Genomic DNA, 57,298 nt, shown 5'->3' on the forward strand with positions numbered 1-57,298 from the left:
CTCGGCCAAACACTTTTGCAGCCCACGGCAAACGCCTTCCGCAAACGTTTCCCCCGCTCCGATACCAACAAATTCCTGCGGTACTGCCACACTACCCTCTGTCGCTTCCTTATGTGGGGGCAGAGTCGTAACGAAGAGACCGGCCATTCGGGACACATACGCTTCAATTCCGGCAAGTCCCGCTTCCCGGCGTGCTTCGTCATGCGTCAGCCCTGTACAGATTATTTCCGGTAAAAGCTTAGCCGGTCCTTCCGACAGCGGGTCGGCTGGCTGAACGCGGCACTGTGCTAACGGAAGCTGCCTTAAATCACCTTCCTCCCAAATATGAAAAATCCCTGATTCCGCTGATGTCAATGAGCCGAAGTAAGATAGCAATGCACCAGGCTTACTTTTTCCTGAACTTCGTCTGAGCAGAAGTTCGGGATCCTCAACCCATTCGGCATGCGCATTTCTTGCCACCAAGGGATGAGGCAGAAACGAATGCCAATTGCCTTCCAACGTCTCCAGATCCAGCAGGAAAAATTGATTATTCCGTTCCGGTTCGGTCACTCCCGTCACCGTTTTAAACAATTCAAACACGATTAGATTGGCCAACATCGCTTCTGCTGTGGAAGAGAAGGTGGAGAACTGTGGATCTTTATACAGCGCGGATTGGTGTATGCGCCGCCACGCTGACTCCCAACATCCGTTAGAGTCCGGATGCACCACAGGACCTGCCAGACCTGCCTGCTCCACAAACATGGCGGGGAGGAATCCCTTCTTCTCTTCCCTGCAAACCGTATGAACAGCCCGCAATTCCTCTATATCGCCCTCCTGAGACACATACAAAATCCAATCAAACGGCTGCATAATCTCCTGCCAAGCACTTACCCTCTCATTCTGCAGCGTGATCTCCTCTACCGCCACCTCGGGGTCCGTTTTACGGGCATGTGCCTCCAGTTCCACTAACCGCTGCCGGTTAGTCGGCACTGAGTCCGTGACCAGCACGTGGAACTTGGGCAATCCGGCTTCAAGCAACGCAGAAACCAACGAGACAAAAAAAGGGCCGGCACCGATCGCCAACACTTTGGCCTGACGAAAGGCTTGAAAACGATACGCACCCGAATCGCCAAAACTGTCCAAAAATTCAATTTGAGAAGCATACTTTTTAAGAATCTGTTCCGTTAATTGATGTGGACGGTCTTGGCTTACATCCCGAACAAACCCGTTTCGATACAGCACTTCTGCAATTTCATACACCCGGTCCCGGTACGGGCCAGGCAATCCGTCTGTCAAATCCCCCAACGTGTACTCCCCGTTGAACATCGGTATCAGTTTTTCAATCCACTGATCGATCGTACTGCCTTCCATACGGAACGAACATAAGTTGTTCCGAACATACACACCGCCGTTTGGATCAGGGAGAAAAAACGTGTCCCTTTTCACTTTCAGACGCATAGAAGGGGTCAAATTTGTCATTCCGTTCCTCCTAACCTTGAGCTGTTCTCAAATCTGCATCATCACTTTCACCATTATCCTATGTAGCGCAATTTGTCTATTATGTCTAATCTATAGAGAAGAGCCCCTACAACAACTTATGTAGAGGCGGTATCTTCTCCTTAGGCCACCACGGTTCCCGTTCGAAAACCGAATTGATTAACCACTGCAACGACCGCCACAATTACCGGCACAATTACCCCCACACCTAAAACAGTTAGCGCAACGAAAACAATTGGAGCAGCGAAAACAGTTAGCGCAACGAAAACAATTAAAGCAACGAAAACAGTTAAAGCAAATAAAGCCGAAGCATAGTCGGGCCTGATCGGCATAGTACTGGTTTTGGTCCCAAGGAACTGGCTCACTTGCCTGAAAATCTCCAGTATTCAAATTTTGAAGTTCCTTTTGAAAATCATCCATTTTCATAACCTCCTGTAAATTAAATGAACATGCCAGCCAACCTGAGTGAGGAACAGAACAAACATCACCAGAAAAACAACTGGCATAACAGGTAAAGCCAACAATACTTCGTACTTTCACCAACAAAATATGAACGATGATTGGGTGTTGTTACTGATTGAAGTGCCTATTTTCTATTGTTTTTTTGAGAAAATTAAGAAAATAAACTGTATAAACAAAAAGTCTTAAATTACAATAGGTGGTGCATAAAATAATTTAAGATTTCAAAACAAATATTGATAAAAAAATACGAAGAACACTTAATGGACATATTGGACAATATCGCAGCTGATGTGATCACTTCCGCTCGTTTACGTAAAAAAGAAGGGCATCCAATGCCGAAACAGGAGGATCACCGTGATGAAAAGTCGATTGAATCAAGAAATGCTCGATGAGCTTGTCGCTCATACGGCAAAGAAACCAAACATTTTTGGAGTTGTAATGTGTGTAGAAAAAGGCGATGACTCCATGGAACTGGTGAGTGCCGCTGGAAATATGCACACGGATGATCTCTATTTCATTGCCAGTGTCACCAAAATGTACGTGACTACCGTTTTGTTCAAATTACGTGCGCAAAGGTATCTCCAATTGGAAGACCCTATTTCCAAGTATTTGCCCAAAGACATGACCGAAAGGATTCATGTATTAAATGGAATTGACTATACCCATCAAATCACCATCAAGCATCTGGTGTCCAATACATCAGGAATCCCTGACTACTTTTCCTCCGATGTTTTTAAGAACTTGGTGAATGGTGAAGATCAGTCCTGGAATGTGGAGAAGACGCTGCAAGTGATTAAAAACAAAAAACCGAGATTCTCACCCGGGCAGAAAAGGAAAGCTCAATACTCAGATACGAATTTTCAGTTGCTAGGCAAGATCATTGAAGTCGTGACCGGGGAAAGTCTGTCCTCCGTATACCAACGCTTGATTTTTGACGAGCTCTGTTTGGAAAAAACGCATGTATTTGATCATAAAGAACCACGGAATGAGCAACCAATCTCCATGTATTACAAATCAAAACGGCTTGATCTGCCGCTGTACATTTCTTCGATTCCCGCGGAAGGAGGCGTGGTGTCCACCGCCAAAGAAACGATGCGGTTTTTACGGGCTTATTTTGATGGACATCTTTTTCCCCGGGAAGAACTTCAGGAATTACAGCAATGGAATCTTCTGTTTGCGCCTTCCCTGTCTTTTTACGGACTTGGTCTGGCGATACAACCTTTATTTCTTCCAGATTTTATTCGTAAAAGCGGGCTAATGGGCCACTGGGGGCAAACGGGGGCATTTGCTTTCTATCATCCGCCAACCGATCTTTATTTTACTGGTACTGTTAATCAATTAACTGGACACTTTCACGCCATAAGACTGATGTCCAAAATCATTCGAAAAGAACGTGTTCGAGAAAACGAATGATCATTCTGTCCTAACCCAGTGGATCTTATCCCGCCAACATATAAAAAATACTAGGGATATCCACTCCATTCAATATTTTGATGCTTATTATGTAGATTTGTCACTAGCGTTGCGTTATAAAAATTTTTACTCTCTTCTCAACACCTGACCATCAGACTTTATATGTATTGTTGGTGACAATTGATCTAAACGATCAACGACCCGCTGCCGCTCATGATGTGCTTCGTCTAAATACCGAATCAGCCCAAAATCTATTTTAGCGGGCCAGATTTTTACATCAGTTATGTGTTCGGATGTTAACTGAATGTCTAAGGCTATTGTGTAGTTTGCCTTTTCAGTGGTGCTAGTTGTAAACACGAAATTTCCTAATGAGAACGCAGTAATCTGATCATCATCTCTCCATTTAATTTCCTGTAACACATGAGGGTGAGAACCTACCACAATATTGGCACCTGCTGATACCAACTTTTCTTCCAATTCTAATTGGACATCATTCGGTATATCCTCACGTTCTATTCCCCAGTGTACGTACACAATGACCATATCTACTTTAGATCTCCACTGCTCTACCACACTAAGCAAAGGTTCATCCATATAAGCACTGGCCATTCCAGGCTTATTTTCTCCTGCTACCCAATCAGTGGTAGGAATGACTCTCGATACCCCAATCACTGCAAATGAGACCCCATTAATTTCGTCCACATAAGGTTGAAATGCCTGTTGCAGATTATGTCCTACACCAATGTAAGAGTACCCTAACTGATCAAGTTCATGCATCGTTTCATCCAGTGGGGCGTCCATGCCATGATTATTGGCCAGTGTAAAGAGTATCTTATCCTTCAAAGGTTCAAATAGTTCAAATCTGGATGGTTCAGTTTGAAAGGCGTATGTTTTGTCCTCTAACTTACCACTTGTTCCAACTGCTGTTTCCAAATTGGCAACAACCAGATCAGCTTGTTCTAAGAAAGGCATAAACTCAGATAATGGGTAATCATTTCCCTTTTCATCCATCACTTTCGCTACATTCCCAGTCATCATTGTATCTCCTACAAACATTAGGCGTAGCATTGACTTATTCTCATCAATCTGCTTATCTGTGTCCTGCTTTTCTGAGTCCTGTTTAACTTCATCTTCATACTGACGAACTGCATGATTATCAGCAGCCGCTGGCCGGTCTGGCTCAGGTAAATCCATTTGATCCAACGGTTCATCTGGCTGAGATATCATCTCTTCACCCTGACAAGAAACAAGGACGAACATCAAAAGCAAGAGACAAAGTAACCTTAGTTTTTTTGAAAAATTTAATTTGATAAATATATTGGGCTTCAGAATGATCAAATTATCTCTCCCCTATCCCCTCTGTATCGACGATCATCCCAGTACGATAAAATGTGTTTTTCTCTTTCTTGATGAGCACGCAAAACCATCTTTAGATAAGGGCAATAAAGGGGTCCCCCAAAAAGTTATGTCAACATTTGGGTAGCCCCCTAAGTATATTCTATTATTTTGCCCTCACCTTGTTCTCAAATTTTCCTTTGTGGGAACCGTCACAAAAAGGCTTATTACCAGACAGACCACATCGGCATAAGAAAGTTGCTTTTTTGGTTTCAATACGTTGCCCTTCTCCATCATACAGTTCGATTTCACCCTTAATGGCAATGGGCCCGTTATCGTTAATGGTCACTTTCACTTCAGACAACATGATTCACCTCCCTGCATTTAAAAAATTCTGATTATATTTCCTTCTTCATTTAGAAGAACATATATACATTTCCTTGTCAATACTGGGACTTTTTTGCTTTGAATGTTTTTTTCTTTTACTTTTAAAAAGGCTGTAACATAATATTTAAAAAAATCCTTAAGTCCATATCGGTCTATGAATTTTGTCGAGATGTTAAAACAATACTTTTCTTCTTTTGTTTCCGATTTTAATATAGTACTTTCCATTATCTTCGTTATAAAATAGCCTTATTTTCAGCCATTTTTAAAGGTGTCCACACTTCATGAAATCTGTAGTAGGGCATTTCTATCCTCCTTCTTCACAACCCTTTAGGCCTGTTTTTATTTCTGGTACATTTTACGTGCAACAACATGGCATATGCTTATAAAATGAGAAGGAGGTCCTGAAACCCTTTGCCAGGAACACATCACTTCTAAGGAAATAAAAAAACTGATACCATATACGGGAGGTTCAACACTTGAAATCATATCTCATTAACTGTCTGGCCGTGGGCATCGGAGGAGCTCTTGGCACCCTTTTCCGTTACTTGATTAACATCTCTATCCTTGGGTCTCCTTTTCCTTTGGCAACCGTCATTGAAAATATTGTGGGCAGCTTTGTGCTGGGGGGCTTAACAGGTTGGCTTGTCTTTAAAAAAATAAAAGAGTGGTTGAAAACAGGCCTGGGTGTGGGGCTATGCGGAGGATTCACCACCATGTCAACTTTGGCAGCTGATACCGTTATGGTTTACCAAAATATGGACATGGGCTGGGCATTTTTCTATATTACATTATCTCTGTTTGGCGGGATCATCTTTGCCGGGTTAGGTTACCTGCTGGGGGTAAAACTGGGTGAGCAAACCGCCCAAAGGAAAGCAGGTGAACAAACATGAACCTTCTTCTGTTAACTTTAGGCGGCGCATTTGGGGCTGTTTCCCGTTATATGGTTGGCATCGTGATCATGAGAGCATTCCCTAATCCGCCTATACCTGTTGCGATGGTTAGCGTCAATTTTTTAGGATCGCTTGGTTTAGGCTGTTTTTTGGGCCTCTACTTTGGTTCCATTCCTTTTGACGCCTATGCCTATCCGCTATTTCTGCTCCTGGGCGTTGGCTTTTTTGGTGCTTTCACCACGTTTTCCACTTTCAGTGTGGAGGCGGTTCAGCTGATCCGGGATAAACAACCGGCTAAAGCACTGCTTTACATCTCGGCTTCCATCTTAGGGAGCATTGCTCTTTTTTTGCTGGGGTTCAGTTTGTCCCTAACCGATTAAAATCTTGTCCATTGGCCGGAATCGTTCAATTTATTTAACTACTTCCTTTAAGACCTTTACCATATTCACTTTTTCATTCGTCTCATGTCCCCATCCAATTGTTTCCTTAACAATATTTCCGTTGTAGTCCACCTCCATCACTGCCTGAAAAGGGAATGATTGACCAAAGCGGAAGCGGAGATCGGTCCATTTTAAGCGCAGGATGTCTCCCTCACGGCGCTTTTCAAAGTAAACATATTTGGCGAAATACAAAAAGGCATCCAGCACATCACTTTTCTGTCTCCATCTCTGCCAGGCTTGCTGCCAACTCTTGGGTAATTTTATTTCCTCTCGGTACTCACCGTTCCTCAAGCGGCCCAGAATATATCGGTCCTCCGTTTCAACTATCACCTGCCAGTTGTTGAAGCGGAATGTGGGAGTCACACTAATGCTTACAGGTTTGTACTTCCGGTACAAGCTTGAAATACGTCCTAGTTGAAAACGGTGCAGGTAAATCCGTATCAAAACATACAGCAAGGTTAAGCCGTTAAGCCCGGCAAATAATGGCCCAGGCGATATGTTCCCTGTCCACCACAGGATAATCCCGGCCAGTTGAGTGAGAAAGATATACGGGTCCAAGATCATGAGCACATCTTTGGCCAGCCACTCCTCTGTAAACGGACGTAGTGCCTGTGTACCGTAGGTGTTTAATACATCCAGACCTACATGAACAAGCACAGCAATAAAACACCACATCCATAGCAAGGACCAAGACAGTCCATCAACAAAGGGGATGATCAACAGGGTGATCAAGGTTGGCCAAATAAACCAAAAGGGAATGGAGTGTGAAATCCCCCGGTGATATTTGAAATAAGCGGCATCTCCTTTTAAGCGGCAAACACAATCAAAATCAGGTGCTTGAGAAGCAATCACCGTGCCAATGGTAACAGCCAGCCCAACAGAAGGGGTGGATGCCACCTCAGGATGAAGATGGGCCAAACCACCAAGTCCGGCCCCAATCAGAAAATGACTCGCCGTATCCATGGTATCCTTCCTTTTAGTGAAATCTTAAAGTCAAAAAGCCGGGATTAAGCATCCCAGCTAAAACGCACGCCATATTTTCCGCTTTTCACTTTAAATACTTCAACCATCTGGGGAGCATGGCACCCCATAAGCCACCAATCATGTTCAATACGAATTTTTAAGCAATTGGCTTGAAATTTGCTGTCATATAGTTTGCCCCAATAAATCCAGTTCATTTTTCCCTCACACCTGCATTAACTTGGTCTATTTATCATCATATCCAAATGAACCGGATTTAATCGTCATTATCCCGCTTGTTCTTCTCTTTGTTCCAGCTGCACTTCTTCCGCTTCCTCTTGGTCTCGCAGACGGTGGGCCAGGCGGCTGGACGCACTGGCGGCAATACTGCACACCAGGTCATCCAAAAAAGTATTGACATGTGAACCGATCTTAGAATCCAGCTTTTTGATAATACCCACTTTCTCTTTATCCAAATAGCCAAAGGTGGTCACGGCAATACTGCCATAACCAAAAACAGAACCCAAGGCTAATGTTTCATCACAGCCGAACAAGCCCTCATCATTCTCTACAATACTTTGCAACGGCTCGGACAACAGTTTTTTCTCAGCAAGCATGTCCAGCTCAATCCCCACCAAGAGCGCATGCTGAACTTCCCTCTTCTCTAAAACGGCTTCAACCGACTCCACACATGCAGCCATATCCAAATCCGGTTTGTACGGGGATTGCATTTGATATACAATCTCAGCAATATCCTTGATGGAGACACCTCTCTTACGTAGCAGATCTAATGCTGCTTGTTTTACTTCTTTACTATGCACTCTGTTGTACATCGCAAAACCTCCCTGTTTCCCATTACCCCTGCTAGATGGAAGTTAAACCATTTCACTTTTGCTAATCGAGTGATTAGTGCTATCATTTTAACATATTCAGCTGTGCAAGGGGAGTGACAAACGCTAAAATATGATACAATAACAATATGTATGCCAAGAAGGAGGGTACACATCATGAAATTGGGCATAGCCATTTATCCACCCAAAGATATTCAGGATATTGCCAATTCATTCCGCAAACGTTACGACCCCCGTTATTCTCTCATTGCACCTCACATTACAATTAAAGAAGCTTTTGAAGTTGCTGAAGATCAATTGCCTGAGATTGTTCAGTATTTACGCCAAGTGGCTCAAGATACTGAGCCGATCCCACTTCACATTTACAAAGTGAGCCACTTTCACCCGACCAACAATGTGCTTTATCTAGCCATTAAAGAGGAACCGCGGCTGACAGCGTTACACCATAAATTGCATGAACCGCCACTCTTGAAGCATGAACATAAATATCCTTTTGTTCCACATATCACCATTGGGCAAGAGATGTCTGACGACGAGTTGCACGATGTCTATGGCCGTTTACGAATGAAGTCATTTGAGTTCTCTTTTACGGCTACCCGCTTCCATCTTCTCTATCAATTGGAGAATGAAACTTGGACAACTTATGAAACCTTTCTGCTTGGCCAGCAAGGGTAGGTGGTCGTCAAAATGAAAAAAGAGTTGTAAGACGGTGACTTACAACTCTTTTTTTGCTTGTTCATCTTGTGCCTGCTTCATCTGTTTTAAGTGCTCCAGCGCCTCCCTTGGGACCGGCTGAGAACCCAAGTCTGAGTGGAAAACTTGCCCATTCCGTTCGCCGTGATAATCAGATCCACCGGTCGCAATTAAGTGAAGCTCTTTAGCCATACGGCTATACTTGTCAACCTCACTGTCCGTATGATCAGGATGAAACACTTCAATGCCTTTCAGACCAATTGCGGCCAGCTCTTCGATTAAGGGATCATCATCATATAAACCTGGATGAGCCAGAACCGGAATGCCCCCATAGCGCAAAATCAGACGGACTGCATCTTCAGGGGAAATCCGCGGAGGATTGACATAGGCTTTGCCTTCCCGCCCTAAATACTGTTCAAAAGCTTCTTCCATAGAATGAACAATGCCTTTGTCCATTAATACTTCGGCCATGTGGGGACGGCCAACATTGCCCTCAGGTTGTGTCTGTTTGGCCTTTACCTCTTCCATGGTGATGTCTATGCCCAATTCATTGAGGCGGGCCACCATTAGCTCATTGCGCTTCGCCCGCACATTCCGTAATTTTTTCAGCTCTTGCTGAAGACCTTGCTGCTGATATTCAATGTAGTAACCCAAGACGTGTACATCCTGACCATGGCGCAACGTACTGATTTCAATACCAGGAATCACCTCTACCCCAAGCTGACGTCCAGCCTCAAGCCCTTCTTCTAAGCCACTTACCGTATCATGATCGGTTATGGCAATAGCTTGCAATCCCTTTTTCTTGGCCAGACGCACATTTTCTGTCGGGGTGTTGGTTCCGTCAGATGCTGTGGTATGGGTATGCAAATCAATGACTGCCATTGAACTCCTCCATTTCATTCATCACACGAATCATTAAGTCAGGACGGTCGGTGATGATCCCCTCCACGCCCTTCTGAAGCAGATCGCGCATGACCTCCTCTTCATTGATCGTCCAGTAATAGATGGGCATGTTTAACTTTTGGGCGCCGTCAATCAAGCGTTGGTCGGTCAAACTGAAAAAGTTATACTCTGGTGGCAGAGAGATCACATCGGCTTGCGGCCGATACAAGCGATTGAGAAATGTTTTATGATAAAAAGCAAAGCGCATCGCCTCTTGTTGTCCCGCAACAATCGGCACCTGACCCTGGGCATAGGTTTGAAAATGATCAAGAATTTCATCGTCAAAGGAGGCGACAAGCACTTGATCCTCCATCTTGTACGCCTCAATAAGTTCCCACAGCTTGCGGGCCAGCAGCGCTTTGGGCGTTTCTCCGTCTCCGGTCACGTCCGGCAAGTAACCGGGGGATTCCTCATCAGGTTCAGCATACTTTAACTCAATCAGCATGCGTGCTTCAGGAAAAGTTTCAAACACCTCACTGACGGTGGGGATGGTGATGCCTTGGTTACGATAGATGAAATTGCCACGGATATCACGAAACATATAAGCTGCATCCAAAGCCCTAATCTCCTCCAAGGTGAGTGCATCCACCCGGCCTTCCCCGTCAGTGGTCCGGTCAACTGTTTCATCATGAATCACCACAAGATGGCCGTCACGGGTCATATGCACATCAAATTCAATCACATCAGCCCCCAGCTCCAACGCTAGTTCAAAGGCCAGCAGTGTGTTTTCCGGGGCAATGTCTGCACCCCCCCTGTGGGCGATGACAAGCGGATCCTGATCCCCTTCAAAAAAAGGATAAGCGGGTCGCTCAGGCACAACAATTAAAAACAGAGCCAAGTAAGCCAAAGCCAGAAATAAGAGAACGCTTAAGATAATTTTGAAGATTGGCTTTTTCTTCTTGCGCCGACGAATATACGGCGTTGGTGCATGATGAACACGTGTTTCCATCCGGCTTCTCTCCCATATTAATCTGTTTTCATCATACCTGTTCTATGTAAGAAAAAAAAGAGAAAATCTGTTACTATCTTATACAAAAGATGGTAAAGCCCATCATATTTTGTTCATGTTTCTGGGCGAAAAAAGACCCCCTGTTTTAATCAGAGGGCAGTCACTTGCACTTTTCTAATTATATCCAATTTAGGCATATTGGTCAAAATATAAACCTTTCCCGGTGTGATATTTAATCTTTTCCGGCCATTGGACATAACGTTTAACGGGAGAGTTCACTTCTTTTTTGATCACAGGTTGTACTTTCGGGACCTTGGACTGTACAGGGGGAATCATATTCATGGCCACCCGGTACGATTCAGGGAAATAAAGAGGATAATAACCCATCTGTATCACCTCGGCCAGTGACTTCTTGTTATTATCTATATTCCCCCTGCCCCCTGTTATGAATCATCTTTGTGGATTGAGTTCAGCCAGACAGCCGGATGTCTTAGCTCCAATCATTTATCCACGGCACTTAGATGCTGCCCAGGATATTAAATCCGGAATCAACGTGAATGATCTCACCAGTGACACCGCTGGATAAATCACTGAGCAAATACAGTGCCGTCTTGCCTACTTCTTCCTGTGTCACTGTACGGCGCAGTGGTGCTTTTTCTTCAATGGTCTTTAGAATACTGTTGAAGTCTTTCACGCCTTTGGCTGCCAGGGTACGGATCGGCCCCGCTGAAATGCTGTTGACACGAATGTTGTGCGGGCCCAGGTCATTAGCCAAATATTTGACAATAGAATCCAAAGCAGCTTTGGCCACACCCATCACATTATAATTGGGGACAACGCGTTCTCCGCCCAAATAGGTCAGTGTGACAATGCTGCCACCCTCGGTCATCAGCTCTTTGGCTGCCCGGGAGACAGCAACCAGTGAGTAGGCACTGATGTCTTGGGCTAAATGGTATCCTTCTCTTGAAGTATGAACAAACTCCCCTTGCAATTCTTCCGTTTTGGCAAAGGCAATGCAGTGGGCCAGGCCATGGATGACACCCACTTTTTCCTTAATGGTGGCGAATGCTTCAATAATCTCCTCATCCTTGGTTACATCACAGGGTAAGAGCAGCGAATCATCACGGTCAAGGGTAGCAACCAATTCCTCTACATTTTTCTTTAAGCGTTCACCTTGGTATGTAAAAATTAAACGTGCGCCGGCATCATGCAATGCTTTGGCAATTCCCCAGGCAATACTTCTTTTATTTGCAACTCCCATAATGACATATGTGCGTCCAGCCAACATTTGATTCATAAGGGACCTCCTCAACTTGATATTTACTATTAGTATCTGGTCTTAAACCTATTCTCCATTATATCATGTTTTCCAAGCGAGTGACTAGCTAAATCCGGCTTTTTGTTATATGATGCTATAGGGAATAAAAGTTCTAGTTTAGTATCACGATAAGGATGAACCACGATGACTAAAGAAAAAAGCGTATGGCAACGTCTTGACTATGGGTTATTATTTCTTGTCTTTTTGCTGTCTTTATGCAGTTTTATCGCCATCTACAGCGCCACCAATGTCAGTGAAGAATATGGCACGTATCACTTTTTAATCCGCCAAATGATCTGGTATGCGTTTGGTTTTGCTGTATTATTGGTTATGTTGCTGTTTGACTACCGGCAGTTGAGACACTTATCCATCCCCTTCTACGTCACCGGTATTATCCTGTTGCTCTTGGTCATGCAGTTCGGTGAGGAAGCGAAAGGGGCTCAGCGCTGGATTACCATTTTTAATTTTAATCTCCAGCCTTCTGAGTTTATGAAAATCTTTTTGATCATTGCTATCGCCCATTTTCTGGTGCGGGAGCAAGCCAAGACACTCAAAGCCTCATTTAAGCAAGATCTATGGCTGACCGTCAAAGTGGGCCTGATTACCATTGTGCCCTTCTTTCTCATTTTGAAACAGCCTGATTTGGGCACCTCCCTGGTCCTGGTGGCCATTATGGGAACGATGGTGCTGGCAGCCGGGATTTCCTGGCGTGTTATCTTTCTGATGGCAACCGCCTTTGTGGCCATAATCACTGGCCTTGTTTTTCTGTACTTTGTCAACTTTGATCTGTTCAGCAAATTTATTGCTTCTCACCAGCTTAGCCGGATTTACGGCTGGCTGGATCCCTATTCAAGCCCCGGTCAGTTCGGGTATCAGCTGATCCAGGCCCTGATGGCCATTGGCTCAGGCCAGCTGATGGGTACAGGTTTTAACCAGGGGGTGCAAGCCAGAGGTTATATTCCTGAAGTACACACCGACTTTATCTTTGCCGTGATCGGTGAAGAGTTTGGTTTTATCGGGGCCAGTGTACTTATCGCCATCTACTTTATTTTAATTTACCGCTTGGTGCAGATCGCCCTGACTTGTAATGACCTGTTTGGCTCTTATCTAGTGGCCGGTATAATTGGCATGCTTGTCTTTCAGGTCTTCCAAAATATAGGTATGACCATCGGCCTGATGCCCATCACCGGTCTGGCCTTACCGTTTATCAGTTATGGCGGGAGTGCGCTCTTAACCAATATGATCGCCATAGGTATTGTGCTCAATGTACACATGCGTACCAAAACGTATATGTTTGACTAGTATCATGGTTGCCGTTTAAATTCAGGCTTAAACCTCCGCTATGCCTTGGAAAGCTATATGACTTGGAGAGAGCGCGATGTACGATATTATCGGAGATGTACATGGGTGTTATCATGAACTGCTCAACCTGCTGGAGCAGCTGGGTTACCGGGAGCAAAACGGATTGTATCAGCACCCCCGTGGCCGACGCATGGTCTTTGTGGGCGATATTACTGACCGTGGGCCTCACTCCATCCCCACGTTACAGTTCGTTGTCCGGCATGTAAACGCTGGCCGGGCCCTGTATGTGCCCGGCAACCACTGCGACAAGCTGTACCGCTTTTTCCTGGGGCGCAATGTGCAAATAACCCATGGCTTGGAAACGACGGTGGAGGAATATCAACGTCTTACAACGGAAAAAAAACAGTGGGTAAAAACACGTTTTATCCATTTAGTTGAAAATGCCCCCCTGTATTTAGTGCTGGATGAAGGACGCCTGATTGTCAGCCATGCCGGCATCCGCCAAAATATGATTGGCCAACAAAACAACAAAGCGGTCAAAACCTTTTGCCTGTATGGGGACATTACTGGGGAAAAGGATAAAGACGGTTTTCCTGTCCGCCGGGATTGGGCCAAGCATTACACTGGAGAGGCCTGGATTGTCTACGGCCATACTCCTGTGAAACAGCCCCGTTTCGTCAACCGTACTGTCAACATTGATACCGGCTGTGTGTTTGGCGGCCATTTAACCGGACTCTCCTATCCTGAACTGACGTTTGAGATGGTGCCCTCCTCTCTCCCCTTTGTAGCGGAAAAGTTCCGTCTTGATTAACCACTAGTCTATAAACGACTCCCGCACCCGCTTCCAAAAAGGAAAGGGGCGAAAGCGGGCAAAGCGGATCCGTTCCTTAGCCACCTTGAGCCGGATATACTCCACATGCTTCTCGATCAAAGACAGATGGTCAATGGTCACCTGATAAGCGACATCATTTTGCGGCTTCAACAAACACGTATGATGGGCCGGTAAAATCAGGGGAGATCCGATGGTGCGGTAGACCCGGTTATTGATAGAGGCCATTTCCGTAATTTGAATGGAAGCCAGAGAAGGATGGACAATGGCCCCACCTAAACTTTTATTGTAAGCGGTACTTCCCGAAGGGGTAGAGATACATAGTCCATCCCCGCGGAATGTTTCGAAGTGATCCTCGTTCACTTCCAGGTTCATCACCAGTGACCCTTCGGTTGTCTTTACTGTGCATTCGTTAAGCGCAAGGTGTCTGGAACGTTGGCCCTGCCCATGAACCACTGTCACTTCCAGCAAAGGATAAGCAACAATATCCATGACTCCCTGCTCATCCACGGAACCTTTGGTGATGGAAGTGACCAAAAGGTCCAGCTCTTCCGGGCGCCAGTCGGCATAAAAACCGAGGCGCCCGGTATGGACGCCCACAAAAGCCACTCTGGCTACATGATGTACATAACGGTGAAAGGCCTCCAGCATGGTACCGTCTCCTCCCACGCTGATAATGAGCATGGGATTCCCCCCATCTTCCACCCACTTAGCCTCGGTTAAGCGGCGAACCAATTCCTCTTTCAGTTGGTTGGACAATGTATCTCCACGGGATATAATCGTAAACCTCATCATCTCACCTGTTTCTGGTGTTCTTTTTAGCAAAAGCTTTTTGAGCTTCCTGAATCTCATCTTTGATTTTAGACATTTCCTCATCTAAGAGAAACGAAGCTTCAGCTGCCCGTTGCAGGCGTTTTTGAATATGCGTGGGGATTTCTCCTCCATACTTATAATTAAGAGAATGTTCAATAGTGGCCCAGAAATTCATGCTTAAGGTGCGAATTTGGATTTCCACCAAAATATGTCGCGGGCCGGAAACGGTATGAATCGGATATTCAATCACAATGTGATAACTGCGGTAACCACTCTCTTTTTGCTCACGGACATAATCTTTTTCTCCCAGCACTTTTAAATCGTTGCGTTGTTTAATCAGTTTAACGACAGTATAAATGTCATCCACAAACTGGCAAATAATGCGAATTCCCGCGATATCTTTCATCCGTTTTAAAATTTGGTCTTCAGGGATGTTTTTTCTGGCCGCTTTTTGCAAAATACTAGGCACTGGCTTCACTCGTCCCATGACAAATTCAATAGGTGAATGAATACCCATGCTGACATATTCTTCACGGATGCCCTTAAACTTAATCTTCAACTCTTCCACCGCTTGATGAAAGGGGATCAATTCTTTTTCCCAGTTGATTTGCATCTGGTACCCCCCTAACCCACATTCTTTTTCGGCAAGATACAATCTTCACACCAAATAAGCATCTTGCTCATTCAGCCCAGGCTGGCATCAGCTTGGCCATGATCAACTGAGCAATGTGCTGATGGTTTGAGAAAAATGTTCTTCAACCAGATCAGCCATATCCTCCCCATAGTTGGCATTGCCTCGCATATTACGGATCAGCTCCACGCACTCGTCATGAAATTTTTTTAAGGGAATGCTGCGGTATGGGGAACCATCCTCCGTCACAGATAAGACCAAAAACACATCCTGTTCACCAACCAGCACACCGTCAATCGTTCGCCACAAAGAAAGCGGAAAACGTATGTATTGCCACTGACCATCTATCTCTATGACATAGATCAGCTGTTTATGATCAGAATCCATCAAGACCCGTTCCACAGGTTGGACTTCTTGTTGTTCATTCAATTGGTTATAAACTTCATCTTTAAAAAAACACAGGGCCATAAACTTATTTTTCGATTCAATGCGTTCAATGATATATCGCTGCTCTTGACTCATACTCATTCCTCCTTCATCATTTATTCTAACAGATATCGGCTTAAAATGTCCTTTACTTGCTCGGAGCTTAAGGACAGCTTGTCTACTCCAGTGATCAGAAAACAGGAAGGGAAGAATGTTTATGAAACAACCCTTGGAAGAATCCTTGTACCACCGTCTAGGCGGGGAAAAAACACTGCAACAACTGGTTGAAGTCTTCTATGACAAAGTGGCCCGTCACCCCGATCTGGCTCCTATTTTTCCCGATGATTTTACCTTGACCAAAGAAAAACAGTTTAAGTTCTTAAGCCAGTTTTTTGGCGGACCTGATTTGTATAACCAAGCCTACGGGCATCCCATGCTAAGAGCCCGCCATCTGCGCTTCCCTATTACTCCCACACGTGCAAGAGCATGGCTGGCCTGCATGCAGGAAACGCTGGACGAGCTTGGTCTTGAGGATCATATCAAACAGGAGATGATGATGCGTTTGACTTACACGGCCCAGCATATGATTAATACCCCAGAACAAGAAAATTAAGCTGCCATGTTTCCTCAGATAGGCTACGATGGAGCTATCAACATTGACAAGGCTAAAAGAGTAATAAAACAAGCCAATGAGGGGGGAAAAGCATGACTGAAGAACGGTTTGATCGTCTGGAAAAAATGGTAAGTGACTTGATCGGTATTGTTGGCACCACCAATACGAAAGTGATTGAATTAATCCAATCAGTGGATCATCTCAAACAGGAAATGACAGAGTTCAAACAGGATACACAAAACAGGATGGGAAATATTGAACAATCATTATTTCCTCTGATGCAAATGGAACGGCGCCAGGACAGCACTGTTGTCCGTCTGGACAGGGTGGAAGCCGATGTGGCGCTGATCAAAGAAAAGCTGCACCTATAAAAAACGAAGCAGGGGCTGTCCGTACTACCAAGGGACAGCCCCTTATGGTATAGCTTATCTTAGAAGCAGATCCTCCAGCTCCGTTAACGTCCCTTCAAACACGTTTAAGGCTTGGCGGACCGGCTCCGGTGAGGTCATATCCACACCGGCTTTTTTCAACAGTTCAATGGGGTAATCGGAGCCCCCGCTCTTCAGAAACGACAAGTACCGTTCAACAGCCGGTGCCCCTTCATTCAAAATCTGCTGGCTTAACGCAGTGGCCGCAGCAAATCCTGTGGCATATTTGTACACGTAGAAGTTGTAATAGAAATGGGGGATGCGGGCCCACTCCATGGCAATATCTTCATCAACCACCACATCTTCGCCGAAATAGGTCTGGTTCAAAGCGTAATACAGTTCGGAAAGACGGTCAGCTGTCAGTGCTTCTCCTTCTTCCACTTTCTCATGGATCAGTTTCTCAAATTCAGCAAACATGGTCTGCCGGAAAACAGTACCCCTGAAGCTTTCCAAATAATGATTCAAGATATACATGCGCTGCTTGGGATCATCCATGTTCTGCAACAAATAGTGGGTCAACAGGGCTTCATTCAGCGTTGAGGCCACTTCAGCCACAAAGATAGTATAATCCGAATAGATATACGGCTGTTCTTTCCGTGAAAAATAACTGTGCACCGAATGGCCCATCTCATGGGTTAAAGTAAATACGTTATCCAGATTGTCCTGGAAATTGAGCAGAATGTAAGGCGGAGTGCCATAAGTGCCGCTGGAATACGCCCCGCTTCGTTTACCCACATTTTCAAAAACATCGATCCAACCGCAGTTAAATCCTTCGTCAACAACGGCCAGATACTCTTCTCCTAACGGTTGCAGGGAGTCACGTACCAGTTGCTTGGCCTGTTCATATGTATACTTCATCTCCACATCTTGTACAAGCGGAACATAGATATCATACATGTGCAGCTCATCAAGCCCGAGCGCCTTCTTGCGCAATTTCATATAACGTTGGAAAACAGGAAGTGCTTCATGAATGGCAGCAATCAGGTTCTCATAGACCTGAACCGGTACATTGTCCTTATCAAGAGAAGCCTCAAGGGACGACGGATACTTACGCACCCGTGCATAAAAAATATCTTTTTTCACATTGGCATTAAGCGTGGCAGCCAAGGTATTTTTTTGTTTCTTAAACGTGTCATACATGGCCTTGAAGGCGTCTTGCCGCACCCGGCGGTCCTTACTCTCCAGGAACTGGATATACCGCCCGTGGGTTAATTCCTTCTCCTCCCCATCTTCATCCGTAATTGTGGGGAACTTCATGTCGGCGTTATTAATCATGGTAAAAATATCGCTGGGGGCGTTGGCCAGCTCCCCGGCCTGGGCCAAGATCGCTTCTTCTGGGGAGGAAAGCGTATGCTCTTGCTGACGTAAAAGCTCATCCAGATAGTGTGCATATACTTGCAATGCCTCATTCTCTTGCACATAGGACCGAACGGCAGTTTCATCGGCACTTAAAATTTCCGGTGAAAAATAGGACAAAGCGCTGGAAACCTCCACATACAGGCTGGAGGCCCGGTTATCAAAGGCCACATATTTGGAATTGGTGGTATCTTCATCCTTTTTGAGGTGGGCATAGACATAGACCTTGCCCAGTTTTTGGCCTATCTCGTCTCTTTTCCGCAATGCTTCCAACAGTGTATCGGCCGACTCCATCAAGCGCCCCTCATACCCTTTGATTTGAGGCAGAAGGTTTTTTACCTCTTTAAAAGCCTGCTCCCATTCCTCATCTGATTTAAAAATTTGGGTTAAATCCCACGTATACTTCGGGTCCAGTTCGGAACGGTTGGGTAACTGGCCGCTTTTCTTTTGTTCTTCAGCCATGGCAACATCCTCCTTTTTCAACTGGGATATGGTTCCCATTTTATTTCTTTATTGTTCCCTAAAATCCTGCAAAGGGTTAAACATTTGGCAAAACGACATACTAAGAATGGAAAATGACTGAACAGGGAGGCATGCGCATGGGTTGGTACCAAAAATTGAGGCAATATTTCCCCCCTGAGGAAATGAAAAAGAAAGAACAAATGGAAGCTTTGCTGAAGCAAAATCCCCATTACAAAAAAGAAGAGACAGACAGCTATATTATGTTATATGGCGAATACTCCGATTTTATTTTTGTAGATTACATTCTGGTGGATAAAGAGAAGCGTGGGCAAGGCATTGGGCAGCGCCTGTTAGAAGAACTGAAGGCGAAAGGAAAGACGATTATCTTAGAAGTGGAACCGGTGGATGAAGATGATCCCGATACGGTCAAACGGGAACGGTTTTACCTTTCCAATGGGTTTAAACGAACGGAACATATCCGCTATTACAGGGACGTAGGTGAAACTTCCCCTGAGCTGAACCGCATGGAGCTGTACTATTGGTCTCCACAAGGGGAAGTAGACGAGGAAGTCATCCGCGAGCAAATGGTTAAGGCTTATGAAGATATTCATCACTACCAGTATGAGGAGTACTTTGACCGTTGGGAGCCTGATCCGGAAAAGCTGATCCAGTACACACCTGATGCTCCGGAACAGCAGGTACACTACCTTGAGCAGGGAGATGATCATGATCCCGATCAACCACAGGTGTAGGGGAAACACAGTACCCTTCATGGCAAGTAAAATGGAAATGACATCCTGTCACTCTTATGCTATACTAAAAATGAATGACCATTCACTCGAAGCAAATTCTTATCCAAACGGGGACGAATTTTGATTAATAAAGTAAGGAATCTTGATGATGTAAGTAAAATGGATAGAGGAGATTAACCATGCTGAAGATATCTCAACACGGTGATGTGGTTCAAGGCCAATTGTTTCACAAACGCTTCCCGCTTACTGTTTCCTTTTTCCTGATTGACGGATTATTGGTGGATACAGGCGCACCCATCTTAAAACAGACTTTAAAAGATTATTTTAAAGCCGAGTCCATCGCACAGGTCGTCTTAACCCACCACCATGAAGACCACTCGGGATGTGCAGGCTGGCTGAAGCGTGCCAAACAGGTGCCGGTTTACATGCATCCGCAAACGAAACGCATTCTGGAAGCACCTCCTTCCATCCCCATGTATCGTAAGCTGGCCTGGGGACAAATGGAAGCCGTACAGGGGGTTGAGGTTGGCAATGAACTGGAGACAGACCGGTTTAAGTTTAAGGTGATTGATACTCCGGGCCACTGCCAGGATCATATTAGTCTCCTGGAGCCTAATCACGGCATTTTATTCAGCGGTGATCTGTTTGTCTCCAAAGTGATCAAGTACAGTTTGCGCGATGAGTCGGTCAAGCAGATGCTTGATTCCATTAACACGCTGTTAACGTACGACTTTGAAGAAGTCTATTGCGCCCATGCCGGCCGCGTCAAAAATGGCTATCAGGCTTTCAGGGAAAAGAAGGCCTATCTGGAAGAACTGATTGAGCAAGTGCTTGATTATTACCGGCAAGGCATGAGCATCCAAGAGATTAAAGAAAAAATCAATCCCAAGCCGGACTGGAACCATTACTTGACGATGGGGGAATTTTCTTCTTATAACATGGTGAAACATATCATTGACGAATATGGTTCACCGCTCAAGGTCAGCTAAATTATCCTGTTAAAGCAACATAAGGGATCCAACAAGTAAGCCCGCCCCTTTTTCCCGGTGTGCCGGAAGCCGGGAAAAAGGACGGGCCGTTTCATTTTCAACATTATTGTGCCTTATGATTCCCATGATACTATTAATCTGAATTAAGTTGTGTCAAAAGCTGGGCATAGCGTTCAATCAAGTGGTTCAGTTGTTCTACCGACAGCTCGCCGCCAATCGCAGCTAAACGCCCCTCAATAACAACTTGCAAAGCCTCCTGCAAGCCGGCAGCCATGGCCTGTTCGGCGTGGTGCCATTCTTGTTCATAGTAGTTGATCCACTTTACTTGGACCTGATCAAGGTAGCGGCTCACCATCTCTTTTAATGCCGATTCAAGTGTTTCACGCAGTTTTTCTTTTCCGCCTTGCTCGAAAAATTGTTTGGGCTGCTTGTAGTGTTTCAAAGCCTGAGCCAGGGCCTTATCGTCCAATATGCTCCAATTTTTCTCCAGAGGAGGTTGTGAAGGGCGATCGTTAACGGCCGGATCCTGGTTGACACTCAATCCCTCTTGCTTCAACCTTATTACCCACTGCTCGCACTCCCGGTTCAGCAACTGACTGAACAGATTTTCTATTCTCAATCCGGCAGCTTTCAGTTCATCCTGGAGCTGGCTGAACAGGGAAAATAACAATTCCTCCAGGCATTGCTTCAGCTTTGCCTTGATATTGGTGCGGTCAGATAAAACCCCCGGATGAAACGCCTCATCCACATACTGCTTAAAATTAAAGAACAAACGCTGATTCACGTAATACAGTTGTTCGGCAATCTCTTTCTGCAATTCAACCAAGCATGAGTCATACGCTGCCTTCTCCAGCTTCTCGCGCCACGTGTTTCCCAAAGCCAGCAACAATGCCTTCTTCTCTTCTTTGCTCTCCTTCGCCTGTTCTGTTTCCTGTTTCAGGTCTTGCAGCAATTGGAAACCGTGTTGGAGATCAGCTTTAACCTGAGCTTTGACACCTTCGGCTAACTCATGGTGCAGGAAAGAGAAAAAGGCGGATTTGAATTGCTCAAATCCTTCATCCCTGCCCTCTATGGCACGGAGGCTGGAGACAGGGAACAGCCTGGGAAAACGGATCCCTGATTGCAGCAATTGGTGTTCCACATGCTGCAGCACGGCTGAAAGTTCCTCTTCTGAAGCAGCCAGATCAGCGGCATTGACCACAAAAAACATTTTATCCAAGGCAAAGTGCTCTTTCACCCGGCCCAATTGGTCCAGAAAGTGACGGTCAGCGCGGCTGAAGGCATGATTATAGTAAGTGAGATAGATGATGACATCCGCCTGCTTGAGAAAGTTGAAGGTTACGTCGGTATGGCGGGTATGGATTGAATCCGCCCCAGGCGTGTCAATGATCTCCAACCCCAAGCGGGTTAAAGGTGAATCCAGGTGCCCTGTAATATCCTGGACAAAACAGGCCAAGCGCTCATCAGCTACATAGTGTGTATATTGCTCGTGACCGACCACAAACACTTTGGACAGATTGTCTTTGACCGTTTCCCAGCCTTTGGCACACGCTTTGAGAAACGCGTAATAGCTCCTGAGTGACGTCCGCAAGGAGGACGGATCAATGTTGTGCACTTGCCTCAAAGTGTGGCTCATGTCGTCCATCCGTTTTAAGTTCAGCCTTTCAAGGCAAATCTCAATTTCCCGCTCAATATGCTGCCCTGATTTCATGCGCACCACATAGGTACCATCCGGATGTTTATCTGTGGGAGGTACAATATGGTTTATGGCTGCTGTTGTTGGGTGAGGGGAGACCGGTAGAATAGGCCCTCCCAAAAGGGCGTTGGCAAAAGATGACTTGCCCGCACTAAATGCGCCAAATAAACAGACGCGGAATCGCCGCTCCTTCAGGCGTTGTCCCTTCACTTGCCATTCACGGGCCACATTGTCCAAATGGGGCACTTGTTTTAGTATCTCAGCCCCCTGTTCATAATAAGCGGCCAAAGTGTCAAAATGATGAATCGGCAATGCCGTCCCTGGATCATGGGCTCCTTGGTCCGCTGCAGCCCTGTATGCCGCGGATCCCTTGTCAGGGGAAGGTGTCTGGGACACCCTAGTTTGCTTCAGGCTGGCTGATTTATCCCGAGAGCCTTGTTGTTGTTCCCGCTCTCTGCCTGTGCCCTTTCCAGTCCCATCGCTCACCCCTAAAGCTGGCTTTACCATCAGTTGCAGGTTGACAGCTGCTTCTTGTTCAGCCGGAAGGTGCGGCAGCGTAATGGCAGCGATGGTCTGTTTATACTGTTCCATTTGGGCGTCAACTTCAGCATCTAACTGGAGAAGCTGTTCTCCTGCAGCCATTAACATCTGGAAACAGTCCGCAAGTTCGGGCTGCTGCGTTTCAAATCTGTTTGTTCTGTCCTCGTCCAGATAACGTTCCAGCCGGTCTGTCACCTGGGTCATTTGTTGCCGGTACAAACTGTGAATCTTTTGTTTTAATTCGTCCAGATAGACATAGACATAATCCCGGGAAACTCCGCCGGTACGAATGAGGCTGGTCACCCACTCCTGTGGCACTGTCAGCTGCCAATCCAGGAGCTCCGTAGAGAGATGCTGATTATCGATCCTATATTCAGCCAGACTTTTCCGGATCACATCCTTTAAATGCCATTCAATCTGTGCCTGAACCCGTTGCGTCAAGTCCGCATAAAACGCTGCCACGCGGCGCTGGCGCTCTTGTTCTGTTTTTTTAGCAGAAAACAACCAGCCCACTTTAAAATCCTCTTGGTAACTTTCAATCATCTCCCGGGCCAATTGGGTGGTCACATAGGGCGTGATGATGGCATTTTTTAAAATATCCTGGACAGCCGCTTCCAGGTGCTGTCGTGCGCGCTGTGGCGCTTCCCGGGCCTCAAGGTAAGCTTGATAACGAGCAGCACCGTCATCACCCAGTGTTGCGAAAAGCTGATCCAGCTGGTCTTGGATGCTCTCCCGCTCGTCACCCTGTTTTTCCAACAGGTATTCCCGGTGTTGTGACAAGAGAAGCTCTAGTCCGTGTTTGAAATGCCTGGCCAACAGATAGTGTTTATGCTCACTGACCTTATCCAGCACTTGCTGCAGCTGTTCCAGCATGTTGAACGGGTGATCAGTCTGTTTCAACGAGGTGCATAACAGCCCGTCAACATCCAGCCCCCATTCTCTTATTCCGCTATACAATCTGGACAAGTACTCCCCAAGATCTCCCCCCGGATCCTGGTGCTTGTCAATTTGGTTCACCACAAGATAAAGATACTTACCTTGCTCTTTTAAGCGCTTGACAAAGGAAAAGTTCACTTCAGACTGAACATAATGATAATCTGTTACAAACACCACGACATCAGCCAAGTGCAACGCCGCTTCAGTCGCCGACTGGTGTCTGGGGTCTGTTGAATCTACCCCGGGCGTATCCAGCAAAGTCACACCTTTGGCCAATAATGGATGGGGATAAAAAATGTCCACCCGCTCGGCTTCATCCCCGTTTGTACAAAACGTTTTCCATTCTTCCAAACGGTCAAGGTCTAACGTCAGCAGGGAACCTGAAGTGAGATAAATAACGGCTCGAGGCTCTCCATAGCGAATGGCCACCACATTGGCACTGGTGGGGATAGGGTTGGAGGGGAGTAACGCTTCTCCCAGCAAGGTGTTAATCATGGTTGATTTTCCGGCCGAAAATAACCCGCAAAAACCAATATGCAGGGTTTGCTCCTGCCACTTCTCTAAATATGCGTCCAGCTTGTGGACCGTTTCCTTGTCACCCGTCTCCAACAACTGCTCTTTCAGTCTGTCTACTGCTTTATCTATCTGTTTAACCTGTGGTGATTCAACACTAATAGCACTCATGGGTCCTCTCCCTCTGTGTTTGATGCTGAATGTGTCAATTTTTTAACTTTAATATTTCTTTATATTATCACGCTTTGGGCATTTCCTGTCCAGAGCCCTTTTCAAATTCGTTTCTGTCAGGTACAATTGTGAATGTAAGGGGTGAGTTGGATGGATTTTTTCATTGACCTGGCTATTTTAGGCGTGTTGATTATCGGTATGACCGCCTTTTTAGGTACCATCGTTCAGGCCATTGTCAGGCCATTCGTCAGCAAAAAAGGGGAAGTTTCTGTCATCCGTAACTCAGAGATTAAAAAAGGCTGGAAAAAAGTTGGGGGCAATTCACAATCGTAACTTGCTTAATGAATGTGTTGGTTATACTGCACAAAACCGGTTCTGACCACGGATTGACACTGTGGACGAACCGGTTTTTGTTGTTCAATATTTTACCAGGGACGAATCGGTAGTGAACCTGGTGAAGGATGGACGATCATATGGTACATGGGAACCGCGTAGGCGATCACGGACAAAGCGATGGAGATGCCAATCCAGACTGACCAGCGTTCCAATATGGGCGGCGGAGCGGCTGCTTTTTCATTGATGACTCGATGGGAAATTCAGCTGTCTTGTCTGTTTGCGGGGCAAAAAACCAGAGATAAATGAAATTAAATACGGCCAACAGGACACTGACAAACAACAGAATACCTCCCACGGAAATCACATCATAATAGGGAAGCCAGCTTAAGGCTGTCTGGTGGTCGTTATAAGTAAAATATGCGCTGCGCCGGGGTGCTCCCATTAACCCCACAATGTGCATGGTTCCAGACATCAACAGCATCCCCAAAGCCCACACAACCGTCTGTACAATCCCCAATCTGTTCACAGCCGGAGTGAGAACCCGGTTTCTGACAACCGGGATGAGCCAATATAAAGCGGCAAAATAAGTTAACACTACGCTGGTGGCCAAGGTCATATGAAAGTGACCGGTCACCCACCACGTATTATGGACAATCTGGTTTAACTGATAACTGGCATTAATAATCCCTCCTCCCCCTCCTATAATAAAAACAAGCATTCCTACCAGTGGAGCAAAGAAGCGCACATCTGTCCATGGTAATTTTTTGACCCAGCCAAATAACCCTGTTGTGCCTTTGGCCCTGCCGGCCAATTCAAATGTGGCCAAGATGGAAAAGGCTGTGATTAAGGTGGGCACTACAACCATCATGGTCAATATAACCTGCACAAACTTCCAAAAAGATGTAATTCCGGGTTCATTCAGTTGGTGATGGAATCCCACAGGAATCGAGAAGAGGATAAACAAAAGAAATGTTAACCGGGGCAAGGAGCTGCTGAAAATTTTTCCTCCCACAATTTGTGGTATATTAACATACCAGTAGATATAGGCCGGCAACAACCAAAAATAGACCAGGGCATGGCCAAAATACCAAAACAGGGTCCTGCTCAGTGTCACATTAACCCTCTCCACCCATCCGAAAGACCAAGGGATCAATTGGACCACCACCTCAATGGCCACGAAAAGACTGGCATGCAGCCACAAAATGACGGTAGCCAAGCCATATAGGCAAACAACGGGGAACTTTCCTTCCGGTGGGCACGTCTCCAGCGCCAGTAGTTCATGATCACGACCAGAGAGGCCACCCAGCTGCCGACGATAAGCAAGGCCAAGCCCACATAGAACCAGGGAGAAGCATGCATAGGGGCATAAAAGGTGTATAAAACATTAGCTTCATTGGTCATCATTTTTACCATCGCCAAAATTGTCCCAATGGCCATCAGGTAAAAACCAATCCAGGCATACTTGCGGGAATTGGCCGTCAAGTGTCCCCCTAGCGTGCGCGCCAAACCGGCATACAAATAACCAAAGATAAACAATGTGGTAAAAACAAGGGCAAGCAAAACCCCATGGATGGTCAGCAGTTGATAATAGTTCAAAAAAATACGAGGAAGCTGGATCCATCCAACTCTTTCCAGTGTTTGCAACAACCCGGCCAGTGCCCCCACTAAGAGAGCTGAAATAGCAAGGCCGATATGAGCCAGAATGATCCTTCTGTCTTCCGCTCTAAAGTTGTGTTCCTCGGCTTGAGTGGCTGTTGAATCATTCATATGCACTTCCTGCCTTTTCATAGTCGGTACTCCTTTCTGCAAAACTATTCAACAATCAGACGTCCCTGCATATAATGATGTCCGCTGCCACAATATTCGTGGCATAAAATAAGATACTCTCCCGGTTGCTTAAATTGATGGGTATATTCGGTAATATGTCCAGGTGTCAACATCAAATTGACACTTGTTCCAGGGATAAACAACCCATGTATCACATCCCTGCTGGTGACCTTAAAGTGTACGGTAGAACCTGCCGGAACCCTGATTTCATTGGGCGTATAACCAAAGATGAACGATACAATCCTGGCTTCAAACTCATTCGGCCCTGTTTGATACACACCCGGATCAGCAAAAGGGGCCACTTCCTCCACCCGTTCCGGTTCCACAGTATGGGCCATGCCATCGGCGGGATGCAACCCCATGTAAACACCCATAAATCCGGTCACAACGAGGAAAAACAGCAGTGAACCTGATCCAAACCACAACCAGATACGTTCATAGCGAGGAAGATCCATCTCAACCTTCCTTTCTCATGATGATTAAACGATAGCACCTCTTGGGAGACCTTAGTCCTGTTATAATAGACCGCCACCGTTAAAGGGTCCACTTCACATATAAATAAAAAACGCCAAACCACATGACCAGAATAATCCCGGCAATGACAAACACCAAAAGAAAAGAACCCTTTAAATTGTCCTCATGATGTTTATCCACTTCGTTCAATGGTACCTTGGACAAACTATTCCCTCCTATCCAAAGGAAATCCATACCATTTTACTCTACTATTGTCTCTTAAAAGCACAGAAATTATGTAAAAAGAAAAAAAACGAGCCCTCAATGGAAGACTCGATCCAGCTTCTTTTTGCTCAACGGCTCATCTGTTTGGCTGTTGCAACTGTACAGCATGGTCTGTTCCTCAACAATCGTTTCCAAATGGACGGGCCTGCCCCATAAGCGGTAAACCATGGGCAATGTTTTTTCTATATAATGGGGATCCAGCTCAATTCCTTCATAACTGTGTTGCAAATACAACTCGCGATTGCGGTTATAGTCCCCATCCCGTACCACAATATACGGGAAACCGCCGTTCACTTTAGACTGGATCAATGTTTGTTTCACTTTTTCCCATTCCTTATCTGTGATTTGCCACGTATGATCAACCTGCTTAAAAATATACAGGTCCATCTCTTCCACCATCTGTTTGGTCAGGTAGTTGCGTAAGAAGGAGAGGTCGTTCTCCCGCTCACGCACCTCAAAGATAAAATCCCGCCCGTATTCCCGTTCCAGGTATTCAAACATAGAGAGTCCCACATGATAAGGGTTAATACCATAAGGTGAAAGAGCAATGACATCCGCATTCATCTGGGCAAACTGATTCTCAGCACATGAATCGTTGTCCAACCGGCTGAAAAAACGCGTGTAAGGATAGATATGCTATGAATTGGCCTTGGACTTGATTGAACAACGTTATCCGGTCGATGTGTACAATATTTATGCTTTTCACATTTCTGACGGAGATAATTGGGAACAAGATAATGAGCGCTGTTTGTAATTAGCCGGCGAGCTGGCCGAACGTTGCAATATGGTTGGATATGGGGAAATTCAGACCTATCCCAAGTCCAACTCTCTCTTGACCCGGTTTCAAAAGTTGGAGAACAAGTCTTTTATCTGCCGCAAAATGCAGCGGAAGGAAGATGTTTATCCCACGCTTAAAGCCTTCTTCTCCAATTCAATTGACGAAAGGGGGTTGGCGTAATGCGTGAGGAAGAATTTGAACGGCTTGAACAACAGATTGTCCGCCTCACGGACCTGGCGCTTCAGTTCGGGCTTGACCCGTTTCAAATGCGTTACGAACTGTGCCCGGCCGATATATTATATTCCATCGGTGCATACGGCATGCCCAGCCGCTACTCCCACTGGAGTTTTGGCAAAGCCTATGAGCGGATGAAAATGGCATACGACTTTAACTTGACCAAGATTTATGAGTTGGTGATTAACTCCAACCCCTGCTACGCCTTTTTACTGGAGAACAACAGCTTGTTGCAAAATCAGGTGATTGCGGCTCATGTGCTGGGACACAGTGATTTTTTTAAAAACAACATATACTTTCACACCACCCAGCGTGATATGCTGGAAAGCATGGCTGTGACCAGCAAACGGTTCCGCCAGTATGAATTTGAGCATGGCATTGATGCAGTGGAGCAGATTCTGGATGCCGGTCTAGCTATTCAGCCGCTGAGCATCTGGTGCCACCGCTTTCAACCTTGGTAAAAAACTGGTCCTCTGTCACTTCTTTGGCCTCTGTGGTATGGGCGATAAACACAACTTTCACCTGGCTGTATTTTCTGCGCAGATAGCGGACCATCCAAAAGTAAAAGCTGCGGGCCATATACTTCTCAAATGTGCCCATGGAACCGCTCGTATCCATCATGGCCAGCACTACCGCGGTTGAAGAGGGGTTCATTTGTTCCTGCCATGTTTTAAAGCGCAGGTCCTCCTCTGTGATCTGAACGTCCGTCCGGCCCTGCCGGGCATTGCGTTTCAAGCTTTCCATGATGGTGCGCCGCTTGTCCAGATTACCCAGTATCCCCTTTTTGCGGATATCATGAAACACAATGTCTTCTGAGGTTAAATCATGTTGTTTTTTGGGTTTTAAATGGGGCAATTGCAAATCTTAAAAATAAGCTCAGCCAAATCATCCACCGTCAATTCAGCTTCATACATATCCACACCCGGCTGGTTCCCAGCGGGCCCATGACCTTGTTTTTTGGAAGGTTTCAACCGTGTTAAAATGCTGAATACCGCTGTGGCCCACAGAGCATGGGGGGCGATATGCACGTGATGGACATTGCTTTCTCCAATGAGCTTTTGATAAATCTTTTCTTCGGCACTCACCCTTAAGGTGTAAGGCACACGCATGACGATCATCCTGGAATGCAGGGCCTCATTCTTCTGATTGCTGATAAAATGGCGATATTCCGTTTCGTTGGTGTGGGCGACGATCAGCTCATCCGCACTGATAAGGGCGAAGCGCCCAGCTTTGAAATTGCCTTCCTGGGTAAGGGAGAGCAGGTTCCACAGAAATTTTTCGTCACATTTGAGCATCTCCTGAAATTCCATCAAACCGCGGTTGGCCTTGTTCAACTCCCCGTCAAAGCGGTAAGCGCGGGGATCCGATTCCGATCCATAAGTGGAAATGGTGGAAAAATCTATGCTGCCTGTGAGATCAGCAATGTCCTGTGACTTGGGATCAGACGGAGCAAATGTACCGATCCCTCTCCGCTTGGCCTCGGAAAAAAACAATCCGCTCCACTTTAAACTGCATGATATCCCCGTTATATTCTTCTTCCAGGCGCAATTGGCATACCGGACACAAATCCCCTTCAATGCGCACCTGATACTCCTCCATGAATGCCTGACGAAGTTCATGGGGAATGAGATGCAGCGGTTCTTCATGCATGGGGCAGCCCTGAATGGCGTACACCCTTCCCCGGTCAGTCCGTGTGTAAGCTTCCAGCCCTTTTTTAAGCAGTGTGACGATGGTTGATTTCCCTCCGCTGACCGGCCCCATCAACAGCAATAACCGTTTGCGGACATCAAGCCGTTCCGCCGCGGGTTTAAAATATTCTTCAACCAGGTTTTGAATGGCCTCTTCCAGACCAAACAACTCAGACTCAAAAAATTTATATTTTTGATGGGTGCCTTGATGTTCCACACCTGCATCACAGATCATCTGATAGATTCGGGCATGGGCATGTTGGGCAACGGACGGATCTGCTTTGACAATGTCCAGGTACTCGGCAAAGGTGCCCTCCCATCTTAACTGGGATTCCCTGTGTTGGTACTTCGCCAGTGATTCCAAGAAAGACATGACTCCCAGCCTCCTTTTTAAAATAAATGACCGGCCGCATTCTCAAACTATTGTTTAACATGATGACTACCCCACAGCTTGTCCAAAGAACATTGAGAACCGACCGGCTAACCTTGCATAATATTATTTAGTTGTATCTACATTATACTAAATTTTTTGCTATTTTAAAATATTTTGTCCAAAAATCTGACAAGGAAAATCTACCCAGGTGTATCAGAAAACCGACTCCTTGTTTTTCAAGGAGCCGGTTCGCAGAGAGCGTAAACACCAATCCGGTCATTATTCGCAGAATTATTGGCCAGCTAAAAAAAGCCGGATTGGTTGACGTGAGGGCTGGCGCCGGCGGAGCATCCCTGCGAAAGAAACTGAATGAAATTACGTTGCTCGACGTGTACAAGGCAGTAGAAGTTGTCGAAAGTGGCCAACTATTTAATTTTCATGACCATCCAAACCCGGAATGCCCCATAGGCGCCCATATTGAATCGGTACTTCGCACAAAAATGCTTGAAGCCCAATCGGCAATGGAGCAAAAACTGGCTGGAGTGACTCTGGCGCAATTGACAACCGAGCTTAACGAAAAAAGACGCTCTTAAATAGGCTGATTTTTTTCATAGAGTTGTAACATAATCCGTTACACCACCTTTGTTCACAGTTGTTGTAACAACATTGGTTACAAAACAAACCCTCTCATAAAAATTTCATGAAAGGAAGGAATGGAGGATGAAAATTGTTGTGACCGGAGCCACAGGGCATCTCATCGGCAAGCAGACACCCCTGAAAGAAACCGTTAAACAGGCTCTGCAGCATTAATCCCGACAATAGGCCTGATTTTACAAAACCAATCTATCAGAAACAGAACGATGAAAAAGGACCGGTATAAAAAACAACCTTACCCCGATCAACATCGAGATAAGGTTAAGCCCCAACAGCTTAATAGCATCTAGTCCAATAGATGAAAATAATCCCGCACGGTGGCAATGGCATTTTCGGCCAGAATCACTTTGCCGTACTCCTCCAAACGGTAAATGGACTCATTGGTTCGTTCCCCATATTCCAAGATGATGCTTTCACCCCAATCGTACCGGCGGATCATCCGCTCCTGAGGGTACATCACAGACAAGTAGTAAAAATGGTGATAGCGAATCAGCTTGCTGTTGAAAAAAGGCAGGGGCAGCCGGTGGGCCAGATTGATCACATCTTCAATGTCCCGAAATTTGTACACGCAGGAATAGTACTGTTTATGTGAAACGGGCTCCGTTTGTTGGTTCACCAAATGCCGTTGTTCCAGTTTGGACGAATACATGTCATGATTCACGATGAACCCTCCTCCGTTCGGCGTGGTTAAATTTGCCTTTAGTAACGTTATACCCTAAATCGGCTTGTTTCAATCATCTTGAATAAAAAAGCAGGCCCATTTTTAGAAGAGGCCTGCCACACTGACCTGAGGGTTCATCTTTGTCGGTGGTATATTTTTAGCTTTATTTATGTTTTGTCTTTAGTCAATTCCCGGACCACGTGGCCCAATTCAGGCAAAATGATTTTGGACATCGCCAGCTTGACTGCACCGCTGGATCCGGGGGTGGAAAAAATGGCTTTATCCCGGCAGGTACCGGCAATTGCCCGGCTGAGAATGGCCGCCGAGCCAATATCTTCCGTATAGCTTAAATAGCGAAAAATTTCCCCAAACCCGGGCATTTCTTTCTCAAGTAAAGCAGCAACCGTCTCATAGGTGGTGTCCCGCTTGGCAATGCCGGTCCCCCCGTTCAAAAGGATCACCTGCACCTCAGGGTGAGACAGACCCTCTTCTATGGCTGCCTTAATCCGTTCGGGCTCATCAGGGACAATCGTATAAAGCGCAACCTCGTGCCCTTCCTGGTTCAGCAATTCCTTCATCAGCTTGCCGCTCTTATCTGTTTGTTCCGTACGGGTGTCTGACACCGTAATCACCATGCAAGTGACCTGTTTGGGGGCCTCCTGCTTGTGTTCAGCCGTGCTCAACTATACGTCCTCCTTTCTCTCCTCCAAGAACCGGTAACGGTAAAAAAGCGAGGCAAATTGACCGACCCGCTTGGTCCATTGATAGTTCATGTTGGCCCCAAAGACCATGCCAACTAAAGACCAGTTTTTCTTGCTGGTTTTTTTCAATCCGTAAAGCACAACAGCTTTGACCCACTGTTTAACCAGCGTTTCCAGCCACTCCTCCTTAATAAGGGTTTGGCCGTTATCAAACAAAGTCAGCTCACGGGCTTGTCCCCTATGAACATGGTGTTCGATGAGCCAGTCCCAGGCTGCCCGCTTGTGGTGCCGGGGAAGGGTCGCAGCATGAAGCACTTTCAACACCAACATTTGCTCGTAGGGGTGTTTCAAAGAGTAACCATAAGTACTAGCCACATAATGGAGCATCTTTAGATTAATAGACAACAGAGCCGGAAAATCGATGGCCAATAAGAGAGGGTGACCTGATCCCGCCAGTCCACCTTCAACCAGAGCATACAAGGGATAACGGGAGCGGAATTTCTGTTCTATATACTGCAGACGATAAAAGTCCACAGAGGGTATCTCTTCAAAACTGGATAAGCCGGACTCAAACAGCCGGGCTTCCATGACAATGCTTCGTTCAATTTCCTCACAGTTGGAATGCTTGTGAAAGAAGTTGGATATGTAGATCACCAAGTGATCAATGATGTCAATAACCGTTTTCTTCTGTTCAGCAGGAAGTGTGTTCAACCACTGAGTCAGCCAGTGATTCAGTTCCGCCTGACTGACTAACAGGTTTTTGTTAAAGGCATTCTCCTCAAGGACGTTATCCCATTCATACGTCTGCTCAGCCAGCCATTGTTCAATTTCTACACGCAATTGTTCACGTTCCTGCTCCAAGTCCGTCATCACCTTCACCCCTATTTTGTACCATTATAAAACATTAGCACGGCTGAAAAAAGCCAGGGAGATCCACTTTTCCCCTTGGCTTCTTCGTCTGCACCCATCACAGTGCTTCTTGCTTTCATCCCAGAACCTTTTAGTCACGAATCAGTTCCACAAAGTCTCCTGTTTTTAAGCCGGCTGCATTGCCTTCATCTGTATCCAGATGACAGTCCAAAGCGTAGTTATCCGAGACGCGGCACAAGACGTTTTCAAAAATAACAGCCCGTTCACCACTGGTACGGATACGCACCCGGTCGCCGTCCTTCACCCCAAATTTTTCCGCATCAGATGTATGAAAGTGAATATGACGGCTGGCAATAATCACACCTTTGTCCAGTTCCACTTCCCCTTTGGGTCCAATGATTTTGATCCCTGGTGTCCCTTCAATGTCACCGGAATCCCGGACGGGCGGATGGATCCCTAACTTAAATGAATCGGTTTTGGAAATCTCTACCTGGGAATGGCCGCGGGCGGGACCGAGGATACGCACCTTTGGAATCTCCCCCTTGGGACCGACCAAAGTGACTGTTTCCTTGGCGGCAAATTGACCGGGCTGGGACAGCGGCTTCAGTTCAGTCAGTTCATACCCTTGGCCGAACAATTGCTCCAGATGTTCGGGGGACAGATGCACATGGCGGTTGGAAATGCCAACTGGTATTTTGTTCTCCATTTGGTCTACTCCTCCTTTGTTTGACATGGCAGGATGATTTACATTGATTCGGTCCGTGCAAAGCTTAACCTCATCGTATCTCTGGCAATCATAACCTCTTCATTCGTTAGAATGACCAACACTTTCACAGGTGAGTGGGGATAATTGAGGAACGTTTCTCTGCCCCGGATACGGTTAAGGGCAGGATCCCAGTATACACCCATAAATTCCAGCCCTTTTAACACCCTTGCCCGGATCACGGGACTGTTTTCCCCAATTCCCGCTGTAAAAATAATCGCATCCACCCCCGACATGCGGGCGGCATAACTGCCAATATATTTGTGAATCCGGCTGGCAAACAGGTCTAAAGCCAGCTCAGCCCGGGGATTGCCGTTTTGGGCTTCATCCTCAATTTCCCGAAGGTCACTGGAGATACCGGAAACCCCCAATAGACCGCTTTTTTTGTTTAATACTTCAAACACCACCTCATCGGCTGTTTTGCCTGTTTTTTTCATGATATAGGGAATAAGAGCAGGGTCGATATTACCTGAACGGGTGCCCATTGTCACACCGGCCAATGGTGTAAAGCCCATGGAAGTGTCAATCGATTTGCCATGCATAACGGCAGCGATACTGGCCCCATTGCCCAGATGACAGCTGATCAGGCGCAACTGATCCAAAGGCAGGTTGAGAATCTCAGCGGCACGGTGGGTGACATATTTATGGGATGTCCCGTGAAAGCCGTATTTACGGATCCCGTATTTTTTGTAATACTCATAAGGCAGACTGTATAAAAACGACTGTTCCGGCATTGTTTGATGAAAAGCAGTGTCAAAGACGGCCACAGCAGGGACATTGGGCAGAACCTCTTGAAAGGCCCGTATACCAACCAGGTTGGCCGGATTATGCAAGGGTGCAAGCTCGGAACATGCTTCAATGCCTTTGATCACATCCTCATCAATTAAGACGGAATCATGAAACCGTTCGCCGCCGTGAACCACACGGTGACCCACTCCTTCGATGTCATCAATAGAGTCAATGATCCTGTACTCCACCAATTTTTCCAATAACAGTGTGACTGCTGCTTGATGGTCGGGAACATCGACACTTTCCCTCTTCTTAGCCCCGTTAACAGTGATCGTTAAGATGCCATCATCCAGTCCAATCCTCTCAATGACACCTTTAGTTAACACTTCTTCCTCAGGCATTTGCAGCAGCTGAAATTTCAACGATGAGCTTCCGCAGTTAATGGCCATTATCTTGGGCATGATTTGTTCACCTCGATCCACTCTTCAATCTGAGCCCAGACCCTGCCCAGCTGATGTTTATTTGTAAATGAGGGCAGCTGGGCCAGCAAGGTTTGGCGGGGTGGCTTCACAGCTTCTCCTTTTTTTTGCAGAATGAAAATACTTTTATGTATGCTCCCTGTTTGGAACAGGCTGTCCGGCAACTGCAGCAAGGCTTGAATATGGGTTTCCCTGGTGATCAACTCCCTCAGCCGGGCAGCACCCGGTTCAGTGAACAGGCGGTTGGGAATTAGGAAAAACAGGTATGCGGCCTCGTCAGCCAAATGAATGGCTTGCTCTATAAACAAATGATGGATAAAATTCTCCTGATCATCCCGATAAAGCTCATACCGTTTGGCATTGTCATAGTCAGGATAGATCCCCACAGGCATATCGCACACCACCAGGTTGACCCGGGAAAAATAAACCGGCTTTAAGGCATCCTGGCGAAAGAATTCTATCGAATGTTTCTGTAAGTTGGCATTCACATAGGCCAAACGAACCAGCACAGGATCCGCTTCCACACCGATTCCTTCTGTTTTCCCTTGTAGATGGTTAAGTACACAGGTTAACAGATTACCGGAACCACAGGCTAAATCTACAACTGTTTCCGGCTGTTGTGCCTCTCTTGAACAAAAAAGTTGAGCCAAATGGGCTATCAAGAGAGCCACAGCGTCAGGGGTTAGTCCGGCGCCGGGTGGAAGGGAACCTTCTTTCATCCCTTTCAGCGTGGCCAGTTGAAAGGCCCGCCTGATCTCCTCACGTCCTGAAGTGAGGGTCCCAAAACGACTAATGATATGACCCAGTTTTTGAACTGTCTCTTCATCTGCGTCAATCACTGGCTCACCTTGGAACAAACTTTTGCCGAGGTCAATTAAGGCTTCCACATAGGGTTTACCCTGTGCCTGTTTGATTAATTGTGCCCCTTGATCCATGAGTTCAAACAACACTTCGGTATTCGCCTTACTGTTCATGACGTCCTCTCCCCTCTGCTGGTCCCTCCCCATTATAACGTCTGGAGTGAAGGTAAAAAATGAAAATTGTGTTGAGTTTACAAACCCAACACAATTCTATTATAAACCTAATTCATCCGCTGATGTCCGTTTGGAGTCGAATGTTTTTTTCTTGTTTTTATTCGTCATGTTTTGAATTTTATCCATTAGTTGTGGAGCAAACTCCAGGATGCGGTCATACAAGTGGGTTTGACCATCGATATGCACCATTTTGATTCCGCCGGCATTGACCACAAGGAAGGCGACCGGAGTAATGGAGACACCGCCCCCGCTGCCCCCGCCGAATGGAAGCTTTTGTCCGTTACCTTGGTTGCCGCCGTTACCATACGGGCTGCCACCATTTCCAGCTGCACTGGTCTGGTCATCAAAATCAAATTCACTTCCCCCTGCAGCAAAACCAAATCCTACTTTGGATACAGGCAGGATGACACTGCCATCCGGCGTCTCAACTGGATCACCGACAATGGTGTTCACATCAACCATCTCTTTCAGGTTTTCCATTGCGGTTTTCATTAAGCCTTGAATGGGGTGTTCTTCCATGTTACATCACGCCTCTTTCTCAGATTTAGAAGGATTCGTATTCCTGCTAAGATAGCATGTCCAAATCGAAATCGGATCATACATGTAAATTCCGTTTCTAATTTTTTTTCTTGAAAGAGCGGTTGAACATACATCCGGGGCACGGTACGCAAGGTGAGATAGGCGCTTAACAAACCGACCAATGTTGATTTGATGCTCCACGCCACTCCAGTGAGCATACCGGTTTCATCGGCATACCCAGTGCCGATTCTGGAGTGCCACTCCATTTTGACCAGCCGGATCCGGTTTAAAAATGATTTGACAATGCCATGCAAACCATGAATACGTTTAATCAGGTTGTAGATGCGATGATGGAGTTGAAACATCTCGCCAGGTGTCATCTTAAAATTTTTTTGATCCTGTGGCTGCTCCTCGCTCTCCACCTCCACCTGGTAGATCATTCCTGATAAATCATTGGCCAATTTGAAAATTTGGAGCTCATTTTTGAAATTAATCAGGCCAAACCAGGCTCTGACCTGGGTTCTAAGCAAATCATTCTTATCCTGACGTATAAAATGGATAGAAATGTGCAGCTGGGTCAGCAGCATAATGAGAATGAAACAGCACTGGGCCAGTACAGTAGCAAGCACGTAGGTCATTTCTGTTACCCCCTAGCCCCAGTATGGACGTCACCATGGAAAAACATTCAATTTCAGGAAAAACAAAAAAGCTGTCTGGTTTTGTTACAACCACACCGGACAGCCTTTTTCTTATTTGTACATATTCTTAATTGAAACACCCAACATGTAACTGAGGGCGTTCTGTTATACCTTACTGTTCACTAACGCCCAGCCTGATTTGCATGCGCTTCTCTTCCTCTTTATCGTAAACAACATAAGTATCGGCAATATAGTCGTGCCATCCCTTTTTCTGTGGATGAAAGGCGATCCAAATATAACCGATATGAAAGGCAAACTGGGCCAAAAAGCGGCCTACCCCTTCCCGAAAAATGACGGTGCCCCAATCCAGGGGGGTGCCATCCGCCTTGACCACCCGCAAGCCGAACAGCATTTTGCCAATGGATTGACCCAGCACTTTGGTCATCACCGTAAAGTAGAGACTGCCAATCAATCCGATATAGAAGAAAGTAACCGTCAACACGCGCCAGGTCACTTCAAGGCCGAACACGGAGAAGAATGGCGTCACAAGCAGATAAGACAAAGCAGAAACGACAATCAGATCAACCAGATAGGCGAGCGCACGTATCCAAAACCCGGCCAACCGGTACGCCGGAGCTTCATCTTCCAGTAAGTACTTTTGGTTTTGGGCTTCATTATGATTTTCGTTGGGATTCATATTCATGCCCCCTTACCACTTTAACAAATACATCAGACTTGGCGTTGGCGGGTGATTAATGATTTCACGGACACCTAATAAATCATTTGCCCCTGAAAAACGGACAAAAAATGTATTAAAGGCTGACCAGCCCGTCTTGTATGAAATCACTGTCGGATTTTCAATCCCAGCCATCTCAGCAGCGTGATCAATGGCGTCATCCAAGAAACCAAGTTCATCCACCAGTCCCAGTTCCTTGGCTTGCTGTCCGCTGTAAATACGCCCGTCAGCCAACTGGAGTACTTTGTTACGCTCCATGCCCCGTCCCTCTATAATCACATCAACGAAGTTATCATACATTTCATCCACCAAAGACTGCAGAATGGCCCGCTCCCCATCGGTCACTTCTTTCATCGGGGAAAGGATATCTTTATACGGTCCGCTGGTGATGGATTCTTCTTTGATGCCCCAGTTTTCGGCCAGTTCATGAATGTTATAGGTACTAATGATGACGCCGATAGAACCCGTTATGGTGTTACGGTTAGCTACAATTTTATCTGCCGCAGCAGAAATGTAGTATCCTCCGGAAGCAGCCGTATTGCCCATGTACACCACAAACGGTTTATCATATTCTTCTTTCAGCTCTCTGACGGTATGGAAAATTTCATCACTTTCCACAACGCCGCCGCCCGGTGAATTGACTCGCATCACAACTGCAGCAACCGTCTCATCTTCGAACGCATGTTTTAATTGCTTTAAAAACAGGCGATGGTTATAATTGACACTGGTAAAAAAAGTTCCCGGTGTCTGATCCATAATGACACCTTCCACCTCTAATAAGGCAATCCGGTCCAGGCCACCATATTGGTAGACTTCCTCTTTCCACTCGAGGTCTCCGATGCCCATCTCAGGGAGTGCTTCAATGGTCTGGAAAAAGGTATAAAAGCCAAATAATAAAACAAACACAACCAAAGCAATCCAGCGCTTGCGACTCATGCCAACGACCCTTTCTGTTGAATTTTATCAGACATCATCCATATCATTATAGCGGATGTTGGAAATAAAATCCATAGATTGTCCACTTCTCATGATAAAAAGCTGATGCAAAGGAGAGACGGTTCATGCCACGACGCAAAGTCTTTTTTTACTACCGGGAAGATGATCCATCACAACGGGCAGCTCAATACATTAAAGAGCGCTCACAGGAATACGGCTTTACCATCCTGGATACCCATCACCAAGCCGACATTATTTGCAGTATCGGCGGGGATGGCACCTTTTTGCAAGCCGTACGCCATACGGGTTTTCGTACCAATTCCCTCTATGTCGGTATCCATCTTGAAGGACTGGGCTTTTATTGCGATTTCTCCGCTAAAAAAATTGATGACATGTTTGAAGCCATGAATAAAGAGCTTTTAGAAGTACGCCGGTACCCTGTCATCCACAGTACCATTAATGAAACAAGTTCGTTCTACTGTTTAAATGAATGTTCCATTCGTTCCAGCATTTTAAAAACTTTTGTCATGGATGTGTATATCGACGGTGAACACTTTGAAACCTTCCGTGGAGACGGCATGGTGATCGCCACACCAACCGGAAGTACCGGATATAACAAATCAGTGGGCGGAGCTGTCGTTGACCCTAAATTACCATGTTTTCAAGTCTCAGAAATCTCCTCCATCAACAATAACGATTACCGCACCTTGGGCTCCTCATTCATTTTGGGCGAAAAACGGCAGCTCACGCTTAAAATTACCCACGAAGGCCTGCAGCATCCACTGATCGGGATGGATAACGAAGCGATTAATTTTAGCGCCGTCAGGCAGGTGGATGTCAAACTGGCTGATTTTCGCATCAAAACGTTAAAAATGAAATCCAATTCGTTCTGGGATAAGGTGAAACGGCGCTTCTTGTAAAAACATGATTTCAAAGCATTTTTCAATAGGAAAAGGGCCGGCAGAACCGGCCCTTTTCAAGATCCATCACTATTTACATGTTATTGTTGAGGAAATTGACCACTTAATTGTTGTTGAGCTTGACGCACTAAACGCTTGGTGATTTCACCACCTACAGAACCGTTAGCACGAGAGGTGGTTTCAGCACCAAGTTGAACACCAAATTCTTGAGCGATTTCAGCTTTCATTTGGTCCAAAGCTTGAGCAACGCCAGGTACAAGCAATTGGTTGTTGTTATTGTTTCTTTGGTTTTGTTGAGCCATTTGGTTTCACCTCCTCTGCCTGGTGTAGTCTTAGCATGTAACGGAGGAAGTGAAACCATGCATCCTGGCCTTGTACAATTGATGGAAATCCTAACGTATCATTTTGTTCAAATTGTCCGTTTCATTTTTCATTGTAGAACAATGGCCGCATGGCGTTAAGGGAAAATATAACTGAGCACCTGTCTGGCAATGTGATAAGCCGCCTGTTCCTTACGGTGTTCCCGCACCCGCTCTTCCCATTCCAAGCGGGCTTGTTCGTCCTCCAGCCACTCCAGTACTGTTCGGGGAAGATCCTCAATGTTTTCAATGCACCGGCTCAGGCCATATTGCTCCAGATACAACCGGTTGCCGTGTTCCTGCCCCGGTATGGGACTGATCATCAACAACGGGGTGCGGCACACCAATGTTTCAGCCACAGTTAAACCACCGGGCTTGGAAATCACCACATCCGCCTTTTGAATCCATTCAGCCATATTGGTGACATAGCCCAGAACCTCGATATGGGGAGCGGCACACCGGCTCAGTTTGTTGTACAGAGACCTGTTTTTTCCGCAAATAATGGTCAGTTTAAACTGAGAGATCCGGTCTCTAAATTGTTCCATAATATCGGCGATGGGACCAATCCCCATGGCTCCACCCAAAATAAGCAGGTGAATCGGTTTGTCCGGCGAGAGTGCCCCGCCCGCAGCTTTGGGCCTGGCCCCCTTCACTTGCTCCTCATAGGCCGGATGAACCGGGATACCAAAATCGAATATTTTATGAGGATGAATGTCAAATTCTTGGACCAGTCTTTCTTTAATGGAATGATGGGGGACAAAGTAATAGTCCACATAGGGTGAGACACCAAAGGGATGAAAGCAAAAGTCGGTCAATACCATGCCCAACTTGAAGGAAAAGGGGGATGTTGATTTCAGCCGGGCAAGGGCGGCAATACAGGTCGGGTGCGTACAAAGAATCATATCGGGCTGTTCTCTTTCTAACCACCGCTTCAGTTTCCAGCTAAACACCACCCGTTGAAAGAAAGAAGGACGGCGTAAATGAGTATACATAAAGTCCCACAAGGAAGGGATATAATGAATCATGGCAAAATAAGTTTTGACGATAATCCACTCCACTGCTGGATGGATACATCTTAATCCACAGACAATGTTAGTCTCCACTTGGCCCGAAGACAGTTCGCCCAGGGCATGGCTGATCGCTTTAGCGGCTTGATAATGGCCTTCCCCCACTTTATCTTCGGTGAAAATGACGACTTTCATCTTATCCGTTCCTTCCCGTCCATGATTTTGTGCCAGTGGGAAGACCGGGGGGCAACACCACCTGTTCATCCCGATGTGGGTACAAGCTGTGCAGCTCTTCCACCGACATCACCAAGTGTTTAGATTGCAGGCGCTTGCCGTGACGTTTCAAATAGCCCCATCCTTGAGGATGAATGAGCCAATAAATCACCTTGTACAACAGACCTTTGATCCGGAAATACCAGGTGTTGTCCACCTCACAGATGGTAAAACCCAGCCGATCAGCCCCCCGGTTAAACATGGATGTGCCCATGATGCCTTTAATACGGTGACGGTCCGGCAACTCTTCAATATACCGGCTTAATCCGTATAAAGAGGACTCCAGTGAGCGTTTAAAATAAAACATAAAGGCAATTTCAGAGGGAAAGGATTTGATTTCTTTGGCAATGCGGTAATTATATAAATGAATTTTGATGATGTCATCACCTGAACGAATCCAGTACCCGTCCCTGGTTTGAATGGGCGGTCCTTTATATGTTTTGCGTACAATGCGAAAAAAATTGTGCTGTTTGGAGACATATTGCATGCGATTGCAGTGGTAATAAATCCAATCCCAAACTGCCCACAGATGTAAGATCAGGCCTTTCACGCCTATCCCTCCACTTGATCAATGCAACAGTTATTATGTGAACTTTGCCTGCCGTTGATACAAAAAACCCCCTTCCTAAAGAAGGGAGTTAAAACAGATGATCAATGGTGTCTTTTTTCTGTTCTTCTCTTGTTAAGCGGAGGGTTTCCGTGTTTTCAACTGCCCTCTCAATCAGGGGTTCCACATTCAGCCGTTCCTCAAGCTGGCCCGCTGTCAACCGGTCCGGTTTTGTCTTGGGGTTTTTGGGCTGGAACACGGTACAGCAATCTTCATAGGGCAGGATGGAAATGTCATAGGTGCCTATTGTCTGGGCAATATCGATAATTTCAACTTTGTCCATAGTTACTAAAGGGCGGAGAACAGGGTAGTTGGTCACTTCATTAATGGTATGCATACTTTCCAATGTCTGGCTGGCCACTTGGCCCACGCTTTCTCCAGTGGCAATGCCCAACGCCTTGTGCTTTTTGGCTAAAGCTTCAGTGATGCGCATCATCAAGCGCCTCATGATGGTAATGCTGTATTCATCAGGGATGTGCTTTTTAATTTCCGTTTGTATCTCTGTAAACGGGACAATATGCAATTTCACAGGACCGGCGTATTGAGACAGTTGCATGGCCAAATCAACCACCTTTTGTTTGGCCCGTTCACTGGTAAAGGGGAAGCTGTGAAAATGGACGCCTTCAAAACGCAAGCCCCGCTTCAGGCATAAATAACCGGCTACCGGGCTGTCAATCCCGCCGGACATCATCAGCATCACTTTGCCGCTCGTGCCAACAGGCAAGCCGCCTGCTCCTCTAAACTTTTGGGACATAATGTAGGCTGCATCTTCCCGGATCTCAACCAAGAGCTCCACTTCCGGCTTGTGCACGTCCACCTTTAAGTTGTCCGTATGGATCAAGATATGAGCGCCCAGTTTGTGATTCATCTCCTGAGAAGTATAAGGAAAACGTTTGTTCGCCCGTTTAACACTGACCTTAAATGTTTTGGGGAAGGGTGAATGGGCACGGATCGCCTTGAGGGCAGTCTCCTGGATGTCTTTTAACTCTAACGATGTTTTTATAGCAGGGCTGTAGGATGAAATGCCGAAAATATGTTTAAGCCGGGCATGAACGGTTTCAAAAGATTCGTCATGCAAATATAAATAAAGACGTCCATGGGTTTTTTTAAGCTTGACGTTTAAGTCTTTCAGTTGGTTGACAATATTCTCCTGTAACTGGTTTTCGAACAGCTTGCGGTTTTTCCCCTTCAGGGCAAGTTCACCATAACGGATCAACACATAGTTATAGCTAAGTTCCTGCTTCATATCCTGACTCATGTTTCTCACACCTTCATGATTTTTTGATAATGGGGCAAAATGTCCTCTAAGGTTTGCAGAAAATAATCGATATCTTCTTTGGTGTTATAGACCGACATACTGACTCTGAGTGCAGAATGAAGGCGGGTTTGCGGCAGGCCGATCGCCTGTAGTGTCCGGCTGTGTTGCTGCTGGCGGGACGAACAGGCTGAAGTGGTGGACACATAAATATCCCGTTCCCCCAGGGCATGGACAAGCACCTCCGGTTTAACGCCCGGACAGGACAGATTGACAATGTGCGGAGCCGAGATCCGTTTATCCAGTGGGGTATTGATCTGAACCCCGTGTATAGTGGCCAGTCCCCCAAGCAGGGTTTGCTTGAGCCCTAGTAAATGTTCAATATGTACCTTTTCATTTTCTTTTGCTAGGCGAAGTGCCTTAGCCAGAGCCACAATCCCCGGTACATTTTCGGTTCCGGAACGCAAGCCCTGCTCTTGCCCCCCGCCGTGCAACAAAGGATACAAGCGCACCCCTTCCCGCACGTAAAGCAATCCTGTCCCTTTGGGAGCATGAATCTTATGTCCTGAAATACTTAACAAATCAATGCCGCTTTGTTTAATATCCAAAGGAACTTTCCCCACGCCTTGCACATCGTCCACATGAAAGAGCACTTTCGGCCTGTTTTTGAGCAGGCGCCCTATCTTTTCAACAGGCTGGACCGACCCCAGCTCATTATTGACGTGCATCACAGAGACCAAAATGGTATCCTCTCTCAGGGCCTGTTCTACATCTTGAACAGAAACAACCCCGTTTTTGTCAACCGGCAAATAAGTAACCTCAAAGCCAAAATCCTTTTCCAGGGTTTTACATACCTGATACACGGCCGCATGCTCAATCTGCGTGGTAATGATGTGCTTGCCCCTGGATTGATACTGAAAAGCCACCCCTTTAATGGCCAGATTATTACTTTCCGTTCCTCCCGACGTGAATAACAGCTCACCCGGATTGACGCCCAGAACATGAGCTGCCACTTCCCGGGCCTTGGCCATTAATTTCTCCGCTTCTCCGCCGATACGGTGCAGAGAAGAAGGATTGCCATAATAGTTGGCCACCACTTCCAGCAGCGCTTGTTGAACCTCAGCCGCCACGGGCGTCGTAGCACTGTTGTCCAGATAAACAGCCATGGCTCATCATTCCCTTTATGTTTTTGTCGTAACACATCTTACCACATTCCGTTAAAACTTAAAACACAACCGTCATCTCCTGATGTAAAAAAGCCCCTTGCCCAAAAGACAAGGAGCACAGGAGGTGAGAAAAAGTGACTAAAACCTGAGGAGGAACGGGGTAAAAAACAAAGCGACAACAAGAGAAAACAGTCCCACACCGATCGCCCACAGTCCCAGGGTACGGGCACCGCCACGGTAGGCAAAGAATCCCGTTACAATACCCGCTGTGGCAGTCAGTACGGGCAGGAAAAACAGAGACACAATGGACAAAACCAAAGCAGTCCAGCCTAAAGCTGTGCCACCCTCTTCTGCTTCTTCCATCGTTTCAATATTTTCCATTTGTTCTCTGTAACCTTCTTCTTCTCCGTTTAAGGGCTCAGCTTCATTACGCCTGTTTTCGTCCGGACTGCGAGCATCGTTCACATTAGGTGCTACTTCAGCCGCGGTCTCTTCGTCATACTCAGCCAAAGTTTCATTGGCTCCTTCATTTACTTCAAAGTCACCGTTGTTATCATCTGCCACTTGATCCCCCGGATTGTCACCGGCAATTTGATCAAAAGGCAAATCAATACGGCGTTCATCACGGTTTTCATCAGTCATGTGCGATCCCTCTTTTCTGTTTGAATGAACGGAGAAGCAAAAGAAGGTGTATGCATAGTATGAACCGCTATCTGCAAAACAACAAATGTAATGTATGGTATAATACACGGTAATGGCAACAAAAAACTGGAAGGGATCCTAAATGGCAAAGGAAAAAATCCGAAAAAAGCTTGGCATAGATATTGACGGTACGGTCACCGACCCAGCCACTTTTGTGCCGTACTTGAACAGAGCCTTTAATAAAAATTTAACCTTGAATGATATTACTCGATATCATTTACCACCGCTTCTGGGGGTGACTGATGATGAGTTCTGGGCCTGGATGAAGAAACACGAAGAAGAGATTTATGCCCGGGCCCCTGTGGCAGATTCGGCCAAGGATGTCTTGCATGAACTTGCCGGCCGCCACCGCCTGATATATATCACTGCCCGTCCCCCTCACTTAGAAAGTGTTACACGCCAGTGGTTTAAACGGTACGGACTGCCCTATCACCACATTGAACTTGTGGGCTCCCATGACAAAGTGGAGCAGGCCAAACAGCACGGTGTGGAGCTGTTTTTGGAAGACCGGCTTGAAACGGCCAATGCCATGGCCGAAGAACTGGACATCCCCGTTATTCTGTTTAACACACCTTATAACAGGGGGACGGCCCACCGTCTTATTCATCGTGTCCACAACTGGCCAGAGGCCAAACAGAAGCTTACCCTGCTGTTGGACAGCTGATTGATTGACCAGGTTCTTGGTTATTCTAAATATGAGTAAACCTCAAAAGGGTGAGTGCAGTGTTTAACCGTTTGTTTCCCATGGTGCTTATCGCCGGATTGCCGTTGTCTGTGGCAGGCAGTCTCTTTCACTGGCCTGAAGCGCTTATGTTTATGATCTACTGTGCTACTATTATCGCTTTAGCAGCATATATGGGCCGGGCGACAGAAAACTTGTCCATTGTCTCCGGTCCACGGATTGGCGGCTTGCTAAATGCGACATTTGGCAATGCAGTCGAGCTGATCATTTCCATTTTTGCCCTTAAAGCCGGATTTGTTTCCATTGTGCTTGCCTCCTTAACTGGTGCAGTTCTGGGAAATTTATTGCTGGTAGGAGGGCTTGCCTTTTTAGTGGGAGGATTCCGGTTTAAACGTCAACGATTTGATATTCACGACGCCAGGTTTAACGCGGTTTTACTTATGTTTGGTGTTGTTGTGGCCTTTGTCTTTCCTGAGATTTTCTCCATGTACTTAACCGATCAAGAAGCTTTAACCCTCAGTGTCTGGATCGCTGTTATTCTGATTCTGCTGTATTTTGCGGCCTTACTGTTCAGATTGGTCACGCACCGCGGGATGTATCAAAGCGGCAAAGAGGAAGAGAAGCATGAGGAAACTGCCGAGTGGAGTAAACGAAAATCGATCATGATTCTCGCCTTATCTACCATCGCAGTGGCTTATATCAGTGAAAGTCTGGTCCATACCTTTGAAAGTGTGGGGGAAACTTTTGGCTGGAGTGACGTCTTTATCGGGGTGATCATTGTGGCCATTGTGGGCAATGCTGCTGAACATGCCTCGGCCATTATTATGGCCTATAAAAACAGGATGGACGTCGCAGTGGAAATTGCGATCGGATCCACCCTGCAAATTGCCATGTTCGTGACTCCTCTGTTGGTTCTTATCTCCCTTTTTTTCCCATCCCCAATGCCCTTAGTCTTTACCGTACCCGAACTGGTCACCATGGTCCTGGCCGTTCTGTTGACAAACACCATTGCTATTGACGGTGATACAAACTGGTTCGAAGGGGCCATGATGCTGGGCGCTTATTTGATCATGGGCGTAGGTTTTTATTTATTGTAGCTGTGATTATCCCCTTTTCCCAATGATAATCATCCGGGGTGAGCGAACCGGATCATACGCCTGTCGTTCCAGACTGCCGTATACCTTGGTCACTTCCAGGCCGGCCTCCTTCAGCATAGCCGCCATTTCCTCATATGTGAACAGTTGCACTTGTTCCTTATAATGACGTGCCTCTTCTCCTTCACGCACTTCAATTGTTTTGACCACCTGTTTGCCTTGTATCTGCCGCCGCTCAATAATGTGCAGTTGGCCTGCTTCCCTTTCGGTATAGGGCTTCAAATTGTGCTTAACATATTCCGGATTTAAAAAGTCGATCAGAAACTGGCCGTTTGTTTGCAGTGCCCGGCGGATGCCCCGAAAGACACTCAAATTGTCATCCCATTTTTCAAAGTAACCGAAACTGGTAAACAGATTGAGGATATAATCAAACTCATGTTCAAAGGGGATTTTGCGCACATCGCCCTGAACATACCTGATGTTGTATTCCGCACTCCGTTTTTCAGCTTCAGCCAAAAGGACAGAGGAAAGATCCAGCCCGGTGACCTGAAATCCCCTGCGGGCCAAAGCCCGGCTGTGCCGCCCTTGGCCGCAGCACAAGTCCAAAACAGCGCTTCCTTTTTCCATGTCCAGTAAGTTGACAATCTGGTTCACTTCCCGCTCTGCGGCTTCATCATTGCGGTGGGCATAAATTTTTAAATAATCCTGTTTAAAACTTTGCACATACCACGGTTCACCCATTGGCTCTTCTCCTTTGTCTCTTGTGAATGATTTTGCTCATCCGCAGAACACGAAACGGGACGGCGAATTGCTTAATAAAATTGGAAACTAGGATAAACGTAAGGGGTTTCCGGTGCTTCCACTTCGGTAATCTCCGTAATATCCAAAGCCGGAATCAGCCAGCCATTGTAATCTTTCTCAACTAGCGTTCCGGTTACCCGAATCCAAGTATCCTCTTCATATTGTTTGGCTTGCTCCCCTTGTGTCAACATCCCGTACACACCGGAGTCAGCTGTACAACACGTCATGGAAAAACGGGCCACAACCAGGTGATCCGCTTTCATCCCTTCTTCCCGGTAAACAAAGCCCATCAGTTCAAAATTTTTGCCCAACAATTGATCTTGATACATGTTAATCACTGATAACATATCCAAAAAGTTATCATCAGTAATTTGCACCACTTCCTGCTCAAGCGCTTCCTGCAACAGTTGCCCATAAAAGTCCTCTATATCAGTCGCGCCCACTAAATCCTCATAGGTGTAGTGCTCACCAAGTTCACGTTTCTCAAGTTCCGCCAAATAGTCATCCGCCGTCTTAGAGGCATTGCCCTCCGCTTGCTCAGCCAATTCAAGACCGTCAAGTTCAGATTGTTTTTCTAACAATGTTCTGGTATTCACCCCATCATTCAACTGAACACCTCTCATGGCAGCAACCGAACTGTCCAACACCTTGTCGGGCAGGAGAAAACCGCTTAACACTGGAAATAAGAAAATTGAGTAAAACAAGACTTTCTTCCAGCGCCTGTCAGGTAACTGATGGCCGCCTTCACATCCACATTCTTCTTCTGCTGCTGTTCCGGCTTTAACTGTACTTCTCAAGATTTGCACCACACTTAAAACCAGTAAAACAGCAACAGCAAAATAGATAAACGGCATCATGCGAGGGGCGATATAATATTGGATATTGCCTGTAAAAATCAAACTGAGAAACAGCATGGTAAAGCCAAACAGAATAATTCCCCTGAGAAAATGCTGGAAGCCACGTTCCTCTTCCATTTTGCTCTCCCCTCCCCTTTACAGGTTTCCCCTTGCTTTTACAAGACAAACAACTGCAACAGCATCACGGCCACAAAGACAACAATGGTGACAGTGGCCATAAAGGCCAGAGCAAATCTAAGTTTAAAGTAAGCAAACAGCATCACGGTGTTTTTCAGATCCAGCATGGGACCATAAACCAAAAAGGCAACCAAGGAGCCGGTGGTAAACATGCTGCCAAAGGATGCAGCGACAAACGCGTCTGCTTCTGAACACAAGGACAAGAGATAAGCAAAGGCCATCATCACCATAGTTGAGCTCCATTCATTGTCCCCAATTGCCAATAGAAGCTGCCGGTCCAGGAATGTCTGCACCACGCCTGCTACAAAGGCGCCGGCAATCAAGTACTTGCCCATATCAAAAAATTCATCAGCTGCATGGTACATGGTCTGCTTCAACTTGGCTAAAGGGCCTGGAGCTAAGGTTTGCTGGTTATGTTGATGCCCGTGTTCATGCCCGGAATGATGAGCGTCACTGGTCTCCCGCCTTAATTGATCGCTGTTCTTAAAGATCAGGTATAAGATCAAGCCAATCAGCATGGCTAGAATAAAAGCCAAGACCATACGGCTGTATAACACAGTCAGATCGTTACGGAAGGCAAAGAAAGTTGAGCCAAATACAACCGGATTTAAAATCGGAGCCCCTACCAGAAACACAACCCCAACATGAAGTGGCATGCCTTTTAAAATAAGGCGGCGCACGACAGGAATAATGGCGCACTCACAGATTGGAAAAACCGCACCCAACACCGCTGCCGGAAAAAGAGCAGCATACGCATTTTGGGGTAAATAGCGCTGGATGGTCTCTTCTTTGACATACACCTGAATCAAACCGGAAATAAACACACCCAGCAAAATAAACGGGATCGCCTCAATCACTATGCTGAGAAAAATGGTGTTGACACTTATCCACGAATCAGGAATGGTGATGAGTGGATCGTCTCCTTTAAAACGATCTATATTAAAGAATAAGAGTAAAAAGAACCCCAGCAACAACAAGCCCAATATGTCTGTCAGCCATGCTCTGCCTTGTCTTGCTTGTGTTGGTTTTGGTGAACTGGGCTCCACAATCAATCGCCACCTTTACATTGGGTACAATAGCCGTATATCTCAAATTTATGACCGGTTATCGTAAAATCCTGTGGTTCACCAAACATGGCGTCCATAGGGCACATATCAATTCGTTCGGTACGGCCGCATTCGGTACAAATGAGATGATGATGGTGTTCATGGGGTGAACAAGCCATCCGGTAGATCCGTTCATCCTTTAATTGAGTGGCTTCCACAATTTCCAGTTGTTCAAACAGAGCCAAATTGCGATAGATGGTATCAAAACTGATACTAGGATAATCCTCCTGCATTTTTTCCAGCATTTCTTTGGCTGTCATATATCGTTTTTCAGCTGCAAAAATACGGATCATCTCTTCCCGCTTGCCGGTGTATTTATACCCCTTATCTTTTAAAATCTTGAGCGCTTCTTCCACCGTCATAAACGTTCCTCCATTAAGAATCATTCGCGTTTTCCACTGCCAATCTATACGTCATTGTAACGTTAATTTTATTTTTTATCAATGACAACAGGAGTGTAAAACACTCTTTACATTATGATAAAGGTATTTTACAATTCAATGCATAATCTGACACAGGAGGATTTGGCCAAAAAGCTGGGAGTGACCAGAGCGACCATTAACGCCATTGAAAATGGCCGCTATGACCCCTCCCTAAAATTGGCTTGGCTTTTAAAATAGCCCGCTTCTTTCACGTACGTATTGAAGATGTGTTTATTGATGAAGAAGAGCATTAATCAGTCTTGATGACCCATTTTTTAACACCCAGCACGGTGATGAGAATCAGGAAGGCAATGACCACAATGGTTCCACCTGGGGCCAAGTTAAAGGTATAGGAGCAATATAAACCCAGGATAACGGCCAGCTCCCCAAACAATATAGCGTAGATAAACGTTTGTTTGAAACTGTTCGCTAACTGAATACTGGCTGCCACAGGCAAAACCATCAAGGCCGAGACAAGCAAAATGCCCACAATCCGCATCGCTGAAGCAATGACAAGGGCAACCAAAATGGTAAAAACAAGATTGATCCACTTACGGGGAATGCCGGTAATACGCGCATGCTCATCGTCAAACGACAGTGAAAACAATTCTTTATACAATAAAGTCACAACCAGCAGGACAACTGCACCGATCACCATAATCGTATTCCGGTCGGTCCGGGTAATGGCGATAATGCTGCCAAATAAATAATTGAATAAGTCCACATTAAAACCATTGGCAATGGAAATGAAGACCACACCCAAACCAATACCGGTAGATAAAATAATCGGAATCGGCAGTTCCTGATAAAACCTGTAACTTTTGCGCAGCCGTTCAATGATCAGTGCCCCGGCAACAGAGAACCCCATGCCCATGTATACAGGATTTAACCCGGCAAAAAACCCGACATATTTGGCCAGCAGCAAATTGAAGGCAATGCCGGTCAAGGTGACATGGGACAAAGCATCGGCAATCATGGACAATCGCCGGACCACAAGAAAAACACCTAATAAAGGTGCCAAAAAACCGATGATTAGCCCTGAAATAAGTGCGTGGCGCATAAACTCAAAATGAATCAGTATTTCAATCATAGATAAGACTCCTCAATGTGAATGTTCTAATATGCGCACATGATGTCCGTAGGCCGTGGCCAGAATGGCATCCTGATTCTGGACAAACTCGTGAGGGTCACCATGAAAAAAGAGTTTCTTATTTAAACAAGCAACTTGCTTCACTTTATCCGTAATCACACCGATATCGTGGCTGACCAGTAACAAGGAAATTCCCAATTCCTGATTCAGCTGTTCCAACAGATCAAAGAAGCGGCTGACTGAGTCAGCATCCACGCCTACCGTCGGTTCATCCAGTATCAGAAGTTCCGGGGTGCTGACCAAAGCCCGGGCAATAAACGTCCGCTGTTGCTGGCCACCTGACAGTTTACCAATATTACGGTGAGCCAGATCTTCCAATCCGACCAGTTTGATAGCGTGCATGATTTGTTCTTTTTCCTGTTTTCCGATCCAGCGAAAGAGTCCCATCTTACCGAACAGACCGGTGGCAACCACCTCATACACAGTGGCTGGAAAGCCTGTGTTGAAGCTGTTAGCCTTTTGAGACACATAACCCACTTTGGACCAGTCCTTAAAAGTGGAAATAGGCTGCCCAAACAGTTTAACCTCACCCGTTGGCGAGTGGAGCAACCCCAAAATAATTTTAATTAATGTTGATTTTCCAGATCCGTTAGGTCCCACCAGACCCAGGAAATCCCCCCGGGTCATGGTGAGGTTAACATCCTCAAGCACTTTGGTTTTGGCATCATATTGAAAATTAATATGCTTTAACTCGATCACAGTTTTAGATTGATTGGGTCTCATTGTTCCTGGTAGCCCAGAGCCTTTTTCAGTACATCCAAATTTTGCTCCATAATGGAGAAATAGTCTTCACCCTGGGCCAGTTCCTCCTCCGTCAAGGATTCAAGATTATGCAACACCAACGATTCCGCCCCGGTTTCGCTCTTAATCACTTCGGCCACCTTAAGTGTGACCGTATTTTCAAACAAGATATAGTCGATATCGTTCTCTTGGACAAACTCAATAATTTCACTCAAGCGTTGGGGACTTGGCTCCTGGGAAGGGCTCAGGCCGGCAATTCCCACCTGGTTCAGCTCATAGCGCAAAGCCAAATAACCAAAAGCTTCATGGGAAACAACAAAATCTCTGCGCTCTATATTTTGGCTCATCTCTTCAAATTTAGCATGAAGATCATCAAACCCTTGAGCCAATTCGCTGTAATTCTGCTCATAAAAGTCAGCATACTCCGGATCAATCTCTACCAAAGCATCTTTAATGGCCTCAGCCTGTTGCTTGGCCCGCAATGGGTCGACCCAGACATGGGGATCCAGTTCCCCGTGCTCATGCTCATGTTCATGAGCGTGGTCATGATCCTCTTCTTTACCGTGGTCATGAGCATGACCCGTTTCCTCATTGGTCAACAGCTGTACATGAGCTGTGCTCTCCACAACTTTCAAGTCAGGATTATCAATGGCTTCAACAATTTTTTCAATCCATCCTTCGAAGCCACCCCCATTATATACGAATAAATCCGCTTTGTGAAGTTCAACAATGTCGTTGGGTGTGGGTTCAAAGTCGTGAGGTTCTGCTCCGGGTGGAATTAAGTTAATCACTTCGGCGCGCTCGCCGGCAATTTTCTGGGCAAAATCATAGAGTGGAAACAGACTGGTGTAAATAAGCAGACGCTCTTCTTCATGGGAATCAGCTTCGTCCTGTCCTTGTTCGGAGCCATCCTCTTCAGATGCAGGCCCTACCTCAGCGGGGCTGCAGGCCATCAGCGTCAAGGATAAAACCAACATGGTGCTGAACAGGACTAAAATGGATTTGCGGTACAATATACGTTCCCCCTTTAATTTTTATAAATCATAATGAATCTTATTTAACACAGGTGACATTATACCGTACTTTTTCCGATTTGTAAATCATAATTACATTTTATATAAATGCTTACGCTGCTTTTAAAAGGGGCAGCCCAGATGCTCAGGCTGCCGCCAACAAATGCCTGATTACGCTATACGTCAGAAGGGGAACGATTTCCAAGGAGTAAGTCAGCTCCAAGCGTTCAAATTTTTTATGGGCATCAAAACCGTAAGGACCAATGTTGCAGACAGGAACATTGATGGCCCGGATATCTTCCACATTGAGACGGTAACGTTCTCCCCACACCGGAACATTTTGCTCATAAGTGTGGATGCTCTGTTCACCGTCACTTAAGGCCATGTAGCTCATATCTGAAATATAGGGGTAGAACTTTTTCATGACAATCGGTTTGGGGCAGTCGGGCTGAACCTGTTCCACTGCTTGCCCAATGGCCCGGATCAGGCGAGAACCTTCCGCTGTTTGTTCTGAAACGGCCACACGCGGGATATACAAGTTGGAATAAAACACAATCATAACAGGTTCTTTAACCTTGTCCCACTTCCAGACTTGCTCAACCACACGACAAGCATAACTGCGGATATCCAGGGTTTGCTGCTCTACAACGTGCTGACAGAAATCGCCGATCGTCCGTTCGAAAGTGGATCCATGCTGTGCTTTGACCCGTTGATAATACTCCTCAAACGTGTAGACGCGGGGCTGAATTGGTGGGGGATCGAATCGGGTTCCGCTCAATTTGCCGTACAGTTCATAACGCTCCTGGTAAGTTTCTATGGCCCGTTCAAAGGCGCGTAGCCCGTGTGCTTTCAATTTTTCCAGTACCTGGTCAGGGGACCAGGAGTGGACAAACAAATTGTAATAGGCAAAAGCAGTTAAAGGGGTCTGCACATCATAAAAAGGTTTTAAATCTGTTTGCTTCAAGGAAACGGGAGGCAAGGTCCATTCTCCGTATAATTCATCACACAGCAAGGGGTTATAGTCTATTTCCCGCGTCAGTTCCGAGATGATTAAATTGGGATCAAATCCCTCAAACACTTGGCCCACATGGGTCTCTTTTCCGGCGATGAAGAAAGTAGGCAACAGCTTGCCAACGGTGCCCACATAAATATACCGGTTCTCATCGCCGGAGTAGCGGGCTGAGGTATAGTCTGAATTGATGGCTGCAATGAATGCAAATCCTTCCTTCTCCTTGATGCGTCTTAAATCCTTTAAGGCTGAGCGTATGCCGTGGGAGCTGTCCTCTTCATCACTGGTCAGTACAACGAGGATGTTTCCCTGTAATTCTTCAGGATGTTGGGCAAAATGCTTCAGCACGTACAAATGACTGGCCACACCGCTTTTCATGTCGACACTTCCCCGTCCAAACAGCCAGTCTTCTGAGTGAGCATGGGCTTGTACCTCTGGCGGAAGTTGATATTCTCTGATGATATGTTTTAACTGATCCGGGTCTGTTGCCTGTCCCTGCCATGCACCGTAATCATCCATGCCCACGGTGTCGAAATGGCCCATAAGGATGACAGTCTCTGAGGACTGGACAGCTGAGCCCCTGACATAAGCGATCACATTATAACGTTCCTGGTAATCATGATAAGTCCGGGTCAGCAGCACTTGCTCCGGTCGTTGTTGAAAATATGGTAACTCAACAATATAACGGTACAGAACTTCAGCCATTTCCCGCTCGCCTTGTGTATTAACCACACTGGCATGACTGATAAGATCTTTGACCAGCTGTTCCATCTCTGTCCGGTTCACTTTCACGGCAGTTCCCCCATTTAAACTGTTTTTAATTCTTATTTTTTTACATTGTATCATCATTAATCCACCGCTTGCAGTTCTCCCTCTAACAGCTGGTACATTTTTTGCTGCCATTTTTCATCATCGACAATAATTTGAAAGGAGATACGCCGGTTTTGTTGCAAGGATTTGGGGTCGTTTCCTTCAGCAATGGGCTTAAACTCCGAGTAACCGGTAGCCGCAAAATATTGTGCATACTCATCACGGGCCAAAACGGGATTCACTTCAAATAAATATTGAACCACGGCAACCGCCCGTTGCGTGGAGAGTGTCCAGTTGTCATAAGGGACTGTATCCGTGTGTCCTTCGATTAAGATAATATACAGGTATTGGCTTACCTCTTCCAGTTCAATAATTCTTTGAAAGGCAATAGACAACGGACGCAAAATAGCTTTGCCTTGCTCACTGATTTCCGCTTCACCTGTTTCAAATAAAATGTCACCTTCAATAGAAATCGTGTTATTCGGACCGCGGATAATCTTATCCTCCCCCACCCTTTCTTCCAGTTCTTCCTGGATAAGATCGGCAATATGTTTTTTGACCGCAGCAACCTGAGCCATCTCCCTTTTGATCTCCCGCTGGGCATAAGCATCGAAAATACTTTGCACAAATGCAACCAGGGCCACAAAGAGCATAACCAGCACAATCGTGGACATCATATCCGTAAATGAAGGCCAGAAGGAGGCAGGTTCCTGCTCCTCTTCAAAATAACTCTTTCGTTTCCTCATCGTTGCCCCTCCTAATAGTTGCCTTCCCTGACCATAGGGGGCCGGCTTGTTTCAGCCGGGTAAGCACGGGGGCCCATTTGGGACCGTCCCCACTCAAACATGCTGACCAAAATATGCTGGATATCCTGGGAGAAGCGGTAGATATTTTGAAACTCCCGCTCCAGCAAGTGTTGGATACTTTCCAATTCCCGGATCATTTCCCGCCATTCCCGCTCCTGATGGCCCCCATGGGCCTGACGGTGCCAGGACTTTTCAAACACCTGCTGCAACAGTCCTGCCAGTTCCCGCTTGAAACGTTCCAAACCATCTTCCCACTGTCGCTCCAGATACTGGACAGCCTGACCGAACGATTCGGCTGCCCTGACAAATTGATCATTCTTCTCCTGGAAACGGTAATACCACTCATCCTGGTTTTGCTCATACTGACGCCTGTTCTCTTCCAACATATCCCGTACATGCCGCTGGAGCTCTTCTGTCAGTCCCCTTACAAATTGGACCAACTCTTCGTTTTTACGCTCCGCCTGTTTGATCAGTTGATCAGACCGTTCCACCACCAGTTGCAAATATTTGGCGCTCTCTTGGTTGCGGTCCGTTAATCGTTTAAATTCCTGCCCCACTGCGCCAATCGTTTTGGACAGTTCACCCAGCTGCCTGGCTGTTTGCTCCTCCTGCTTTTTAAACTGTTGAATGTTGCCTTCCAGTACCTGCCCAAACTCCAACAGGCGGGCCGTTCCCTGTTCAAACCGGGAAGTGAAAGATGCCGATTGGCGAATGACGGTGTCTAGACCCTCAATATTTTGTTGCAACATTTGTGTAGTTTTTAGAATTTCATCGCCAAAGGCCTTAACACTTTGATCAAAGCTTTCTTTGACCTTGGCCACCAGACGGTCCAGGACCCGCTCCAAGGAGTCTTTCGGTTTGTCTTGCTGCACCATAATTTGGACCTGATGATCAAGCAAACTCTCTGCCCTGGTGAAAAAAAGATTTTTCAATTGTGACCAGCTTGGCCCGATCCCCAGCTTGGCAAAGAGACCGGAATGCAGCACATGCAAACAAAATGCGGTCCCGATACCGGCGATGCTGGTAATAAAAGCAAAACTCATCCCCCTAAAAGGCTCACTAATAGCCGCCACA

The 57,298-nt window shown here is 46.2% G+C and carries 61 protein-coding genes and 5 pseudogenes (2 of these 66 only partly in view); 18 read left to right on the forward strand and 48 right to left on the reverse strand.

The genetic code is table 11. The annotated features are described in order from the left end of the window. Together J2S00_RS12365 and J2S00_RS12370 are read right to left on the reverse strand one after the other, a co-directional pair. Positions 1-1,458, reverse strand: the 5' portion of a protein-coding gene (locus J2S00_RS12365) for a putative thiazole-containing bacteriocin maturation protein (RefSeq protein ID WP_307340139.1). Its footprint begins 510 nt before the window's first position; the window shows 1,458 of its 1,968 coding nt (coding positions 1-1,458); its start codon is at positions 1,456-1,458; its stop codon lies off the left edge, out of view. Between the two features lie 177 nt (positions 1,459-1,635). Continuing rightward, on the reverse strand, positions 1,636-1,902 hold the full coding sequence (locus J2S00_RS12370) for a heterocycloanthracin/sonorensin family bacteriocin (protein WP_503128587.1): 267 nt from the start codon (positions 1,900-1,902) through the stop codon (positions 1,636-1,638). A 405-nt stretch (positions 1,903-2,307) separates the two neighbouring features. On the opposite strand from J2S00_RS12370, the gene J2S00_RS12375 reads away from it, so the two are divergent. Then, on the forward strand, positions 2,308-3,351 hold the full coding sequence (locus tag J2S00_RS12375) for a serine hydrolase domain-containing protein (RefSeq protein ID WP_307340145.1): 1,044 nt from the start codon (positions 2,308-2,310) through the stop codon (positions 3,349-3,351). 126 nt (positions 3,352-3,477) lie between these two features. Here J2S00_RS12375 and J2S00_RS12380 read toward each other — a convergent pair whose 3' ends face one another. Beyond that, a complete protein-coding gene (locus J2S00_RS12380) occupies positions 3,478-4,689 on the reverse strand; it encodes a CapA family protein (protein ID WP_307340148.1) in 1,212 nt (403 codons plus the stop codon). A 163-nt stretch (positions 4,690-4,852) separates the two neighbouring features. Then, a complete protein-coding gene (locus J2S00_RS12385) occupies positions 4,853-5,050 on the reverse strand; it encodes a CDGSH iron-sulfur domain-containing protein (RefSeq protein WP_307340151.1) in 198 nt (65 codons plus the stop codon). A gap of 499 nt (positions 5,051-5,549) precedes the next feature. Here J2S00_RS12385 and J2S00_RS12390 point away from each other — a divergent pair, with 499 nt between their 5' ends. Next, positions 5,550-5,963, forward strand: a complete 414-nt coding sequence (locus tag J2S00_RS12390; protein ID WP_307340154.1) for a fluoride efflux transporter FluC — start codon at positions 5,550-5,552, stop codon at positions 5,961-5,963. Next, on the forward strand, positions 5,960-6,343 hold the full coding sequence (gene crcB / locus J2S00_RS12395) for a fluoride efflux transporter CrcB (protein WP_307340157.1): 384 nt from the start codon (positions 5,960-5,962) through the stop codon (positions 6,341-6,343). The genes J2S00_RS12390 and crcB overlap by 4 nt, the downstream gene beginning before the upstream one ends. Positions 6,344-6,373: 30 nt before the next feature. Here the strand turns inward: crcB and J2S00_RS12400 are convergent, their stop codons facing one another. From J2S00_RS12400 to J2S00_RS12410, 3 genes are all read right to left on the reverse strand, one after another. Further along, on the reverse strand, positions 6,374-7,366 hold the full coding sequence (locus tag J2S00_RS12400) for a metal-dependent hydrolase (protein ID WP_307340159.1): 993 nt from the start codon (positions 7,364-7,366) through the stop codon (positions 6,374-6,376). A 44-nt stretch (positions 7,367-7,410) separates the two neighbouring features. Further along, positions 7,411-7,581, reverse strand: coding sequence for a hypothetical protein (locus J2S00_RS12405; protein WP_307340163.1), 171 nt, complete (start codon positions 7,579-7,581; stop codon positions 7,411-7,413). A gap of 69 nt (positions 7,582-7,650) precedes the next feature. Then, entirely contained in the window at positions 7,651-8,196 is a 546-nt protein-coding gene (locus tag J2S00_RS12410; protein WP_307340166.1) for a phosphatidylglycerophosphatase A family protein, read from the reverse strand. Positions 8,197-8,370: 174 nt separating this feature from the next. Here J2S00_RS12410 and J2S00_RS12415 point away from each other — a divergent pair, with 174 nt between their 5' ends. Continuing rightward, positions 8,371-8,889, forward strand: a complete 519-nt coding sequence (locus J2S00_RS12415; protein ID WP_307340168.1) for a YjcG family protein — start codon at positions 8,371-8,373, stop codon at positions 8,887-8,889. A gap of 39 nt (positions 8,890-8,928) precedes the next feature. Here the strand turns inward: J2S00_RS12415 and J2S00_RS12420 are convergent, their stop codons facing one another. The 4 genes from J2S00_RS12420 to fabI all read right to left on the reverse strand — a co-directional run bounded on the left by J2S00_RS12420 (position 8,929) and on the right by fabI (position 12,095). Then, entirely contained in the window at positions 8,929-9,789 is an 861-nt protein-coding gene (locus tag J2S00_RS12420) for a PHP domain-containing protein (RefSeq protein WP_307340170.1), read from the reverse strand. Continuing rightward, complete coding sequence (locus J2S00_RS12425; protein ID WP_307340171.1) at positions 9,776-10,798, reverse strand: glycerophosphodiester phosphodiesterase family protein; 1,023 nt, start codon at positions 10,796-10,798, stop codon at positions 9,776-9,778. Before J2S00_RS12425 ends, J2S00_RS12420 begins: the two co-directional genes overlap by 14 nt. A 189-nt stretch (positions 10,799-10,987) precedes the next feature. Further along, positions 10,988-11,194 carry a hypothetical protein gene (locus J2S00_RS12430; protein ID WP_307340173.1) on the reverse strand — a complete coding sequence of 69 codons (207 nt, stop codon included), beginning with the start codon at positions 11,192-11,194 and terminating at the stop codon, positions 10,988-10,990. Between the two features lie 121 nt (positions 11,195-11,315). Beyond that, a complete protein-coding gene (gene fabI / locus J2S00_RS12435; protein ID WP_307340175.1) occupies positions 11,316-12,095 on the reverse strand; it encodes an enoyl-ACP reductase FabI in 780 nt (259 codons plus the stop codon). Between the two features lie 165 nt (positions 12,096-12,260). Here fabI and rodA point away from each other — a divergent pair, with 165 nt between their 5' ends. Together rodA and prpE are read left to right on the forward strand one after the other, a co-directional pair. Further along, the gene (rodA, locus tag J2S00_RS12440; protein ID WP_307340178.1) at positions 12,261-13,418 is read left to right on the forward strand and encodes a rod shape-determining protein RodA; all 1,158 of its coding nucleotides are present in this window, start codon (positions 12,261-12,263) and stop codon (positions 13,416-13,418) included. Between the two features lie 76 nt (positions 13,419-13,494). Further along, the gene (gene prpE / locus J2S00_RS12445; RefSeq protein WP_307340181.1) at positions 13,495-14,229 is read left to right on the forward strand and encodes a bis(5'-nucleosyl)-tetraphosphatase PrpE; all 735 of its coding nucleotides are present in this window, start codon (positions 13,495-13,497) and stop codon (positions 14,227-14,229) included. Positions 14,230-14,232: 3 nt separating this feature from the next. On the opposite strand, the gene J2S00_RS12450 is transcribed toward prpE, so the two are convergent. The 3 genes from J2S00_RS12450 to J2S00_RS12460 form a co-directional block, all read right to left on the reverse strand. Then, positions 14,233-15,039: an NAD kinase gene (locus J2S00_RS12450; RefSeq protein ID WP_307340184.1), complete on the reverse strand. Its 807-nt coding sequence runs from the start codon at positions 15,037-15,039 to the stop codon at positions 14,233-14,235. A 4-nt stretch (positions 15,040-15,043) separates the two neighbouring features. Continuing rightward, positions 15,044-15,673 carry a GTP diphosphokinase gene (gene yjbM / locus J2S00_RS12455; RefSeq protein ID WP_307340188.1) on the reverse strand — a complete coding sequence of 210 codons (630 nt, stop codon included), beginning with the start codon at positions 15,671-15,673 and terminating at the stop codon, positions 15,044-15,046. 102 nt (positions 15,674-15,775) lie between these two features. Next, positions 15,776-16,213 carry a UPF0738 family protein gene (locus J2S00_RS12460; protein WP_307340191.1) on the reverse strand — a complete coding sequence of 146 codons (438 nt, stop codon included), beginning with the start codon at positions 16,211-16,213 and terminating at the stop codon, positions 15,776-15,778. 121 nt (positions 16,214-16,334) lie between these two features. Here J2S00_RS12460 and J2S00_RS12465 point away from each other — a divergent pair, with 121 nt between their 5' ends. Together J2S00_RS12465 and J2S00_RS12470 are read left to right on the forward strand one after the other, a co-directional pair. Beyond that, on the forward strand, positions 16,335-16,730 hold the full coding sequence (locus J2S00_RS12465; protein ID WP_307340194.1) for a globin domain-containing protein: 396 nt from the start codon (positions 16,335-16,337) through the stop codon (positions 16,728-16,730). Between the two features lie 92 nt (positions 16,731-16,822). Then, complete coding sequence (locus tag J2S00_RS12470) at positions 16,823-17,101, forward strand: hypothetical protein (RefSeq protein ID WP_307340197.1); 279 nt, start codon at positions 16,823-16,825, stop codon at positions 17,099-17,101. Positions 17,102-17,155: 54 nt separating this feature from the next. On the opposite strand, the gene pepF is transcribed toward J2S00_RS12470, so the two are convergent. Then, a complete protein-coding gene (gene pepF, locus J2S00_RS12475; RefSeq protein WP_307340200.1) occupies positions 17,156-18,976 on the reverse strand; it encodes an oligoendopeptidase F in 1,821 nt (606 codons plus the stop codon). 137 nt (positions 18,977-19,113) lie between these two features. Between pepF and J2S00_RS12480 the strand changes: the two genes are divergently transcribed. Together J2S00_RS12480 and J2S00_RS12485 are read left to right on the forward strand one after the other, a co-directional pair. Next, positions 19,114-19,728, forward strand: a complete 615-nt coding sequence (locus tag J2S00_RS12480) for a GNAT family N-acetyltransferase (RefSeq protein ID WP_307340202.1) — start codon at positions 19,114-19,116, stop codon at positions 19,726-19,728. A 179-nt stretch (positions 19,729-19,907) separates the two neighbouring features. Next, entirely contained in the window at positions 19,908-20,717 is an 810-nt protein-coding gene (locus J2S00_RS12485; RefSeq protein WP_307340204.1) for an MBL fold metallo-hydrolase, read from the forward strand. Between the two features lie 133 nt (positions 20,718-20,850). Here the strand turns inward: J2S00_RS12485 and J2S00_RS12490 are convergent, their stop codons facing one another. Next, positions 20,851-24,573 carry a dynamin family protein gene (locus J2S00_RS12490; protein ID WP_307340207.1) on the reverse strand — a complete coding sequence of 1,241 codons (3,723 nt, stop codon included), beginning with the start codon at positions 24,571-24,573 and terminating at the stop codon, positions 20,851-20,853. Positions 24,574-24,723: 150 nt separating this feature from the next. Between J2S00_RS12490 and J2S00_RS12495 the strand changes: the two genes are divergently transcribed. Further along, entirely contained in the window at positions 24,724-24,906 is a 183-nt protein-coding gene (locus J2S00_RS12495; RefSeq protein WP_307340209.1) for a hypothetical protein, read from the forward strand. A gap of 92 nt (positions 24,907-24,998) precedes the next feature. On the opposite strand, the pseudogene J2S00_RS12500 reads toward J2S00_RS12495, so the two are convergent. The 4 genes and pseudogenes from J2S00_RS12500 to J2S00_RS12515 all read right to left on the reverse strand — a co-directional run bounded on the left by J2S00_RS12500 (position 24,999) and on the right by J2S00_RS12515 (position 28,038). Beyond that, positions 24,999-26,676 (reverse strand): annotated as a pseudogene (locus J2S00_RS12500) (cbb3-type cytochrome c oxidase subunit I). 44 nt (positions 26,677-26,720) lie between these two features. Then, the gene (locus tag J2S00_RS12505; protein ID WP_307340210.1) at positions 26,721-27,191 is read right to left on the reverse strand and encodes a cytochrome c oxidase subunit II; all 471 of its coding nucleotides are present in this window, start codon (positions 27,189-27,191) and stop codon (positions 26,721-26,723) included. Positions 27,192-27,270: 79 nt separating this feature from the next. Continuing rightward, positions 27,271-27,414, reverse strand: coding sequence for a cytochrome c oxidase subunit 2A (locus tag J2S00_RS12510; RefSeq protein ID WP_307340213.1), 144 nt, complete (start codon positions 27,412-27,414; stop codon positions 27,271-27,273). Between the two features lie 96 nt (positions 27,415-27,510). Then, the gene (locus J2S00_RS12515) at positions 27,511-28,038 is read right to left on the reverse strand and encodes a SpoVR family protein (protein WP_370875873.1); all 528 of its coding nucleotides are present in this window, start codon (positions 28,036-28,038) and stop codon (positions 27,511-27,513) included. Between the two features lie 85 nt (positions 28,039-28,123). On the opposite strand from J2S00_RS12515, the pseudogene J2S00_RS12520 reads away from it, so the two are divergent. Together J2S00_RS12520 and J2S00_RS12525 are read left to right on the forward strand one after the other, a co-directional pair. After that, positions 28,124-28,432 (forward strand): annotated as a pseudogene (locus J2S00_RS12520) (DUF444 family protein). Continuing rightward, a pseudogene (locus J2S00_RS12525) lies at positions 28,432-28,908 on the forward strand (SpoVR family protein); the annotation flags it as partial. The pseudogenes J2S00_RS12520 and J2S00_RS12525, both read left to right, overlap by 1 nt. Here J2S00_RS12525 and J2S00_RS12530 read toward each other — a convergent pair. Both J2S00_RS12530 and J2S00_RS19915 read right to left on the reverse strand, forming a co-directional pair. Further along, positions 28,901-29,290, reverse strand: coding sequence for a DUF444 family protein (locus J2S00_RS12530; protein WP_307340518.1), 390 nt, complete (start codon positions 29,288-29,290; stop codon positions 28,901-28,903). The pseudogene J2S00_RS12525 and the gene J2S00_RS12530 overlap by 8 nt on opposite strands. A 149-nt stretch (positions 29,291-29,439) precedes the next feature. Further along, positions 29,440-30,547 (reverse strand): annotated as a pseudogene (locus tag J2S00_RS19915) (protein prkA); the annotation flags it as partial. Positions 30,548-30,759: 212 nt separating this feature from the next. Here J2S00_RS19915 and J2S00_RS12545 point away from each other — a divergent pair. After that, a complete protein-coding gene (locus J2S00_RS12545; protein WP_307340522.1) occupies positions 30,760-31,140 on the forward strand; it encodes an Rrf2 family transcriptional regulator in 381 nt (126 codons plus the stop codon). Positions 31,141-31,487: 347 nt separating this feature from the next. Here J2S00_RS12545 and J2S00_RS12550 read toward each other — a convergent pair whose 3' ends face one another. The 10 genes from J2S00_RS12550 to sppA all read right to left on the reverse strand — a co-directional run bounded on the left by J2S00_RS12550 (position 31,488) and on the right by sppA (position 39,267). Next, complete coding sequence (locus tag J2S00_RS12550; RefSeq protein WP_307340220.1) at positions 31,488-31,862, reverse strand: adaptor protein MecA; 375 nt, start codon at positions 31,860-31,862, stop codon at positions 31,488-31,490. A 167-nt stretch (positions 31,863-32,029) separates the two neighbouring features. Continuing rightward, positions 32,030-32,545, reverse strand: coding sequence for a MogA/MoaB family molybdenum cofactor biosynthesis protein (locus J2S00_RS12555; protein ID WP_307340223.1), 516 nt, complete (start codon positions 32,543-32,545; stop codon positions 32,030-32,032). Further along, positions 32,546-33,433, reverse strand: a complete 888-nt coding sequence (locus J2S00_RS12560; RefSeq protein ID WP_307340225.1) for an EcsC family protein — start codon at positions 33,431-33,433, stop codon at positions 32,546-32,548. A 130-nt stretch (positions 33,434-33,563) separates the two neighbouring features. Next, entirely contained in the window at positions 33,564-34,139 is a 576-nt protein-coding gene (gene pduL, locus J2S00_RS12565; RefSeq protein WP_307340228.1) for a phosphate propanoyltransferase, read from the reverse strand. 38 nt (positions 34,140-34,177) lie between these two features. Next, a complete protein-coding gene (locus J2S00_RS12570; protein ID WP_307340230.1) occupies positions 34,178-35,386 on the reverse strand; it encodes an acetate kinase in 1,209 nt (402 codons plus the stop codon). Continuing rightward, a complete protein-coding gene (locus J2S00_RS12575) occupies positions 35,374-36,378 on the reverse strand; it encodes a class I SAM-dependent methyltransferase (protein ID WP_307340233.1) in 1,005 nt (334 codons plus the stop codon). Before J2S00_RS12575 ends, J2S00_RS12570 begins: the two co-directional genes overlap by 13 nt. Positions 36,379-36,477: 99 nt before the next feature. Continuing rightward, a complete protein-coding gene (ytfJ, locus tag J2S00_RS12580) occupies positions 36,478-36,957 on the reverse strand; it encodes a GerW family sporulation protein (RefSeq protein ID WP_307340236.1) in 480 nt (159 codons plus the stop codon). Next, complete coding sequence (locus J2S00_RS12585) at positions 36,930-37,595, reverse strand: DUF2953 domain-containing protein (RefSeq protein ID WP_307340239.1); 666 nt, start codon at positions 37,593-37,595, stop codon at positions 36,930-36,932. The genes ytfJ and J2S00_RS12585 overlap by 28 nt, the downstream gene beginning before the upstream one ends. A gap of 172 nt (positions 37,596-37,767) precedes the next feature. Then, entirely contained in the window at positions 37,768-38,292 is a 525-nt protein-coding gene (locus J2S00_RS12590) for an RDD family protein (RefSeq protein WP_307340241.1), read from the reverse strand. 12 nt (positions 38,293-38,304) lie between these two features. Further along, entirely contained in the window at positions 38,305-39,267 is a 963-nt protein-coding gene (gene sppA / locus J2S00_RS12595) for a signal peptide peptidase SppA (RefSeq protein ID WP_307340244.1), read from the reverse strand. 125 nt (positions 39,268-39,392) lie between these two features. Between sppA and J2S00_RS12600 the strand changes: the two genes are divergently transcribed. After that, positions 39,393-40,187 carry an NAD kinase gene (locus J2S00_RS12600; RefSeq protein ID WP_307340247.1) on the forward strand — a complete coding sequence of 265 codons (795 nt, stop codon included), beginning with the start codon at positions 39,393-39,395 and terminating at the stop codon, positions 40,185-40,187. Between the two features lie 80 nt (positions 40,188-40,267). On the opposite strand, the gene J2S00_RS12605 is transcribed toward J2S00_RS12600, so the two are convergent. The 6 genes from J2S00_RS12605 to J2S00_RS12630 all read right to left on the reverse strand — a co-directional run bounded on the left by J2S00_RS12605 (position 40,268) and on the right by J2S00_RS12630 (position 45,496). Further along, positions 40,268-40,489, reverse strand: coding sequence for an alpha/beta-type small acid-soluble spore protein (locus J2S00_RS12605; RefSeq protein WP_307340249.1), 222 nt, complete (start codon positions 40,487-40,489; stop codon positions 40,268-40,270). Between the two features lie 155 nt (positions 40,490-40,644). Next, positions 40,645-41,748 (reverse strand): MGDG synthase family glycosyltransferase, encoded by a 1,104-nt coding sequence (locus J2S00_RS12610; RefSeq protein ID WP_307340252.1) that lies wholly within the window; start codon positions 41,746-41,748, stop codon positions 40,645-40,647. Between the two features lies 1 nt (position 41,749). After that, on the reverse strand, positions 41,750-42,376 hold the full coding sequence (locus J2S00_RS12615; RefSeq protein ID WP_307340255.1) for a YkoP family protein: 627 nt from the start codon (positions 42,374-42,376) through the stop codon (positions 41,750-41,752). Positions 42,377-42,464: 88 nt separating this feature from the next. Beyond that, positions 42,465-43,691: a tRNA uracil 4-sulfurtransferase ThiI gene (thiI, locus tag J2S00_RS12620; RefSeq protein WP_307340258.1), complete on the reverse strand. Its 1,227-nt coding sequence runs from the start codon at positions 43,689-43,691 to the stop codon at positions 42,465-42,467. Between the two features lie 5 nt (positions 43,692-43,696). Further along, positions 43,697-44,854 (reverse strand): cysteine desulfurase family protein, encoded by a 1,158-nt coding sequence (locus tag J2S00_RS12625; protein WP_307340261.1) that lies wholly within the window; start codon positions 44,852-44,854, stop codon positions 43,697-43,699. A gap of 138 nt (positions 44,855-44,992) precedes the next feature. Then, positions 44,993-45,496: a hypothetical protein gene (locus J2S00_RS12630; protein WP_307340264.1), complete on the reverse strand. Its 504-nt coding sequence runs from the start codon at positions 45,494-45,496 to the stop codon at positions 44,993-44,995. A gap of 142 nt (positions 45,497-45,638) precedes the next feature. On the opposite strand from J2S00_RS12630, the gene J2S00_RS12635 reads away from it, so the two are divergent. After that, entirely contained in the window at positions 45,639-46,220 is a 582-nt protein-coding gene (locus J2S00_RS12635; RefSeq protein ID WP_307340268.1) for a 5' nucleotidase, NT5C type, read from the forward strand. A 59-nt stretch (positions 46,221-46,279) separates the two neighbouring features. After that, positions 46,280-47,335 carry a calcium/proton exchanger gene (gene cax, locus J2S00_RS12640; protein ID WP_307340270.1) on the forward strand — a complete coding sequence of 352 codons (1,056 nt, stop codon included), beginning with the start codon at positions 46,280-46,282 and terminating at the stop codon, positions 47,333-47,335. 6 nt (positions 47,336-47,341) lie between these two features. Here the strand turns inward: cax and J2S00_RS12645 are convergent, their stop codons facing one another. The 4 genes from J2S00_RS12645 to J2S00_RS12660 all read right to left on the reverse strand — a co-directional run bounded on the left by J2S00_RS12645 (position 47,342) and on the right by J2S00_RS12660 (position 50,635). Next, on the reverse strand, positions 47,342-48,073 hold the full coding sequence (locus J2S00_RS12645; protein WP_307340273.1) for a class I SAM-dependent methyltransferase: 732 nt from the start codon (positions 48,071-48,073) through the stop codon (positions 47,342-47,344). A gap of 71 nt (positions 48,074-48,144) precedes the next feature. Then, positions 48,145-49,107: a TIGR03943 family putative permease subunit gene (locus J2S00_RS12650; RefSeq protein WP_307340276.1), complete on the reverse strand. Its 963-nt coding sequence runs from the start codon at positions 49,105-49,107 to the stop codon at positions 48,145-48,147. Positions 49,108-49,145: 38 nt separating this feature from the next. Then, the gene (locus J2S00_RS12655; protein WP_307340281.1) at positions 49,146-50,213 is read right to left on the reverse strand and encodes a permease; all 1,068 of its coding nucleotides are present in this window, start codon (positions 50,211-50,213) and stop codon (positions 49,146-49,148) included. A gap of 2 nt (positions 50,214-50,215) precedes the next feature. Further along, complete coding sequence (locus tag J2S00_RS12660; RefSeq protein ID WP_307340284.1) at positions 50,216-50,635, reverse strand: Fur family transcriptional regulator; 420 nt, start codon at positions 50,633-50,635, stop codon at positions 50,216-50,218. Positions 50,636-50,749: 114 nt separating this feature from the next. On the opposite strand from J2S00_RS12660, the pseudogene J2S00_RS12665 reads away from it, so the two are divergent. Then, positions 50,750-50,949 (forward strand): annotated as a pseudogene (locus J2S00_RS12665) (helix-turn-helix transcriptional regulator). On the opposite strand, the gene J2S00_RS12670 reads toward J2S00_RS12665, so the two are convergent. The 6 genes from J2S00_RS12670 to J2S00_RS12695 form a co-directional block, all read right to left on the reverse strand. Further along, positions 50,946-51,785 (reverse strand): metal ABC transporter permease, encoded by an 840-nt coding sequence (locus J2S00_RS12670; RefSeq protein WP_307340287.1) that lies wholly within the window; start codon positions 51,783-51,785, stop codon positions 50,946-50,948. The pseudogene J2S00_RS12665 and the gene J2S00_RS12670 overlap by 4 nt on opposite strands. Positions 51,786-51,797: 12 nt before the next feature. Further along, positions 51,798-52,568: a metal ABC transporter ATP-binding protein gene (locus tag J2S00_RS12675; RefSeq protein ID WP_307340291.1), complete on the reverse strand. Its 771-nt coding sequence runs from the start codon at positions 52,566-52,568 to the stop codon at positions 51,798-51,800. After that, on the reverse strand, positions 52,565-53,599 hold the full coding sequence (locus J2S00_RS12680; protein WP_307340294.1) for a metal ABC transporter substrate-binding protein: 1,035 nt from the start codon (positions 53,597-53,599) through the stop codon (positions 52,565-52,567). The genes J2S00_RS12675 and J2S00_RS12680 overlap by 4 nt, the downstream gene beginning before the upstream one ends. Before the next feature lie 145 nt (positions 53,600-53,744). Beyond that, positions 53,745-55,400 (reverse strand): M20/M25/M40 family metallo-hydrolase, encoded by a 1,656-nt coding sequence (locus J2S00_RS12685; protein ID WP_307340297.1) that lies wholly within the window; start codon positions 55,398-55,400, stop codon positions 53,745-53,747. A 56-nt stretch (positions 55,401-55,456) separates the two neighbouring features. Next, a complete protein-coding gene (locus tag J2S00_RS12690; protein ID WP_307340299.1) occupies positions 55,457-56,164 on the reverse strand; it encodes an OmpA/MotB family protein in 708 nt (235 codons plus the stop codon). A gap of 11 nt (positions 56,165-56,175) precedes the next feature. Continuing rightward, positions 56,176-57,298: the 3' portion of a hypothetical protein gene (locus J2S00_RS12695; RefSeq protein ID WP_307340302.1), read on the reverse strand. It continues 464 nt past the right edge of the window; the window shows 1,123 of its 1,587 coding nt (coding positions 465-1,587); the start codon falls outside the window, past its right edge — the gene reads right to left on this strand; the stop codon is at positions 56,176-56,178.

The organism is Caldalkalibacillus uzonensis, assembly GCF_030814135.1.
In the GTDB taxonomy this organism is placed as follows: domain Bacteria; phylum Bacillota; class Bacilli; order Caldalkalibacillales; family Caldalkalibacillaceae; genus Caldalkalibacillus; species Caldalkalibacillus uzonensis.

Bases quoted from the DNA above. Each gene is read 5' to 3' on its own strand.
- J2S00_RS12370 (WP_503128587.1), bottom strand. From the start codon at position 1,902: ATGAAAATGGATGATTTTCAAAAGGAACTTCAAAATTTGAATACTGGA.
- crcB (WP_307340157.1), top strand. From the start codon at position 5,960: ATGAACCTTCTTCTGTTAACTTTAGGCGGCGCATTTGGGGCTGTTTCC.
- J2S00_RS12400 (WP_307340159.1), bottom strand. From the start codon at position 7,366: ATGGATACGGCGAGTCATTTTCTGATTGGGGCCGGACTTGGTGGTTTG.
- J2S00_RS12405 (WP_307340163.1), bottom strand. From the start codon at position 7,581: ATGAACTGGATTTATTGGGGCAAACTATATGACAGCAAATTTCAAGCC.
- J2S00_RS12410 (WP_307340166.1), bottom strand. From the start codon at position 8,196: ATGTACAACAGAGTGCATAGTAAAGAAGTAAAACAAGCAGCATTAGAT.
- J2S00_RS12415 (WP_307340168.1), top strand. From the start codon at position 8,371: ATGAAATTGGGCATAGCCATTTATCCACCCAAAGATATTCAGGATATT.
- J2S00_RS12420 (WP_307340170.1), bottom strand. From the start codon at position 9,789: ATGGCAGTCATTGATTTGCATACCCATACCACAGCATCTGACGGAACC.
- J2S00_RS12425 (WP_307340171.1), bottom strand. From the start codon at position 10,798: ATGGAAACACGTGTTCATCATGCACCAACGCCGTATATTCGTCGGCGC.
- fabI (WP_307340175.1), bottom strand. From the start codon at position 12,095: ATGAATCAAATGTTGGCTGGACGCACATATGTCATTATGGGAGTTGCA.
- rodA (WP_307340178.1), top strand. From the start codon at position 12,261: ATGACTAAAGAAAAAAGCGTATGGCAACGTCTTGACTATGGGTTATTA.
- prpE (WP_307340181.1), top strand. From the start codon at position 13,495: ATGTACGATATTATCGGAGATGTACATGGGTGTTATCATGAACTGCTC.
- J2S00_RS12450 (WP_307340184.1), bottom strand. From the start codon at position 15,039: ATGAGGTTTACGATTATATCCCGTGGAGATACATTGTCCAACCAACTG.
- yjbM (WP_307340188.1), bottom strand. From the start codon at position 15,673: ATGCAAATCAACTGGGAAAAAGAATTGATCCCCTTTCATCAAGCGGTG.
- J2S00_RS12460 (WP_307340191.1), bottom strand. From the start codon at position 16,213: ATGAGTCAAGAGCAGCGATATATCATTGAACGCATTGAATCGAAAAAT.
- J2S00_RS12465 (WP_307340194.1), top strand. From the start codon at position 16,335: ATGAAACAACCCTTGGAAGAATCCTTGTACCACCGTCTAGGCGGGGAA.
- J2S00_RS12470 (WP_307340197.1), top strand. From the start codon at position 16,823: ATGACTGAAGAACGGTTTGATCGTCTGGAAAAAATGGTAAGTGACTTG.
- pepF (WP_307340200.1), bottom strand. From the start codon at position 18,976: ATGGCTGAAGAACAAAAGAAAAGCGGCCAGTTACCCAACCGTTCCGAA.
- J2S00_RS12480 (WP_307340202.1), top strand. From the start codon at position 19,114: ATGGGTTGGTACCAAAAATTGAGGCAATATTTCCCCCCTGAGGAAATG.
- J2S00_RS12485 (WP_307340204.1), top strand. From the start codon at position 19,908: ATGCTGAAGATATCTCAACACGGTGATGTGGTTCAAGGCCAATTGTTT.
- J2S00_RS12490 (WP_307340207.1), bottom strand. From the start codon at position 24,573: ATGAGTGCTATTAGTGTTGAATCACCACAGGTTAAACAGATAGATAAA.
- J2S00_RS12495 (WP_307340209.1), top strand. From the start codon at position 24,724: ATGGATTTTTTCATTGACCTGGCTATTTTAGGCGTGTTGATTATCGGT.
- J2S00_RS12505 (WP_307340210.1), bottom strand. From the start codon at position 27,191: ATGGATCTTCCTCGCTATGAACGTATCTGGTTGTGGTTTGGATCAGGT.
- J2S00_RS12515 (WP_370875873.1), bottom strand. From the start codon at position 28,038: ATGAATGCGGATGTCATTGCTCTTTCACCTTATGGTATTAACCCTTAT.
- J2S00_RS12560 (WP_307340225.1), bottom strand. From the start codon at position 33,433: ATGACGGACTTGGAGCAGGAACGTGAACAATTGCGTGTAGAAATTGAA.
- pduL (WP_307340228.1), bottom strand. From the start codon at position 34,139: ATGGAGAACAAAATACCAGTTGGCATTTCCAACCGCCATGTGCATCTG.
- J2S00_RS12570 (WP_307340230.1), bottom strand. From the start codon at position 35,386: ATGCCCAAGATAATGGCCATTAACTGCGGAAGCTCATCGTTGAAATTT.
- J2S00_RS12575 (WP_307340233.1), bottom strand. From the start codon at position 36,378: ATGAACAGTAAGGCGAATACCGAAGTGTTGTTTGAACTCATGGATCAA.
- ytfJ (WP_307340236.1), bottom strand. From the start codon at position 36,957: ATGGAAGAACACCCCATTCAAGGCTTAATGAAAACCGCAATGGAAAAC.
- J2S00_RS12585 (WP_307340239.1), bottom strand. From the start codon at position 37,595: ATGACCTACGTGCTTGCTACTGTACTGGCCCAGTGCTGTTTCATTCTC.
- J2S00_RS12590 (WP_307340241.1), bottom strand. From the start codon at position 38,292: ATGAATCCCAACGAAAATCATAATGAAGCCCAAAACCAAAAGTACTTA.
- sppA (WP_307340244.1), bottom strand. From the start codon at position 39,267: ATGAGTCGCAAGCGCTGGATTGCTTTGGTTGTGTTTGTTTTATTATTT.
- J2S00_RS12600 (WP_307340247.1), top strand. From the start codon at position 39,393: ATGCCACGACGCAAAGTCTTTTTTTACTACCGGGAAGATGATCCATCA.
- J2S00_RS12605 (WP_307340249.1), bottom strand. From the start codon at position 40,489: ATGGCTCAACAAAACCAAAGAAACAATAACAACAACCAATTGCTTGTA.
- J2S00_RS12610 (WP_307340252.1), bottom strand. From the start codon at position 41,748: ATGAAAGTCGTCATTTTCACCGAAGATAAAGTGGGGGAAGGCCATTAT.
- thiI (WP_307340258.1), bottom strand. From the start codon at position 43,691: ATGAGTCAGGATATGAAGCAGGAACTTAGCTATAACTATGTGTTGATC.
- J2S00_RS12625 (WP_307340261.1), bottom strand. From the start codon at position 44,854: ATGGCTGTTTATCTGGACAACAGTGCTACGACGCCCGTGGCGGCTGAG.
- J2S00_RS12630 (WP_307340264.1), bottom strand. From the start codon at position 45,496: ATGACTGATGAAAACCGTGATGAACGCCGTATTGATTTGCCTTTTGAT.
- J2S00_RS12635 (WP_307340268.1), top strand. From the start codon at position 45,639: ATGGCAAAGGAAAAAATCCGAAAAAAGCTTGGCATAGATATTGACGGT.
- J2S00_RS12645 (WP_307340273.1), bottom strand. From the start codon at position 48,073: ATGGGTGAACCGTGGTATGTGCAAAGTTTTAAACAGGATTATTTAAAA.
- J2S00_RS12650 (WP_307340276.1), bottom strand. From the start codon at position 49,107: ATGGAAGAGGAACGTGGCTTCCAGCATTTTCTCAGGGGAATTATTCTG.
- J2S00_RS12660 (WP_307340284.1), bottom strand. From the start codon at position 50,635: ATGACGGTGGAAGAAGCGCTCAAGATTTTAAAAGATAAGGGGTATAAA.
- J2S00_RS12670 (WP_307340287.1), bottom strand. From the start codon at position 51,785: ATGATTGAAATACTGATTCATTTTGAGTTTATGCGCCACGCACTTATT.
- J2S00_RS12675 (WP_307340291.1), bottom strand. From the start codon at position 52,568: ATGAGACCCAATCAATCTAAAACTGTGATCGAGTTAAAGCATATTAAT.
- J2S00_RS12690 (WP_307340299.1), bottom strand. From the start codon at position 56,164: ATGAGGAAACGAAAGAGTTATTTTGAAGAGGAGCAGGAACCTGCCTCC.